Genomic DNA, 57261 nt, shown 5'->3' on the forward strand with positions numbered 1-57261 from the left:
ACCATCGTCTCGACGGCGACGCGCGCGTTCGGGTCGACCGTCAGCAGTGCGTCGAGGATGCTGTCCGAGATCTGGTCGCAGATCTTGTCGGGGTGCCCCTCGGTCACCGACTCGGACGTGAAGAGGCGCAGCTTGCTGGCGATGCGACGGCCGGTCGTCGCCGGACCGCGGTCGGTAATGGTCATGGTTTCCTTTCGATGAATGAAGCCGTGATGCGGGGCCGCGGTGCTGCACCGAGTGCGAGGGCGACCCCAACTGCAGCGATGAGTGCCCACCCGCCGGCAGAGCCCGCGATGCTGGCTGCCGGGACGAGTAACGCCGTTACCCCGGCGGCCGTGATGCCCCACGCTGACCCGACAACCCCGAAAGCCGCGGTGTGGAGGCGGGCCGGGGTCCGGTTGAGGATCGTCGGCATCATGCCCGCAGCGAGCAGCAGCTCGGTGATTGTCCAACCCACGCCGAGGACGGCCCAGCTGTCGGTGACGGCCATCGTGATCGCTGTTACGGCACCGACTGCCGACCCCGCCATGAGGTAGTGCGTCGCTGCGGAGTCGCGGAGGAGCCGTACGGCAAGGGGCTGCAGGACGAGGACGAGTGCCCCGTTTAGTAGAGCGGCTGACACGTAGGACTCCGGGTGGCGGGTCCCGAGGGCGAACGCGGTCCCCAGGCCCTGCATCAGCGCGGTGGCGCCGATCCCGACGGTCAGCGCAGCTCCGAGGCGTCGGGCGTCTTCGAGGCGAAGATCTCGCAACGACCCGAGCGCCGGGACCGCGATTGGTCCGAGGATGAGTGCGATTGGGGCCGCTGCAAGCAGGACGACGCCCTCGATCGCGAACAGCACGCCGTATTGCTGGGTCGTGGCGGTGACCAGCCCGGCGACGCCCGCTGCGGCCGCGGCGCCGAGGTTCGCGGCCCAGGCGATCGTGGACTGCGTCCTGGCCCGCTGTCCGTTGGGCGCCGCGAACGTGATCGCGGTCCCGAGCAGTGACCGGGCAGCGCCGGACGTCGCCCCGACGAGGAACATTAAAGCCACCGGGGCTGCGACGGGCGCGCCCACGACGAGCGGGAGGATGAACATGACTAGCCCGTTCGTGGTCATCACCACCCCCAGCACCCTAGTTAGGGTCCGAGCATGGACGAGCGCACCCGCCAGTGCGGGGAACACCACCGTGCCAATGCCGAACGCGGCGAGCACCAACGCGGCACCGGTGGCCTCGTAGACGTCGCGGAACCAGACCACGGCGATGATCGAGCTGAAGCCACCCGCGCGGACGACGACCAGCAGGACGAGCGCCACCATGTAGCGGAGGCTCACTCGTAGCCCTCCGTGCCGCTGAGCCAGGTCGCGACGGCGTCGAAACGCCGCCGAGTCTCCGGAGCGAGGGCGTCGAGTAGCGCAGGGTCGGCCCGTGCGACCAGGACGGACCGGGTGATCCGCGCCAGGTCGACTGCGTCCAGGTCGGCCTCGAGGAAGTGCCCGAAGCCCTCCGAGCCGCTGGCGCGGCGCGCCCGCGGCGGCGTCCCGAGTTCGCGCCGGCGTAGCAGCGGCAGGTCCCGCAGGGCGAGATCCGCGTCGCGCCGGGTGAGTCCGAGCCGTGCGAGCCACCAACGGACTGCCGAGACGCCGTGTGCCTGGAGGAGCGCGGAGAGTCGGCCGGCCCGGCTCGCGGCCGACCGAGGGTCGGCTCCGTCGAGGCGCAGGTTGTGGTGGATGTGGAGCTGATCGGCGCTGGGGACGTCGAGCGCGGTGCAGAGCATCGGGACGACGGTCGTGTGGAGGTTCACCAGTCCCTTTCCGAACACCTGGGTCCGCCTCGCCGCGGTGGTCCAGCCACCGATGCTCGTGGGTAGCAGGTATGCGGCTGCGGCGACTAGTCCGGAGTGGATGACCTGGCCGGGATCATTTGGCACCGGGACGCCGACGTGTCGGGTCCGTGAGGCCGATCGGGAGACGCTGATCCGGTCCGGGACCCGGGTGTTCGACCGGGCGGCCGCGGCGGCGCGGCGCTCAGGACCTCGGTCGGAATGGCATCAGTGTGGCCGGTCGAACGACTGCAGAGCCTGCGGGACTGCGGACACCGAACCGCGTACCCGGATCGGCATCGGGACGAGCTGTTCACCGACGGTCAAGTCCGGGTCAAGGAGGGTGCGGACCGCCAGGGCCCCCATCTCCTCGTACGGCAGCGCCGCGGTGGTCAGGGTCGGTTCGAGGTACAACGCGATGTCGTCGTCATCGAAGGAAACGACTGAGACGTCCTCGGAGACCCGGAGTCCCGCTTCGGTCAGCGCACGGTAGACACCGAAGGCGAGCCGGTCGTTCAGGGCGATCACCGCTCCAGGGCGACGGCCGCTGGCGAGCAGGCCCCGCATGGCTTCGTAGCCGTGGTCGGGATCCCACTCGGGCATGTCGATCTCACTGATCGGCACGACGTCGTGGGCCGCGAGGGCCGCCGATATCCCGGCGAGGCGCCGTTCGATCGCGCGGGTGGTCCAAGCCGGGCGGACGGACCGATCGCGGCCGATGATGACGACGTCCTCGGTGTGGCCGGCGTCGAGCAGGAGCCGCACGATCGACTCGCCGCCGGCGTGCTCATCGGCGAGGACGGTGGCGGTCGGACGGGATGCGACTGCGTTGAGCATGACGACGGGGATGTCCGCGTTGATCTCAGGGAGTTCGACGGCGTGCGGTCGGATCGAAGCGTAGATGAGCCCGTCCACCTGGTGGTCGACGAGCACACCGAACGACGAGACGATCCCGGCCTGCTGGTCCTCGGTCTCGGTGATGAAGAGGACGTATCCCTGGCGCTTCGCCTCGGCGAGGGCGCCGCGGATCATGCCCGACCCGAACCGGTCAGTCGTGATGGCCTCGGAGACGAGTCCGATGACACCGGACCGGCGAGTGGTGAGTGACCGTGCAGTGAGGTTCGGTCGGTAACCGAGTTCACCCGCTGCGGCACGGATGCGGGCTGCGGCGTCGACGGAGACGCGCGATGCCGGGTGGGAGTTGAGCACCTGCGAGACGGCTGCCTTGGACAGCCCGACGCGAGCGGCGACGTCGGAGAGCGTCACTCGACGGGCGCTCATCTCGACCTCGTCGTCATTGTTCGCACCTCTCCAGCATACGGGCTTGACAGACCGTGGTGAACCGGTACACCATACGTGATTAACCGGTTCACCATGGCGGTGGACCCCTCGATGATGAGTGGTGGAACCCCGTGCACGACCTTCCCTCGACCGACGGCCAACGCCGCTTCCGGGCAACGGTGCTCCCGTGCTGAGGCTCCCCGACCACTGGGTGTGGGACTTCTGGTTCGCCGACGACGGCGACCGCCACCACGTGTTCTTCCTCCACGCACCGCGGTCACTCGGCGACGAGCACCGTCGACACCGTGCAGCCCGCATCGGTCATGCCGTCTCCGACGACCTCGTCGACTGGGCGATCCTGGACGGACCGTTCGGGCCCGGTCCCGACGACGCGTTCGACGGGACGACGACCTGGACCGGGAGCGTCGTGCGCGGCCAGGACGACCGCTGGCGGATGTTCTACACCGGCACACGGTTCCTCGAGGACGAGCCCGTCCACACCAACATCGAGACGGTCGGGGTCGCCGTGTCCGACGACCTCGTCACCTGGCAGAAGCTGCCCGGCCCTGTGACGCGCTCCGACCCCCGCTGGTACGAGACCCTCGGCAACGACCCCGACGTCGACGGCGCACTCTTCCCGGAAGAGGCCTGGCGCGACCCGTGGGTCCACGAGGACCCCTCTGGCGGCCTCTGGCACATGCTCGTCACCGCCCGCTCCACCGAGGGAGCGCTCGACGACCGCGGAGTCATCGGACACGCGACGTCCACCGACCTCGAGCGCTGGGAGGTACAGCCGCCGCTGACCTCACCCGGATCGGGCTTCGTCCACCTCGAGGTACCGCAGGTCGTGCAGGTCGACGGCGCCTGGTTCCTGGTGTTCTCCTGCCCCGCTGACGCCCTCAGCACGGCCAATCCACGCGCCGACGAGACACCGGGCACCTGGTCGGTCCCGATCGACGGGCCCTTCGGTCCGTTCGACGTGACGGATGCCGAGCCGCTGACCGACGTGACGTGCTACTCGGGCCGGATCGTCCGTCGTCGCGACGGCTCACCCGTCCTGATGACCTTCGCGAACGGCCGCGCCGGAGAACCCCTGCCCGGCTTCCTGCACGACCCGGTCGACGTGCACGTCATCGACGGTCGGCTGGCCCTCCGTCCAGCGACGCCCACGGCCCAGACCCAGACCCAGACCCAGACCCAACCCTGCCCCGCCGGCAGCGGTACGGCCGCTCCCTGAGCGCCGTCCCACCGACCGACACCCGATCCCACTCAAGGAGAACCATGCACACCACGTCCCTCGTCCGCCGGACAGGAACGGTCATCGCCCTCGCCGCGGTCGCCGCTGCTGCCCTCACCGGCTGCTCCTCCGGCTCCGCTTCCAGCAGTGCTGCTGGCAGCGGGACCGGCAGCATCGTCGTCTGGGGCCACCAAGGCCAGGACTCCGAGGTCGCGGCCATCCAGAACGCCGTCAAGGGCTTCAACGCGTCGCAGAAGAAGGTGAAGGCGACCCTGAAGCTCATCTCCGGCGACACCTACACCAGCACCGTGACGAACACCCCGACGAACAAGTTGCCGGATGTGCTCGAGATCGACGGCCCGACGCTCGCGAGCTACGTCTACAACGGCAAGCTCACTCCGCTCAGCGACTACGTGTCGAAGTCCACCGTCAGCAACGCCACGAGCGGCTCGATCGCCGAGGGTACCGACAACGGCAAGCTCTACGGCCTCGCGCAGTACAGCTCGGCGATGGGCCTCTACGGCAACAAGAAGCTCCTCAAGGCCGCCGGTGTTCAGCTCCCGACTTCGCCGTCCACTGCGTGGACGCCGGAACAGTTCTCGGCGGCGCTGAAGAAGCTCGCCGCGGCGAACTCCTCAGGGAAAGCGCTCGACCTCACCGAAGCGTCGCTGAACGCCGAGTGGGGCACGTACGGCTTCTCGCCGATGGTCCAGTCTGCCGGGGGCAACCTCGTCCAGGGTGACAAGGCCACCGGTGTGCTGAACTCCGCCGCCTCGGTCAAGGCCCTCGAGGACATCGCGTCCTGGAAGCCCTACGTCGACGCGAACACGGACGGCAACGCCTTCCAGAACGGCCGCGTCGCGCTGAGCCTCAGCGGACACTGGAACTACCCGGCCTACTCGAAGGCGGTCGGCAGCAACCTCGTGGCCCTGCCGCTGCCGAACTTCGGTAATGGCGAGAAGGTCGGCGCCGGGTCCTGGACCTGGGGCATGAGCTCGGCCACCAAGAACGGCAAGGCCGCAGGTGCCTTCATGGACTACCTGCTCAACGACACCAGCGTCAAGGCGATCACGGACGCGAACGGTGCTCCGGCAGCGACGAAGTCCGTGTTCGACAAGCAGGCCGACTACCAGCCCGGTGGTGCCCTCGCCCTCTGGGGGCAACAGCTCGAGCAGTCCTGCCCCGCCACGGCGATCACGGACTCCTGTATCGCGGTCTACCGACCGGTGACCCCGGGCTACCCGGTCATCACCTCGAAGTTCGCCAGTGCGCTCTCCGCGGTCTGGGGCGGCGCCGACGCGAAGGAGCAGCTGACCACCGCGGCCCAGTCCATCGACCAGGCCTTCTCCGACAGCAACGACTACAAGTGATCGGCGGTGGAGACGTCGGCCTGCCCGACGTCTCCACCGGCACCGCCCCCGAACAGGACGACCAGGAGCACCAGTGACCAGCACGACCAGTCCCCAGTCGGATGCCCCGCCGATGCCATCCAGGGCGCGGGAGCGCCGCGATCCCCGACAACTGCGCAAGCAGCGGAGCGGCACCTTCGCCGGTCCGCTGATGGCCCTCCCCGCGATGAGCGGCATCGTCCTGTTCATCGCAGTACCCTTCGTCGCTGCGATCGGGCTGTCGTTCTTCAACGTCCAGATCGGGTCGCCGCGTCCGCCGACGTTCCTCGGGTTCACGCAGTACGTGCGCCTCTTCACCGACCCCGTCGAGGCGCCGCAGTTCTTCCGCGCTCTCGGCAACAACCTCTTCTTCGCCGCGGTCGTCATCCCGGTGCAGACCGGGCTGGCGCTCGTGTTCGCCGTCCTGCTCAACCAGCAGCTCAAGGGCATCAAGTTCTTCCGCACGTTCTTCTTCATGCCCGTCGTCTTCCCCATGGCGCTCGTCGCCGTCATCTGGCGCGTCATCCTCGACCGCAGCGGGGACGGTCTGCTGAACAGCGCGGTCGAGACCGTGACCGGCGGGACCGTCGGCGCGCACAACTGGCTCGGCTCCGGCAACACGGCGATGCTCTCCGTCATCGTCCTGTCGGTCTGGCAGGGCGTCGGCTTCCAGATGGTGATCATCCTCGCGGCGTTGCAGGAGATCCCCGAGGAGCGCTACGAGGCCGCACGACTCGACCGAGCGAACGTCTTCCAGCAGTTCCGCTACATCACCGTGCCCGGCGTCCGGAACACCCTGATCTTCGTCGTGCTGCTCACGACGATCTTCGCCTTCCGGGTCTACGACCAGGTGTACATCCTGATCATCACCGCCGGGGGGAACGAGAACGCCCTGCGCACTGTCCTGTACCAGGCGACGAACGCGATCCTCGCCGAGAACAGCGTCGGTCAGGCCGCCGCCATCTCGGTGGTCCTCTTCCTGATCATCGTCATCATCACCCTCGTCCAGCGAGCCGTCCTGCGCCAGAGGAGCGAAAGTTGAGCACCATCCGACCCACCCGCAAGCGACTCTCGAAGGCCGGCTCCTACACCATCCTCATCGTGATGTCGGCGGTCATGTTCTCGCCGATCTACTACCTGCTGATCGGCAGCTTCAAGCCGAGCTCCGAGGTCCTCGACGGCTTCACCGGCTTCCTCCCCATCCACCTGTCGCTCCAGAACTACCTCGGGGTCTTCAAGGCCCTCGACTCGGACGCGACGGGGTACTTCTGGCGGTTCATGGGCAACTCCGTCGCCATCTCGCTGGTCATCGTGCTCGGCGGGCTCGTCGTAAACTCGATGGCGGGCTACTCCTTCGCGCGCCTGCAGTGGCGCGGTAAGAACGCGGTGTTCGTCATCGTCGTCCTGCTGATCATCGTGCCGTTCGAGTCCGTCGCGGTCCCGCTGCTGTTCCTGCTGAACGGCCAGCGCGACACCCTGTTCGTACAGATGATCCCGTTCGTGGCGAACGCGTTCTCGATCTTCTTGTTCTACACGTTCTTCCTCAACCTGCCGAAGAGCATCGAGGAGGCCGCGCGCCTGGACGGTCTCGGGGCCTTTGGCACGTTCGCCCGGGTCGTCGTCCCGAACGCCAGACCGGTCTTCGCGACCGTGGCCATCCTCACGTTCCTCAGCTCCTGGGGGTCGTACCTTTGGCCGTCGATCGTGACGTCCGACCCGACCGCCCGCCCGCTCCCACTCGAGATGAGCGTGTTCTCCGGCCAGACGCCGGTCGACTGGGGACAGACGTTCGCCTTCGGGACCCTGCTGGTGCTCCCGGTCTTGATCGTCTTCCTCGTGTTCCAGCGGTTCTTCATCCAGAGTATCGCCGGTTCGGCCGTCAAGGGTTGACGCAGAGATCTCGCGGCGGCGGGATCTCCGTGGTCTCCGCTTCCACCGGTGCCTGCGTGGACCACCGACACCGGTACCGGTGGTCCACGCAGGCACATCGATCCCACTCAGGCACAACGGATGAGCTCCCCACCGTTCTCCTCGACCGGCTTGGCGACCACGAGCTTCGAGACTGATACGCCAGCCGGGCCGCTGGGCATTGGTGGGCGCGAAGCATGCTTGAGCACAGATCCGCTCCGAGCCCCACACGCGGCTGCGGGCGGGGCCGACGACCTTCGTAGCGGTCGTCGCGTCGGGGGAGTCGGATCTGTTGCAGCAGATCCCTAAGGGTCCACACATGTTGGACTTCCCGCGCTCGATGGCGACGGGAATCAACGGACGACGAGATTCACGACCCCGCCGACAGCCCAGGCATACGGCGCCGAGGACGCCGGGGGAGATCGCGGGCTTCCTCGCGCCGGAGGCTACTTCCGAGGTAGCACCGGAGCGTCAATGCGCCCCGTAGACGATTGCGCAGTACTTCCCCTCGGCCAACTGAGACCACGAGCGCTGTCACTTCGATCCGCCCGGGAAGCACTCGCGGGTCCGCGACACGATGCAGAGTGACCGTCGTGAGACCCCACCGCCGGTCCTGCGTACTGCATCGCTGAAGCTTCAGCAGCGCACACCGCGCGCGATCGACATCACGCAGTTCCAGCGCGAGGCCCATCACCGCCCCGGACGACCTCATCCTGTCCAGCTTCGTTGGCGTGTTCTGCACGGGAGGGAGTTCGTCGCGACCGACGTCCGGAAGCGAAGATCGACGACCGCGGAACTTCGCCCGACGACCGCTGCTTTCTGGCGCTTTAGCATTTTTGGCCGAAGCAAGGCCCGGTAGCTATCGTCAGGAATTCCCCGTCGTTCTCAGGGGTGGCGATGCAATGCACTTCCACGACAGAATCGACGTTGACGCGCTTGCCGTATGGTGACCTACCGCTAAATCAATAGCGGCACGATAATCCTTTCCCGGGAAAGAAATGCTGAGGCGTGTGAACGCTCGTCGGAAATTCGGCGATCGTTCGCGTGCCTCCCACAGGGGCTATGACTTTGTAATACTTTGTGGCTATACGCCAGGCTCAATCTCAGCGCGGCGACCTACTGTGCAATGATATTGCTATGTGGCGCGTCTGGCGGAGAGCGACGGCCGCTCATTGCCGAATTCCGGCGACAGATTGTACGCGAACTTGGTGGCAAGGTGACTTCTTGAGCAGACAGAGCTTCGACCTTCCTCAGCGATTATCTGTGACATAGCGCTTTTCCCGTTCGTTCGAATGGCAATCTCTTACGGAGTCACTTGTTCCATACAATTACCCCTCCCCAGGACGTTGGGGTACCTTCAGGAACAATTTGTTCCGCTGTTGGTGCGCCTATGCTCCCCGCGCCCGTAAAATCGCCGCAATTAGACGATCGTCTAGACAACTCCAAGACAGAAACTGAGGTCTGTAATGACCTTTCCTCACAAAGGCCGTAGGATGACCCATCGTTCGTTGCAGGTAGGCGCTCTCTGCGCTGTCATCGGGGTTGCGTTCGCCGGGGCGTTCGCGCCAGCCGATAGCGCGAGCGCCGCCCCATCGGATCTGGCAGCGACGACTTCGCAGCAGCTTCCCGTTATCCAGGCGACGCCACCCGCCTCAGGGTCGATTGCCGACCAGAAGCCCCGGATTTCCGAGCGACTGCAGCTCCCAATCGTTGCCGGAACGAGGCTGCTCGTCGACAATACTTCCTGCACTGCAGGGGCGGTTCTCTACCGATCGAGTCTGTTCGGACGCATCACGCAGGCGCAACGGGCGACCCGCTATATCATCACCGCGAAGCACTGCGGAGACGTCGGCAGCACCGTCTACGTTAATGGGGCGGTTGTCGGACACGTCGTTAGGACTTCTGACGATTTCGACGTCTCGCTCATCGCCGTTCCGCCGGCCCCCTTCTTGCGGCAGCAGTGCTCGGTGACCCACAGCGGTGGACCCTTCTGCACGACCGTTACTGACTACGCCCCTCGTGCACGCGGGATGGTGCTGGTCGGAGGAACCGCCGTTCCGTTTGCAATCCCCATCAACGTTCTCGGCGCCGGAGCCCCGACCCCTGATGAGGATTTCTGCGCGAGCGGCTCTTTCTCAGGCTGGTTCTGCGGATTCCACACGCGACCGATCGAGGCGACTCTGCGCACCAACGGATACGACCAAAAGGCTATGAGTTATAGCTGGATGCTCCAGCAGGGGGACTCCGGAGGTCCGGTGGTGACCCGAAACGGAACCCTGTACGGAATCGTGTCGGCCAGAGGCAGGCAAGAACCACGCGCCATGTATTACGTCTCGATGCACGAAGCGCTAGCCCAGTTCCCCGGCTTCGCCCTACAGCGGGGCTGAGTACACCTCCGCGCATTGCTCGGCCGTGACACCACCACCTGGCGAGATCGCAGGGTTTCCTCACCGAGCGTGGCGCGCCCGCACGGCGGTTCGTCTCGGGCTACGACGGGTGTTCAGCCCGGTGAAGTCCGCGTTCGTTCTGTGGGCGCTGGCCGACCGAAACGACCCCCGCGAGGCGCACATCGCCCGCGAGGTCCACGCCGCACACGAGGCTGCCTGGGAGGGTGCGATGACGTGGTTCGAGCAGGAGGCCGCGTACACCCGTGCCGGTGCCGGCGGCGTCGCGCAGATGAAGACCAACGGCCTGCTGCTGGCCGCGTTCGAGCACCGTGACTCCCGTACCGGGGATCCTGACCTACACACCCGCGTCGCCGTCGAGACGAAGGTGCAGGGCGTCGACGGGAAGTGGCGTTCCCTCGGCGGCCGCATGCTCCACAACCTCGGCGTCGCCGCCTCCGAGCGGTACAACTCTCTCTCGGGGCCGAAAGCTGCAGGCGAACCTCGGCGGCGTTGAAGACACCATCGAGAACCTCGACCACGTCGAGGCGGTCATCCCCGGCTAGCTCGACAAGGCATGCGACGCCGCACTCCTGACCGTGATCCCCGCCGGCTGACCGATTGACGACAACACGAAGCAGCTCGTCACCGGCATCCGTAACCTGACGAAGAACACCGCCGGTGTCAGCGTCGAGGTCATCGGCGAGACCGGGAGATCCCCGGAGCAGTGTGGGAGGAACTCCAGAAGCGCAAGCGGCGTCGGAAGAAGCAGCTCCACCAGATCCTCACTTCGCTCAGCGACTCCCGCGTCGCGGAGCGTGATGTTAACGGCCCCGCAGATGATAGCGCTGGGGACGAGCAGGCATCGGCCGTATACGTCCTCGGTCGACCCGATTATGATCCGGTCTCCGTCCGCGGAACTTGTCGCAAGTGACGAGTTCCCGCGGAACCTACAAGTCCGTAGACGCAAGGAACGCCCGGCCTGAAAGGAACAACTGTCAGATCGAACCTTGGCCGGGCGTCCTGTGGAGTGATTCTACGGCAGGATGCGGCGAGCGCCCCTAGTAGCGACGGACTTGGAGGGTATGCCGACTTGAGGGTGGCGGTTGAGTCACCCCTGGGTGATGTTTAGTTGTCAGTCCCTGTGGCCTGTGGTTGCTACCTGCGTACATGTACTCATGTACGCAATTTTCGCTGGTTGACCGGGGTTGGGTATCCGAGTTTGTGGGGTCTGCTGCACGGATAGGTGACAGTTGAAGTCACGCCGCGAGAGCGACGTTGGTCCTCATGATGGTTTCGAACTCGATTGGCGTCAATCGGCCGAGGCGGGCTTGGCGGCGTCGCCGGTGGTAGGTCCGCTCGATCCAGGTCACGATCGCGATGCGCAGGTCTTCTCGCGTGGCCAACGAGCGCCGGTTGAGGACGTTCTTCTGCAGGAGCGCGAAGAAGCTCTCCATCGCCGCGTTGTCGCCACAGGACGCGACCCTGCCCATCGAGCCGACCATGTTGTGACGGGTCAGTGCCTGCCGCAGTTTCCGGCTTCGAAATTGCGAGCCCCGATCCGAGTGCAGGATGCAGCCGGCTACGTCGCCAGAATCCGGACCGCGTTCTCCAACGCGGTCACGGCGAGCTTGGATGTCATGCGGGAGTCGATCGAGTAGCCCACGATCCGGCCGGAGTAGACGTCCTTGATCGCGCAGAGGTAGAGCTTGCCCTCGCCGGTGGTGTGCTCGGTGATGTCGGTCAACCACAGCCGGTTCGGCGCCTCGGCAGTGAACATGTGCCGGGTCCGGCCGTGCTCGTCGGTGACGGTGCAGAGGTCGTCGTGGACCGCGGGGCCGGGCTTCTTCCCGTTCTTGCCGCGCTTCTTGCCGAACGCGCTCCACCAGCCGTTCTGCGACGTGATCGTCCACGCGGTCCGATCGGCCATCGGTTCGCCGGCGTCGCGGGCCTCGTCGACGAGGAGTCGATATCCGAACTCGGGATCCTCCGTGTGCGCGTCGAACAGCGCGTTCGCCCGATACGCCCGCACCACCTCGCTCTGCGAAACGGGATCTGCCAGCCACCGGTAGTACGGCTGGCGGGCGAGCTTGAGAACCCGGCACGTCACCGCGACGGGGATCCCGTCGGCGGCGAGCTCGCTCACGAGCGGGTAGAGCCTTTTCCCGGCAGGTTCGCCTGCGACAGATACGCAGCAGCACGCCGGAGCACCTCGACTTCCTGCTCGAGGAGCCGGTTCCGCCGCCGCAACTCACGGACCTCCTCCGACTCAGGACGGGCGGTTCCGGGACGTTCCCCGTCGTCGACGGCGGCGCGACGCATCCACTTCGTCAACGTCATCGGGTGGACACCGAAGTCGGCGGCGATCTGCTCGATCGTCACGCCCGCTTCACGGTTCCGAGCGACGCGGACGACGTCGTCGCGGAACTCCTGCGGATAGGGCTCGGGCACGAGTGCATCCTTCCAGGCCCACCCCACCGGGCAAGCCAGATCAGATGTCACCTATCCGTGCAGCAGACCCAGGCGGTGTGACCAGGACAGGAAGCACAGCTGCCAGTGACACCGCGCGTTGCGTCCCACGGCCCTGCAGACCGCAGTACCGCGCGGCCGCGCAGCTGACGCAGTAGCCAATCGGCTACGGGGAGAACGGACTCGATTAGGGGTGGAAGCGAGGCTCCGTTGCGTAGAGGCCGACCGCTGCGTCGGCCAGAGTCATGGTGGGTTCCACGCAGACATTGGTGATCCCGCGTTCGAACTCGTGGATGAGCGAGTCGGCGGGGAGCCCGGTGCCGTCGTCAATCTTGTTGCGCGCTGAAGTGAGCATGTCCGCTGCCGCAGCGAACTGTTGTTGCGCGGTCAGTTTGGTGTTCCACTCGGCACAGCTCGTATCTGAGTACTGCTTGCTCCAGGTCTGTGTGTACTTGGACACGCTGGTGTCAGCAGCATCGTCATCGGGACTGCTGCCGAAGGAAGAGAGCACTCCGATTAGAGCGGCGAGCAGCACGATCCCGCCGCAGCCGAGCCCGGCGATCACGCCGCATCCGGGCGAGCCTTTACCTTGGGTGGGGCCGCTGAGGTCTGGCGGTTTCGGCAGGTCGGTAGGCACTGGAGTTACCCGGCGTGTTGGCGCACCGTGGCACGGATTGCTTCCGCGTGTTCGTAGATGCTGTCCATGCCATCGATGGGGTGTTTCGTCTCGACCTTGTTTTCGTTGAACAGGCCGAGGTACTTCTGCTTCTTGCCGTTGAACCACAGGCGGGCGATCGGCTTGCGGTTGTTGTCGTCGAGCAGCACGGCGAAGTACGACTTCTGGTCGCGATGCGCGATCCGATCCGGCTTGACCTCACTGCAGGCGATGGCCTTGACGATCTGGTAGCCCTCGAGCTCCTCGAGTGTTGTCTCGATCTCGGTGTCGCGGTCGAGGTCCTCCTCGGCCACAGCCGCGCTCGGGACCGTCTCTGCCGGCGCCTCAGCACCGATGGGCGCGCTGTACGAAGCACCGAGGGCAGTCTTCAACCGGTCGTTGACCTGCTCGTTGAGGAACTGCTTCGAGGCCTTCGCAACGAGCGCCGTGAACTGGGTCCGCGCCTCCTGCGTGAACCGGCCGTCGTAGACACGTGACGTGAAGAGCCGCACGAAGTCCTCTTCCGGCTCGCGGAACTGCGCGGCGATCGCTCGCTTGATCGAGCCGACGTACTTCAGTTCCTCAGCGGCGCTGATGACTGAGTCGAGGTCGAAGACGTCCTTCGTGAGCTTGCTCAGTTCGGGGAGCAGGGTCTCGTCGATGTCGGCGAGGTCCAGCACGAGGAACGGACGATCGTCCATCTTGTTCGGTGCGTCGAGGTCCGTGTAGAAGTTGTAGACCTCGCCGTTCGTCAGGACAGCGATCCGGGCGTTCGTGACGGAGAAGTAGCGGAACAGCTGCGACGCGTGCTCGATCTTCAGCGGCTCGGTCGACTTCTTGCACTCGATGAGGATCTGCACCTCGCCGTCGCGCATGATCGCGTAGTCGACCTTCTCGCCGCGCTTCACGCCGACGTCGGCGGTGAACTCGGGGACGACCTCCAGCGGGTTGAAGACGTCGTAGCCGAGGATCGTCGAGATGAACGGCATGACGAACGCGTTCTTCGTTGCTTCTTCGGTCTGGATGGCCTCGCGCTGGTTCTGCACCTTGGTCGCCAGCGCAGCGAGGCGTTCTTCGAACTCCACTGGTCCTCCTAGATCGGTCTCAGGCTAGTTGAGGAACCGTCCTATCTCCCGCCGCACGGCACCCCTATACAGGGGGCGAGGGCTGTCCCATTAGCCGGTCGTCCACCGATACGCGGCTTGCGCCGACAACCACGACAACTTGCCCGTGTGCTGCTTGACCTGGGGATTCCCGTATACCTGTCCCGCAAAAATGCCCGGTGAAGGTGCCCTAAGTGCTACAGGTCGAAGTCGTCTCTCGTGGTCCCGCGGGTCGATGGCGGATTGGCCGCGGGCGACGGAAGCCGACCGGTCGTGCAGCCCGGACACTCGGCACGGCCCGCGAGTGCGACCGGACACGTCGTCGCTGCCAAACCACCTGTCCTTATCGGTATTTCGGACACGTTGCGTGGCAGTCGGACAAGTTAGCTGGCGGACGACAGAGACAAGTTATTCGGCCGGCGACACTTCGGATCGCCGCTACTTCCACCCCTGCCGAGATGTTCCGAGAATGATTATTATCGGAACCGACACGGCAGCCGCGCGCAGTGCTGGCGCCGCTGTCCTCGCGCACACAACTTGCTCCTCCCCGCGGAGTCCGCACTGATGAATGTCTGGCCCATGCGCCTCGACCGAGAAAGTGACGGCCTCCGGTGATCTCCACGTTCCTCGTCGAACACGCGACCCTCGTCCGCATCGGCTTCTGGGTCGCCGTCGCGGCCGCTACCGTGCTCGCCTGGGTCCTGCACTGGTTCCGGCTTCGGCGTGTCCTCCTCTGCCTCTCGGCTGTCGCACTCGTTGCGGTGCTCGTCCTGACCCTGCTGCCCGATGGGGCTCGGCCCGGCGGTGCCACCTGCACCGCGCAGTTCAGCGTCCCGTTCCAGGGCATCGACACGCTCGCCAACGTTGCGATGCTGCTGCCGCTCGTGCTCTTCCTCGGGACGGCGACGAACCGGCCGCTTACCGTCCTCGCCGGTGCGGTCGCCCTCTCCGCAGTCATCGAACTCGTTCAGGCCCTCGCGCCCGTTCTCGGTCGCCGGTGCGACACGAACGATTGGTTCATGAACTCCGTCGGAGCGGTCCTGGGAGCGGTCATCGCTCTCGTCATCTGCGCGATCATCCGGCGCGGCAGGACCACCGCGGTCTCGTAACGAGTCACTGACCACCAGCGGTGCACCCGATCCGCGATCGGTGTGCTACTAGAGATCAAAGCGCGATGTGCGCGTGCTCACCGGCAATGCTGAGGATGATGAACTCCTCGGCTGTCTGACCGCCGACCCAGGGCGGATTTCCGGCGCCGCGCTCGGTGCCGTCCCGTCATTGCTCCCGGCGGGACGTGCTCGGTGCCGTCAGTTACTGACTGCGGTCTCGAAGGTGCGCGGTGGGGGAGTCCGGTGCGTTCCAGCGGAAGAGGACGAGGTGCCAGAGGTCGGGTCGTCTCCGCGAGGGATCGATCAGACCGTTCGCGCCGGCCTGGACGAGACGGTCGCGCACCGACCATGACGACGGCGTCCCACCGGCTGCAGCGACGTGCTGCCAGGGCGCCATCGCGTCGGCGAGGTCGATGCCGAGCTTCGCGAGGGCGGTCGGGTCTCGAAGGTCGACGATGCCGACTGCTTTGACATCGATCTCGACGATCTCGAGTGCGCTTGCCCTGGCGTTCCTGTGGGCGATCAGCGCTGCGTCGACGCCTTCGACCGAGGAACTCAGGTACAGGGTGGGTTCATCCGCTCGTGAGTAACGGCCGGCGGTGCGTGACCCGGCGAGTGCGAACTGGCGAAAGCGCGGGTCGATTGCCCGGTAGAACGTGCCACGGACTTCCGGCGCGACGACGGTGTCGGGACTGTTCATGTCTGCAGCCTCGCACGAGCCGGCGCGTGCTGTCCGCATTCCTGGCAACTGTGCGAACGGCACTGTTGGCGGGAGGCGTTGGTGACGTCGCATGCGTCAGTCGAGGGTGAGTGCCCGGTGGGGGAGCCACCCCTCGCGCCCGTCGGCGTTGCGACACCACGCCCAGCCGCTCTCCGGATCGTCCACAACGAGTTGGACCGTTTCCCCTTCGGAAGCGGGGAGCTCCTGGGTGTCGTACGCCGTCCGCATCGTGGGCGGTGAGCTGGTCGTATCGACGTGGCGGGCGGGAACCCACCCACGTCCCCGGTCGGCGGTGACGAACACGAACGCTGGCCATTCGGTGTCTCGGGTCCCGACCGTGATGGTGTCCCCGACCTCGAACCGGTGCGGGGCTCGCTCCGGAACCGAGTGATCGGCACGAACTCTGCAGTAGGTCGGGAGCGGCGGATGAGGTGTGTGCTGCATGTCGTCACATCCCGGGCCGGAGGTAATCGTCCGGGTTGTCGCCACCGGTCACGGCCGCGAAGATCGACTTCTTATCCGCTGGGTGCGTGGGGTCGTAGAGGACGGTGATGGTCGCACCGATCGTCGGGGCCGACCCGTGTGGGAATCCGTTGGTGCGCTCGACCCATCGCGTCTGGCCGGCGCTGTCGGTGAAGGTGAAGGTCCACCGGATGAGTGTGAGCGCTGCATCCGGGGTTGTTGTACCGCTCACAGCGGTCACGGTGCCCGGGGTTCGGCGTCCAGCGGAGAGGAGTTCGGTAACGCGGCCACGTCGGTCGCGTTGCCCGCGGCGGCCGGTGGCGCCGAGTAGCAGTGCAGCGATTGCCAGCATGGTGAACAAGGCGGGGAGCCACCAGGCCGACGCGTACCAGACCCATGCGCCGAATCCCCATGCCGTGTCTTGGCCGAACTCCGGGTCGACGGCGGTACCGACGCGGTCGGGTGCGGGCCAGAGCGCGGTGGTTGTCCACCACAGTCCAGCCGCGGCACCGATCAGCCAGAGGCTTCCCGGACCGATGCCGGCGAAGTCAGCTGACCTGCCGGTGAAGCGGTGGTTCCATCTCGAGTAGATCGCTGTAGCGATCATGGATCCGAAGATGGCTGTCGGTGCTGCCCACCAGGGATGGTCCGGGTCAGGGGAGTGCGAGAAGACACTGTTGAGGTGCATCTCCCGGAACACTCCGGTGAACGATCCGATCGCGTAGCCGGAGACGGAACCTGCTCCGAGGACGAGGACCGCGCCGACCAGCGTCATCATCAGAGCAGTGGTGCTGCCGCGAAGGCGAGCAGCGCGGTCCCGTTTCGCGGCGGACGGATCAGTGGTGCTCATTGGCGGCGATCAGTACGTGGTCGGCGTCGACGATCCGGCCACGGCGAGGGCGATGATCAGGATCACGTACAGCGCCGTGATGATTCCACCGACGATCACCGCTCCCAACGCGAGCCCCCGGCCGTTCTCGCCACGAGACTTCACCTGCGACAGTGCGATGAAGCCCAAGACGAAGCCGATGAGTGGGGCGACGAAGGCCAGGACGAGCGACACGATCGCGAGCGTGTTCGTCCGCGGCGCAGCGGAGTACGGGGCGGCTGAGGGGTGCTGGGTGGTGGGCTGCTGAAAAGTCACGGCCAGGACCGTATCTCATATCTATTTATTGCGTGAACCGTCTCAAAATTCGATCTCGGCAGCCGCCGCCGCATTTTGTAAGCGCTTCCATTCACAAAGGGCGAGCCGTTACCCTCGTCGCGATGGAGCGCGGGGAGCGTGCTCCCCGACACGGCGAGGGTAGGACCCATGGGGCTGATGGACAAGTACAAGGCGCTCTTCACGGGGCCAGCGATTGACGTCGCGTCCGAAATCGGCAGGTTGCTCCCTGACGGGGACCGTGTGCTGGTCTACTGCCAGGTGATCCCGAGTGGTTTCAAGCGCGGCGGGGTGGCGTCGGCGTCGACGGCCGGCTGATGAATCTGGTGACGTCGGCGGTCGAGACGGCCGTGTCGCGGTCGCAGCACATCGGCGGCGAAGACGGCTCGACGGCACGGAGTCTGCCGAACGAGGCCGGGCCGTACCTCTTGGTCATCAGCGAGCAGAACCTGTCGATGTGGGATCTTGGGATGACGGGGAACCAGCTGCCGGCCGAGCACCTCGTGACTGTTCCGCGGTCACAAGTGGCCTCGATCGTCGATACCGGCAAGACGGCGCAGGGTGGTGTTCCCGTTGCGCGGTTCACCTTTGCTGACGGCTCGTTCACGGACCAGCGGCTGATCAGCAAGCCTGGGCCGGAGTTCTGGACAGTCGCCTCGACCGTCTGAAGACGCACGCGGAAGGCTCCGTCCTCATGAGTTGAGGGCCTCGAGGTGGCAGTCGCCGGATCCTTCAGTGGCCTCAGCTGCGTCGGGCGTGGTACGTCACCATGAGGGCGTCGACGACCACGAATGCGAGCAGGCTCACGCCGAACGTTGGGAGGACGAGGCTGATCTCGACGGCGACGACGATCACTGCAGCCGTTCCCCACCATGGTGCCCGTGCGAGGGCGCCGGCAGCCGGGGCGCGGCCGAAGCGGCTACCTGCCGGTAGACGCTTCCACCACATGGCGTAGCCGAAGACGACCATGGCCGCGATCCCGAGCGCGGTGCCGAAGAGCAGGATCTGGTTCGGCAGTCCCCACATGGTGCCCATGTGGGTGTCGATGCCCCACCGAGCAAGCTTTGCGGGGATCGAGTAGGAGCTGAAGTCGGTGCGGGACACCACGGACATGTCGTTCGGATCGATCGCGACGGAGGACACCGCGGTGGGGTATGACCGTTTGATCTCGGCGACAGTCCAGGCCTGGTCCGCGGTTGCGGGCGCGGTGATCTGGACCTCCCCGGCATGGATGTTGACCGTCCTGGCCTTGGCGAGGACCTCGTCGAAAAGCGACGCAGTGACCGTCGCAGGACCGGTGTTGCCCGCGACCTCCGCGCCGCCGTGGTGGGCGCTGTGCTCGCCTCCAGGCGTGGTGGGATGTTCAGACAGGGTCGTCGTCAACGACGGGGTGCCCCAACCCCACGCCGCTCGGAGCGAATCGACGTTCGCCCCGCCGAACTGTGACCAGGTGATCCCCGTTGCGGACAGGAACAGGGCGCCGAGCAGCAGCCAGATTCCGGTCGACGCATGCCAAGAGAAGAGCCGGCGGTACCCGCGGACACCGCGGGCGGGACGGACGAGATCTCGCTTCGCGCGTGCTCGCCGGATCCGGGCGATCCACAGCCCGAGCCCGGCCAGGGCGACGACGCCCAACCACGATGCTGCGGTCTCGCTGTAGAGGCGACCGGCATCGCCCAAGAACAGCGACCGGTGGAACGTGTCCACCCATGTTCGGAACGGCAGCGCACCAGAGGTCCCGTAGACGAGGAGGTCACCACGCACCTCGGCCGTGCCGGAATCGATGAAGATCGCACGCGACTGCGATTCGAGGAGCCCGTCCTCGGCGTACATCACACGCGTCGTTGCTCCCGGTGCCGGTGCCGGTCGAACAGCGGACAGCGAGTCTTCCGGGTGGTGGCGGTTGATGTACGCCTGCGCGGCATCGATCTGGTCTGCGAGCGGGAGCGGTGCGGCGCTCGAGGGTGCCGTCAGCTCATGCTTGTCGACGATCTGCTCGATCGAGGGGCCGAGGGCGTACGCGGCACCGGAGAGCGCGGCGATCAGGATGAACGGTCCGATGAACAGCCCTGCGGTGAAGTGCAGCCGCAGCAGGAGCTGCATGAACCAACCCCGGGACGCCTCCCGTCCGGGTCGAATCGGTGTCGCAGTCGACGGGTTGACGGGACGATCGTCTACGGCGGTCATCGAGTCCTCGCGCTGGTTCAAGATCGCGCACGGTGCACGACAGAAGGCACTCTACAACTTGTAGAAGTGATCCGCCGGAGGCGGGCGCGTCGACGACGGGACCGTGTCGCTGCCATCGTCCGTGCGGTACGACTGCGATGCGGCGCGCATGGGCAATGAGCTGCGTTCGAAGGCGAGCTCGATAGTGACTTGGACAGCCGGGGGAGCCGCGGGAATCGAGGATGCGGGCACCGTGCACGGCGTCGGTGACGACGGGGTGGTCGTAGTGGGCAATGTATTCGCCCTGATGGGCTCCGTGGTTGGGAGGGGAAGAGCCGCGGGGAGGCGGAGGGGACGACCTGCTGGCGATCACTCAGCGCCAGTGCCTCCCCGCGGCGGTCTATGGGACACCCTGGCGCGTGGCCTAGGGGTGTGGTGTGTGGGCTTCTTGCGCGCTCCGGATGGCGGCTTCGGCGGCGGTCCGGTCGGCCCACCCGTTGGTGGTGACGTGCTTGCCGTGCTCGAGTTCCTTGTAGTGGGCGAAGAAGTGCTCGATCTCCGCGAGAGTGTGCTTGGGCACGTCGCCGATGTCCTGCACGGCAGCGAACCGGTCATCGTTGGCGGGGACCGTGAGGATCTTGTCGTCGCCGCCGTTCTCGTCGACCATGCGCAGCATCCCCACCGGACGGACGTCGATCACGACGCCGGGGAACGTCGGGCAGGGCAGGAGCACGAGGGGGTCGCCGTCGTCGTCGAGGGTGTTGTCGATGGAGCCGTAGTCCTGGGGGAACACCATGCTGGTGAACACGGCCCGGTCGAGGCGGATGCGACCGGTGGTGTGGTCGACTTCGTACTTGTTGCCGCTGCCGCGCGGGATCTCGATCGTGACGTCGAACTGCATGGGAGCCTCCGGGTGGGGAGCTGGTGTGGTGGTCATAGGGTGCCGCCGAGGAGAACGCCGGCGGTCGCTGCGGCGACGGAGACGATGAGCATCCCGAGACCGTTGGCGGCTGCGGCGGTGATCCGGCCGCTGCGGGCGAGGCGGACGGTTTCGAAGCTGGCGGTGCTGAACGTGGTGTAGCCGCCCATCACCCCGGTGCCGAGGACCGCGACCGGCACCGCGCCGCGCTCCTCTGCAACTGAGGCCAGCGCGCGCGCGGGATCGCCCGCCTTCGTCAGTACCGAGGCCTGGACTGACCGGGCCGAGGCGATCTCATCGATGACGGCCCGATCAGCGTCAGGGAGGTCCACCGGCCGGGCGTCCGGCGTGTCCGGATCGATCGGTTCGATGATCTCGGACCCGTCCGCCCGACTCCCGGCAGACAGCAGCGCGGGGTCGACCATCACGCAAACGAGGGGAACCTTGAAGCGTTCTGCGATTTCCGCTGCGACCGTCACAATGTCGCGCACTCGCCCTGCCTGCACACCGACAACGACCGCGCCAGCTGATGCTGCTTGTTCCATGTCGTCTCCCTACCTCAGGCGCGCAGAAGCGCGACCAGCTGAGATAGGGACTGTTGTCGACGAGTGTCGAGGTTGGGTCCGGCAAGCCCCACTGCCGGGTCTGACGAAATGATCAGTATGCACCCAACCTCGACAGCGTGACCGCACGCCGGGGCATCTCGACCGTCCCGACCCCTGCACGATTCAGGAAGCGTGCAGGGTGCGCGTCTGAGCGGCAGTGTTGCCCCTGGCCCGCGACCCGATTCCAACGATTTGCACGACTGGGGAGCGACGCACACACGCTGTCTCGAGGGCCCGCGGGCGCTCGCGTCCTCTACACGTGGCTTGCGAGGCGAGTCCGTTTCGACCGGCTCAACACCACCGAGAGAGCCGGCTGCGGCAGTGGACGTCAAAGAGCGAAACGCTGATGGCCCGCCTCCTGTTCGAGGACGGGCCATCAGTTGGTGCGCGGTGCTACTTGAACACGTCCTTGACGTCTTCGCCGACCTTCTTCGTCGACGCAGCCGCCTGGTCCTTCTGCCCCTCAGCCTTCAGGCTGTCATCGCCCTTGTGATCGCCAACGGCTTCCTTCGCCTTGCCAGCGACATCCTGCGCGGCATTCTTGATCTTGTCGTCGAGTCCCATACTCATCTCCTCCGTCGTCCGCACACCACCTGCGCGTGACCCGAAGATACGCACGCCGTTTTGCGTCGCTCGCAGCCCGCCTCCAGGGGGCGACTTCCTCCCCCTCGCGCAGCCGCAACTTAGCCACGAAACCACGCCCGTGCCTGGTCTCCGATCCACATCAAGGCCGAAGGGTCAGCACGCAACTGAGCGCAGAACGTCGGCTCAGCGGAAGATCAACGCGGCACCGGTGAGACCGAGCGCAACAGCGGCCAACACGACCAGACCTGCCCATTCCCAGGACATGAGACGCCGCGCCCCGCTCGGAGACCGCCGCCGTCGGCGCGACCGTTGGCCCGAACGTTTCGCTGTCATCACCCGCACCGTACGCCACTGCGGACCCGAACCCCTGACCGCGGCCACACCCCTCACGCCTCGACGCGAGCGCCTTGAGAACTGTCACCAGCCCCGAGTGAACTTAGCCAGAGGAATGCAGTCAGCGCTGATGGGCCCGGAACAGCGGGCCGCGATGGCGATGCAAGCCCCCCTTAGGCGCCAACATCGCCACCGCAGTCCCCACCATCAACGATGGCAAGTTCGAACCCAGGAGCTCGCTCAAACCGAATCCGCACCTCGAAGGTAGCCATCTTCACGTGAAGGCGAAAGGTCCTTCCGGTCAGAGTCCACGATTCCTTCACAGACCCACACGAAATCCTCATCCGAGATCTGGCGTCCAGAGTCCATCCGAGAGTTCCATCGATCGGGTGAGATCATCACTGTCCTCTCCCTGGTGCTGATCAGCGCCGCAGTCGCCGCAACTCCGTCGACGTCCTCAGCCTACTGATGACGTGCGCGAGCACGACTGATCAGTCTGCAGCTCGACGCGGCGACGTCTCCCGGCCGCGAGGAAGCGATGTTGCACGTGCGCCCGCGTCCGGCGTTGCCTTCCTAGTCATCCGTGGTGAGCCGCCGGCCCGCTAGGCCGTGTGTAGAACGTCACACGAGGGCGTCAAGCAAACTCACTCCGAATGCAGGGCGGACGAGGCCAATTCCGACGACGACCAACGCTGCTGCCGCGCCCCGCCATGGTGCACGATCGAGCGCACCGGCCGCCGGTGCGCTGCTGGATGCGGTCACCTCACGAAGAGAGCCGTCGCTGAGCGCTCCTACCACCAGTACGAGGACGAGTCCGACCGATCCCGCCAAAGACGACAGGCCCCGCGGGTGTAGCCAAACGCCTGCGCTGGCAGAGTGCAGAAGCGCCCCCGCGTCAAACCCGAATTGACACGACGGCGCTTCCTGCGACGACGGTAACCGATGCACCCGCACGCAGGCTGAGTCGCCGAGCCAGCGGATGCCCATCTTGGGCCACAGCGAAAGTTGACCGCTGGGCAGTAGACCGCTTTGTCCGCCCGGCGCAGCAATACGCGGTCCATACGGATCAGGCGTTGAGTCAAAGTAAGCGGGCGCCTGTCGCTGGTTCGGGTCGGGGACAGACGCCCGCAGCTACGGCGTCGTCGGGTTCAACGCTGAAGGTGAAGACGATGACCCACTCGGCCCGGCCGAGTGACCACAGGCTAGGGACCGTGGTGCAGCAGAGGTGATCATATTCCGCACCACGGCGATCGTCCGGCGTGCTGCGGAGAGCGGCTAGCGGCGCCACGTTCGTGCTTTCCCAGCGCCGTGACTCCATACCGGGTGCGTTCCGCTGCCGTCCGCGGACGCCCTGATGCGTCACGTCGCAGCGCTTGCGGTGGGGCGAGCCGGCAAGGTCGTGGATGTCCCAACGGACGAAAACGAGGGCGGCCCCAGGTGCGCGTCGCTCCTTCCGGAGGCCCGGTGTACGGATGCTCGCGATGCGTGTGCCGGATGACGAGCTTGAGGAGGAGACGCGGCTTCATGGCGAACCTCACGGATCGGATGCGAGCTGCACTCGCGAGATGAGCCCCCGTCGTACGGATGCAGCGGTCAGCGAACGCGTGCGCGTGCAGCGCGGAGCGTCTGCCTGGGATACTCGCCGAACTCAGCGATGTAGGAGGCAGAGAAGCGTCCCATGTGGTGGAAGCCCCACCGCTCTGCGACAGCTGCGACGAAAACGCCGTCGTGTTGTACCGCGGCCTGCAGCTCCTCGTGCGTGCGGCGGAGGCGCGTGTCGCGGAGATACCCCATCGGGGTTGTCCCGAGGGAGCGTTGGAACGTTTCCTGCACGCCGCGGACGCTGAGATCGCAAGCCCGAGCGATGTCGACGACGGTCAGCGGTTCCTGAGCGTGCGTCTGGATGTATTCGATCGCGGTCCGGAGGCGCCGGCTGCTGGTGCGCGTAGACCCGATCGGGAACCTGTTGGCCTGCAGCGGATACAGCTGCAGGAGAGCCCGAGCGACGTCACGTTGCGCCTCGTGCCAGGGCAGCGAGCTCACGCCGCTTCCCCGCAGGACGCGCATTGCATCCGTCACCGCGCCGCGCCACCGCGCTATCGCGCTGGCATCGTCCTGGGCAGCGGCAGACTGGAACGCGAGCGAGCCGTCAACGACGTAACCCTCCGACGCAACGTCGAGCACAAGATCGCGACTGAGGTGGACCAGCCGTTGGTCCCAGTCCTCATATTCCATCTCGAAGCGACGCTCAACGGGGAACATGGTGGGCACCCCTGGCCGCATCTGGATCTCGTCCCGGCCGATGTCAACGCGGGCACTGCCCTGCTCTAACCACTGCACAACGATCTCGCCTTCGACCGCGACGTCGCCGCGGAGGTAGCCGTGCATCTGTGAGCGGCGGATGCTGAGCTGCTCATCGCCCACGGCGACGTACTTGTACCAGTAGTCCTGGTCGACGGGACGGGAGTACCACGTCTTGCCGGCATACATGCCCGCCAAAGAGGCAATCGCGGTGTCGGTGTCACGGCCGGACACTGCGACCAGCGGCTGCAGAAGTGCAGACGAGGTGCAGTCCTCAGTCACAGCTGCCCCGCGATCGTGTCGAGACCTCTGGCCCGGAAGACCAGCTTGTCGCGAAGGACGAACGACGGTCGACGCCGCGTCGCGCAGTTCGTTTCGAGAATGTGCGGCGCTGCCGCGATGCAGGTGCGTGTTTCGGTGGTCACGAAGACCTACTTCCATGAGGCGATGGATGCCTCTGGCTGCCGACCGGTCCGCTGTGTGCCGAGGGTCCCGCAGAACGCGGAAGCTATCAAGGCGACGGACTGCCAACTCGGCCGGTGATTCCACGCTACTCAGCGACTGTGTGTGGTTTCGGGATCCGCGCAATCCGTCCCTCGGAACCGCGGCACCGCGTTGGTGGCGGCAATACGGTGGACGATATCTGGCACTGTCCCCGTCCGAACGCAAGTCACGAGTCGCACCGCATAGCGCGGGTAGCTCGCGTCACGGCGGGGACGGGCCAGCACCTACGGAGCTGGCAGACGCGGCTCAAGAGCCCAACGTCACACCTGTTAGACGACGGTCCGGGTGCCGATCGTTGACAGCTCAGCGCGCAACGCTTCAGCGAGACGGGATGCGAAGCGTTGCACTGCAACTGCTTCCTCGGCGCTGAGCGCGTTGATGGCGGCAAGCAGCGGCGCGTGAATATGCCCGTAGGCACGCGCGAGTTCATCTTCAGCAGCACCAGTGGTGGCGATGATGATGCCGCGGCGATCCTTCGGGTTCGGCTGTCGTTCCGCCCGCCCGTCGCGCACGAGCCGATCGATGAGCTTCGTAATCCCGGCCGTAGAGAGACGCAATGCTCGCGCCAGCTGCGTCGCGTTCACGAGCCGACCCTCCCGCCGCTCAACGATGAGGTGCCGCAGGGCAAGGGCATCGATCGGCAACATCCCAAGCTCGCGAAGGGCCTCACCGTCGGCATCGTGGACGCTGTCGCGCAACGCCTGCAGGCTCGCGATCGCAGCAGCGCCCTCGGTAGTCCGAGGCGGCTCAGGGAAGAAGGCAGGCGTGCTACCTGGGTGACTCTCGTTGCTCATGTCCGCCGCGCTCCGTCCATCGTTCCGTGGATAATGCCATCCTTCCCGGCGCACCTGAGAACTCAAACTGGGCGAGTAACCAGCCGAGCGAGACAACGCTTCGAGTCATGACGTCACCGATGCTCGGTGGCGGAGATCAGAAGGAGCCCCATGTCGAACACGGCAGGAAACACCGCACGCCACGACTCGGTCGTGCGTGCCACCTGGAACGAGACCAAGTCCGCGCTCAAGACCACGGAGTTCTACGCCTGGCTGGTCGTGTCCATCGCGATCCTTGTCGCGTCGGCCGTCGTGGACAACGCGGACGAGGGCCACACCGGCTTCGGCGCGGACCAGGCCTGGCTGTACGTCGCGATCGTGACGGCCGCCTACGTCGTCAGCCGTGGCATCGCGAAGTCCGGTGTGCGCAAGCCCGACTGGAACGACGACGACCGACGCGACCTCAACGGCCGCTCGAACTAACCACCGAGCGTGATGTTCGCCCTTCCCTGAACGGGCGAATCACGGATGAGCTGCTGCTTGTCAATACCGAAGTGGTGACCGACCCGGACAGTGGGCCGTTCCGATTCCATGCGGAGCGGCCCACGCTCATACCCCCGCAACGCCAGGATGTTGCTTACCGGAGGAGAGGGGTTGCGGGAGCTTCTGGCAAGCGACGGGTTGCGTTGGTGCCCGGAATCCGGCCAGCACTCACTCGAAGAGCAGCGGGCCGGGCCGATCAGATCCGGCTTGCACCGTAGATTCGAAGCCGAGCTGGTGTCGGTTGTGTCTCCCGCCACAGCATCGCCGTATTGCGCGCAGATCGTGCTCGGCGCGCTCATCGCGGCAGGGCTGGACAACGTCACCAACGTTCCCGCGGTGATCCGCAACGGACGCGGTGACATCCTCGCCACGAACGAGCTCGGCCGGGCCCTGTTCTCCGAGATGTACGTGCAGCCGGCACGGCCGGTGAACCACGCCCGGTTCATCTTCCTCGACCACCGGTCGCACCGCTTCTACCCCGAGTGGGACAACACCGCAGCCGACATGGTCGCCATGCTCCGCGACGAGGCCGGCCGGAACCCCTACGACCGGGCCGTGAGCGGCCTCGTCGGGGAACTGTCTACCCGGAGCGATGAGTTCCGCATCCTGTGGGCGGCGCAGAACGTCGTCCGCCCGGCGCAGCACCTGCGCCGAGGCTCTTCTGCGTCTCGATAGCCGATCGGTACGGGCAGCTCATAGGCTTGCTGGGTGATCGCGCAAGTTCTTGGTTCTGGTCGCCCGCTCGTCGCCCTTCACGGGTTTGGTGTCGACCACCGGATCATGCTGCCGCTGGCGGACGCGGTGCAGGACCTGCCTTGGCGGCTGGTGTTCCTCGACCTGCCGTGGGCCGGAGCCGCCGCGGCGACCGCGACCGCGAAGAGCGCGGTCGACGTGGCCGACGAGGTACTCGTCGACATCGACGCCCACCTCGGGGACGAGCCCTTCGCCGTCATCGGGAACTCTTTCGGCGGCATGATCGCCCGACACGTCGCGCACGAACGCCGAGACCAGGTGCTCGGCGTCGCGACCTTGGCGGGTGTCGTGCATCCTGCCCACGCAGACCGTGACGTCCCCAAGCGCACCGTGCTGTACACCGAACCGTCCGTCCTCGAAGCCGCTGGCGACGCGCGAGAAGCATTCGAGGAGGTCAGCGTTATCCAGGACGCCGCCGCGTTCACGGCGTTCGAGCGGTACGTGCTGCCCGGTCTCCGTGGCGCCGACCCTGCTGTGATGGACCGCATCGCCGCCGACTACGCACTGGACGCGGTGCCGGAGGAGCTCCACTCGGAACCGTTCACCGCTCCGGCCCTGCACCTGTTTGGTCGGCAGGACGACGTCGTCGGGTACGAGGACGGGCTCGCGCTCCGGGACCACTACCCGCGTGGCAGCTTCGTCGTCCTCGACGGTGCTGGACACAACGTGCACCTCGAGCGACCCGGGATCACCGCCGCTCTGGTCCGCGACTGGCTCGCGCGGATCGACCGGTAGCCGATCGGCCAACGGGACATCTTCGTCGCCTTGAGTGGGCATGCGAGCCGTAGCTATCGCGGCAGCCACCGACGAAAACGGAACTCTTCCGGCAGGATCGGGCAATACCTACTGTGCCTAGTCATCACCCCCCGCCTGAAGCCGCTGCTTAGCTCGGTCGTCAGTTCGACCAGCACGGCCGCCGCATCCTGCTCTACCTCGCGCGCCGAACTGACCTGCAGAGCGCCGAGGACATCCTGGGCGAGACGTTCGTCACCGCACTCGTCCGGTGGGGATCGTTCGACCCGGACCGGCAGGAGCCGCTGCCGTGGCTGTTCGGTATCGCTTCGAACCTGCTTCATCGACACTGGTCCGCGCGATCTTCGTGAGCGCGATGCGTCTGTCTCCAGTCGGTCGGGGGTTGTGAGCATCTCGATGGGGCGGTTCACTCGAAGGTGCACCGAGTTCCGGCGGTAAGGGAGACCAGCACTGATGCGTTCGATCGTCTACACCAGCACGCAGACCCGTCCGATCACGGACACCGAACTCGCACAGATCCTCGCGGTGGGGCGGGAGAAGAACACCGCCCTGGGGGTGACCGGGGTCCTCGCGCACAAGGGTGACAACTGCTTGGGGATCCTCGAGGGCGATGACGAGGTCGTGGGTGCCCGTTTCGACCAGGTTCGCCGTGATCCTCGCCACACCAACGTGCGTGTCCTGCTGGACGAGCCCATCGGGCAGCGGGCGTTCCCGGACTGGTCGATGGCGTTCCAGCCCCTGGACCCGCTGATGCAGCAGGTTCCTGGGTTCAGCGACTTGTTCGCCCCCGGCCAGCCATCGGATCCGGATTTCGGCATGACGCGTGCTCGGGGGCTGCTGGACTGGTTCCGGCGGCACCCGCTGGCGCCGTTGACCAGCAAGACCGCGGACGAGGATGAAGCGCCCCGCACGCGTGCGATCAATGGGGCGATCATCGCCCTGCACGACGGGGGAGTGACTCGGTTCAGCCTCGAGGTCGCCGCGACGCACGCGGGGATGAGCGTGGCTGAAGTGCTCGAGGTGTTCCCGACGGATCGCGCGTTGCTGGCTGCGACGGTCGAGCGGTGGACCCAGGCGATCTCCGAGCCGTTGGCGCCGTTGATCGCGGAGAAGGGCACCGTCGCGTTCATGCACGCACTCCTGACAGCGCACGCGGAGGAGCCGGCGCTGATGGAACTCCTCGCAGCCAGCCTCGCGACCGCCGCCGACGCGACCGTCGACGGAGCGGACTACTACCGCTCCACCTACCGCCGATTCCGGCAGATGATCCGTGACGGACTCACTTCGGATGTTCGGGAGGGACGGGAGCCGGCGACGATGGATCCGATCCGGGGCGCGCAGCAGCTTCTCGCCCTCTACGACGGGCTCCGCCTGCAGTCGCTGCTGACGGCGGACACTGACCTCGTGGACGCGTTCGACCGCGCAGCAACCCGGATGCGCCGCGGCTGGTCCGAGCAGTACGAGCAGCCGTCCTTCTGGGACATCCCCGTCGCTGACCCTCGATAGGGAAGCAGCACCCGGATCCGGATCGGCGGACCACGGGTACCGCCCGAACCCCTCCGTGCGATCAGAGAGCACGGCGCGGCTCTTCCCCGGTAACCAGCCGGAGCACAACCAGTATGCGGCTGTTCCGCCCCTGTCGATGTCCTCACTTCAGCCGTCTTGCGCGAGTTCAGCCACTCCGGCAAGGTAAGAGTTGCGTGATCAGTTCGGGTCTGATCACGCAAACCGGGGTGCCGGCTCTGGATCAGAGCCGGCACCCCGCATTTCCGCGACGGCCTCGCCGACCTGTCTGCTGCTATGTGGATCAATTTATGACCGATCTTCGACGTGGATGTGGAGTCTCGGTACGGTGTTGCTCGGCTGACCATGTGCGCTGACCGAATGGTCGGTTGCAACTATGGGGCCAGCCCCGGCTGCGTGCCGGATGCCTAAGGGGGCGGCACGCCTCCATGCGCCTGGGGCCGCTCAGGGGGGACGCGGAGCGACCCGAACGCTTCGCGTTCCCCACTGACATGTCCCGCTACCGCACTCTGCCGGAAGTCCTCGATTTTTGATCACGTTCGGGGTTAGCGTTCCCGCAACCCGGTTCGAGCATGCTCCTGGGCCAGGGGTCACCATCAGTGTGAGTCCGCGGCGGTGCTGCCAGGTTCGGGAATCGGCAGCACCGCCGACCACCACTCGAGCCCCAACCCAGCTGATGCGACGGCATCTACCGACGTGCCCGCGAGGGGCTACGGAGCGTATGAACCACTCACCGAAGTGAGCAGCTGCCCGTCGCCTGGGGGTCCGCATCGACGCCTGCCGACGCGGCCCGCGCGCGAAGCGCTCTTGCCGCCCTCAGCAACGCCGATCCCGACGCCGCCGACCGCACCGCGCACGGACACAAGGTGTCCGACAGCAAGGAGTCCGAGGTTGGGGGTGTGGGTATCGCTACTGCCGCCGAGAAGCGCTTCGCGGGTGTCCGGCGGCGAGCCGGCCGCTTCCGCGGTATCAATCACCGGGTCATGTGGGCCCTTAGCGCAGCCGTCGTCGTGATCGCCTAAAAAAGCCCGGTAAAGCGGCGCTAAGCGCTACACACCAGCGACGCCGCCGACGGGTGTGTCCGGGCTGACAGGGGAGAGGGGTGTCGCGAGCATCCGATACAGGGTGCTGCGATCGATGCCGAGCCCTCGAGCGACAGTGGTCTTCGGCACCCCGGTGCTAAGGAGTCGGCGTGCTTCGGCAATCTGGTCGTCGGTGAGCTTGCGGTTGCGGCCCTTGTACTTGCCGGCAGCCTTAGCGATACGGATGCCCTCGCGTTGCCGTTCGCGGATGAGTGTGCGTTCGAACTCGGCGAACGCGCCGAGGAGGTTGAGCATGAGCCGACCGATAGCGTCGTCGGTGTCCCGGCTGTAGGTCTGCTGTTCCTTCACGAACTCGACCGAGGCGCCCTTAGTGGTGATCTCGTCGACGATATCGCGTAGATCACCGAGGGAGCGGGCGAGCCGGTCCATGGATGCGACTCGGACGACGTCGCCGTCACGGACGTATCCGATGCAGTCGGCCAGGGCCAACCGGTCGGTGCGTGCGCCGCCGGAGATCTTCTCCTCGAACACACGGTCGACCTCGCCGATGGTTTCGAGCTGCCGGTCGAGATTCTGATCGATCGAGCTCACCCGGACGTAGGCGACGATCTGCGTCTTATGCTGCACCACCCCTAGACCCTCGCACATTCCTGTCGCAGAAGTACGAAACAGCACCCTAGAACCACGCGTTTCGACCGGGTGAGGGCATGTAGCGCTGGGGTATACCCCAGAGCCACGCAGCCGCCGCTAGTCTGTTGCCCCCGGACGGAAGGTAGGCAATGAACGGCGACCAATTCGACCCGCGTGCTTACATAACAAATAGATTGACCGGAGAACGTAGGCTCATACCTCGGGAGGACATGACCGGCGCCGACGAATTTCTTGAAGCCATGCAGTCGCGCTTCGAGCTTCCACCTGAAGTCCGCTTTCAGGGGTGGCAGGAAAGCGATGACGAACACCCCGTTGGCAATGGGAGACCGGGGTATAGGGTGATCTACAAGACCCTCCGCACAGTACCTACTGGCCCCGTTGCTGTGGAATCACCAAATTGTCGCGTGTCCTTGATGAATGGGACTGTGAGCTGGGGAGAACCTAGATTTGGCCGTGCGCTTCCTTGGCGTCGTCCGAATAGGTACCTGATACCCGACTGGGGGCGGGTCTACTACAATCCCCTCCGATACGTGAGGAGTGAGGACAACACGGTCCATATGGAGGCTCACCAAGAAACGAGCGCTCCGATGAATTACGTGGAGATCCTTTACGTCCTGAACGATGACGTGGCGAGTAAGGATCACTACGGCAAACTAAGCGCAGCGCAAGCGGCTGTTGCGCCGCTTTTGGCCTCCCTAGACTTGACGTTTGGTGCCCGTCTCTTAGGGGTGCGGATTACCGAGGAGATAGGTGAGGTCTTCGATGACTGGCATTGGAACCGGCGCCTCGATGGGCCAACAGTCGCCCTAGAAGCGCAAGCCGACCTGGCTTTCATTGAGGCTCAAGCAGGCCTGGGTCAGATTCGTGCCATCTTCGAGGCGAACGCAGGTCGATCACTCGAGCATCGGTCGCGACTCCGCATTGCTTCACAGTGGTACTGGCGGGCTGACGCCGAAACGGATCCAGTCCAGAAGTTTATTGCTTTCTGGCTTGTGATTGAGGCGCTGGAGATGGACGGTCCGAACATTGCTCCTGTGAAGCAGGTGGTCCAGTCTTTAACCGGTGACGATTCTGTTCCCGTTGCAGCAGCAATAGGGCGTTTGCACGGCCTTCGGAGCAGGCTTGTTCACGGTAAGCAGGATGCAGTTTCGAGCGTGCAACTTGGTGCCGTGGAAGCGGTGTCCTTGGCGCTTCTTGAACGACATCTGCTGGGTGTATTAACTGACGATCGGAAATCTGCGCTACGGCAAGCTGTGCAGGATGCCTCGTCGGCTATCTTCTCAGGCTGACATAAGAGCGCGACATCGGCACCCGGCAAGAGGAACGGCCGGGCCGTCAGCGTGTGACGGTCCGGCCGAAGCTCTGCGGGAAGGCTCAGGGGAGCGTTCCCGGGGAAGCGATGCCCTCTACTCGAGCCGGCGGCTCTAGACGGGGCTACTTCAGGTTGTACATCTCAGAGCCGAGTTCATCGCTGATGAGGGTTTCCTTCGCGGTGAGCTTGACTGGTGTCGTCTCGTCGTCGAGCTCGTACGCGACCGCGTTCTCGACGGTGCCACCTTCCTTGATTGCTTCCGACTGGGAGTCGAGGTACTGGTCGCCCGGGGTGGACCCGACGTTGAGCTTGTTGACCGCGTTCGGGTTCGTGTCCTGGTAGGCCTCGAATGTGCCAATCCATGCCAAGGAAGGATCGAGCGATTCGTTGGTCAGGTTCGTCGTGTTGTACACGAACGCGATGACAGGCTTCTCGCCGTACTCGTTGCCAGGCTGGCCGACAGGGATGACTCGGTGGCTCGTGATTTCGATCTTCATCTTCGACGTGAGCAGCACGCCGTCCTTGAACGAGGCGGTCGCTGCGTCTGCTGGCGCGGATGCCGAAGGCTTGCCGGCCGGAGGAACCGTCTCCTTGCTGATCGCTTCCGCTGCTCCCGTAAAGACAGCGGCGTACACCACCACGAGAATGATCGACAAGACCAACCCGAGGCCCGACAGGATTACGCCGGCCACCGCTGCCTTACGCGGGCGGAACTTGATGACGAGGCCGACGATCCCCAGGATGACGCCCACCACACCCGTGGCGATCGTGACGTAGTTGAGGACCGGGACGGCGAACCCCGCCATTGTCAGGATCCCAAGGACTAGGGAAGCGATGCCGAAACCATTGCCCGCGGCGCGTTGCGGCGGCATGGGAGCCGAGGGCTGTTGAGTTGCTGCCGAGTAAGGGGTGTCGGACACGGGTTCTCCTGAAGGCTGAGGTTCTGAGCGTTGCTCGGGTGGCAGCGCGACAAGGAGCGTATCCGACTGAGAGCCGCCTCAGGGCAGTGCTGAGGCCCCCTGTCTTGGTGCTACCGAGCGGCCCGCAAGAGATGGGAGTCTGTTCACATGAGTTTGCCTGTGGGCTGGTTTCCCGATCCCTCGGACCCAGAGCGCGAGGTGCTCTGGGACGGTGAGCAGTGGACTGGCCTCACTCGCCCCCGCCGGACGGACAGCCCGGTTCGGGGAGTCGATGATGACGCAGGCGCGGCGGAAGCCCGGGAACCGTCTCGAGGACGCCGCAAGCCTCGGTCGCGACGGCGCCCCTGGGTGCTGGCGCTTGTCATCGCTGCCGTAGTGATCTTCGTCGGGGGCGGCGGCACAGCGGTAGCCGTGGTTCACGCGCAACAGGTTGCAGCCGCTGAGGAGAAGGCGGAGCAGAAGAAGGAAGCGGCCGCCCGGACGCGCGCTGAGCAGCGGGAGGCGCAACGAGCAGCGCAAGAAGACGCCGACGACGCGGAGCGCTCTGCCCGCGCTGAGACGGTGAAGGAGGTCGAGGGGTCGGTAAAGACCATGGCAGAGGAGAACGTGACGAAGGGTCTGCTCGATGGTCCGATCATCTCCGTGTCCTGTAATCCAGTCAGCGGTTCCACGGATGACTTGACCGATACCACCACCTCCTTTGACTGTTTCGCTGCGAACACGGACAACGCGGATGGAACCCAGTCGGGCTACTTCTTCAACTCCACCGTCAATTGGGACTCGGGCGAGTACACCTACGGTCTGGGCAAGTCAGCGTCCTAACGAGCTCCGCGGTGCCACGCCCGCTCGAGCATCGCGACTTGACATAAAACCGCCGTATCGGCGCGAACGAGAACAGCCGGCCAATTCGAGAGTGGCCGGCTGTTCTGCGCGAAGGAGCGGCGTTAGCGTTCGAGTTCCCGCGCTTTTGATCGCTGACGCCGCACGCCCGGAGGATTCAACGCGGCCAGCAGTCCGAGTGCTGGCGTCGCCCGATTTGGCTGCTGCGTGCACTTAGGGGACGAGAGGGGCAGCCGATGATGCCGCTGGTCGGCCAGTATGGATGGGTCACCCGAGGAGAGGACGCGCGTGAGCCGCCATCGAGCCGACCGCTCGCGTAACGCACCGATGACGGCCGCGGACCGTAGGCAGGTTCGCGGCGTTGTCCGCTTCGTCGGCGGGATGGGTGTTCTCGTCTTCCTAATCGTGGTCATCTTCGTCGCTCCGGCCGTCCTGCGCTCGTACGACCTCGATCACCGGCTCACGCTTCGCTGCCACGTCACTTTGGTCGAGGGGACCACGCGCGGCTCGTCGTACCGCGGGATCGGTGGCCCGAATCCGCGGGTTGTCGTAACCACCGATGACTGCGGGAAACTCATCCTCTGGGAAGGCGTGACGGAGAGGAACTACCGGGCGATCGCCAGCCGGATCGATGCCCAGGGGGAGTACGCGATCGAGGTCGGAGCGGGGACGTGGAAGGCCCGTGGGCTGCTGTACGCCATCCGCCGGAGCCCCTCAGCTTTCGGAGTCGAGCCAGCGTCCTGAGGGACGAGCCGCCCCTCTTGCCCGACGGAGCGGCAGGAGTCGCATGGGTCAGTCTCGTCGCGGCCGCAGCTTCCGTGTCGTTGTCAACGAGAGAACAGCCGGCCACCTGAGGGGTGGCCGGCTGTTTGTGTCGGGGAGTGGCGTCAGTGTGCGGTGTCGTATGCGTCGCGGACGGTCTGGCTGATGCGGCCGCGGGAGGAGACCTCATGGCCGTTCGCGTTGGCCCATTCGCGGATCTTCGCGAGCTCTTCCGAGTTCCCACGCTTCGGCGCGCTGCCGGCAGTAGCGCGCCCGGAGCGGCCGTTGACCTTGCGGGCTGCGGCGATGTAGTCGGAGAACGCTTCGCGGAGCGTGTCGGCGTTGTCGTCGGTGAGGTCGATTTCGTAGTGGCCGCCGTCGAAAGAGAAGGACACGGTGCGGCCGTGGCCGTCTTCGATGGTGTCGCCGGTGAGGTCGTCGACGAGGTGCGTGGTGACTTTCTGCGCCATGGTGGAGGTCGCCTTTCGCTCGGGGATCGTCTCCACCCTGGCATAACTGATCCCGGAGAACGCTTTGTTCGTTCTTATTGCCGTGCACGGTCGGGCAGACTGAGCGGTGATGTCTGATTCGTCGCCAGCCGCATCCGGGTATGCCGCTGCTCTTGCCGAGCTGAAGCAGCAGGTCCGCGCGGCCCGCTTTACCGCGCAGCGCCGCGTGAACACCGAACTGATTCGCCTCTACTGGGGGATCGGCGCGACCATCCTGCAGCGCCAGGGCGATGAAGGGTGGGGCAGTAACGTCATCGGCCGGCTCGCGACGGATCTACGTTCGGAGTTCCCCGAGATGAAGGGGTTCTCCCGGGCGAACCTGTTCTACATGCGCCGGTTCGCGGGGGAGTGGTCGGCAGAAGCAGTTGTCCAACAGGCTGTTGGACAATTGCCGTGGGGGCACATTACGGTGCTCCTCGACCGGCTCGATGACCATGAGCTCCGCAACTGGTACGCCGGCCAGGCGGCAGCGCACGGGTGGTCGCGGAACGTGCTCGAGCACCAGATCCGGTCAGAGGCGTATACGCGGTTGCAGGCGGCGCCGACGAACTTCGCTGAGGTGCTGCCGCCGGGGGAGTCGGATCTGGCGCAGCAGATCACGAAGGACCCGTACGTGCTGGACTTCCTCGCTCTCGACGGGGACGCGAAGGAACGCCACCTCGAGCAGGCACTCGTTGACCGGATCATCGACACCCTCCGCGAGCTCGGCGAAGGGTTCGCGTTCGTCGGCCGGCAGGTGCACTTCGACGTCGACGGGGATGACTTCTACGTCGATCTGCTGTTCTTCCACGTCGAGCAGCTCCGCTACGTCGTGATCGAGCTCAAGACGGGGAAGTTCAAGCCGGAGTACCTCGGCCAGCTCGGCTTCTACGTCGCGCTCGTCGACGACAAGCTCCGCCGGCCTCAGCACGCCGATACCGTCGGGCTGCTGCTGGTTGCGGACAAGAACGACGCCGTCGTCCGGTACTCCCTCGCGGGGCAGCAGACCCCCATCGGTGTCGCCAGCTACGACCTCCTCCCGCCAACGGTCCGCGCTGCCCTGCCCTCGGAAGCCGACCTCGCAGCCGCACTGACGACGGAGACCGACACCCTCGAACCCTGACCTGGAGCACGTGCCACCAGAAGCTCCGCCGTGTCTCACGGAGGGAACCGTCACCGGGCACATCGCCGGGCGGGTCTGTTGAGACACCGAGATCCCCGGATCTTCGCGGGCTCCCGAATCGCCGCCACGTGTGCGGTAGCCGATCGGCTACTGAGACAGGGTTCTGTGACTCCGACCGCTTGGCCAGCAGAACTCATCCGGCGAAGACGCTGTGTTGGTGGAGTGCGTAGTGAGCACGCATCAGACCGGCTCGTTCCGAGACACGTCCCGCGAAACGCGGCGGGGGAGGCGCTCTTCAGGCGCACAGGGATATGCTTGTCTCACGACGGGCCGGTTACCGGAACGTTGCCAGCCGAAGGCCCCGCTTGCGGGGCCTTCGTTCTTTCTCACGGCCACCACTCCCAGCTGTGTTCGACAGCAGGACCGATCTCCTTCCACTGCCGCGCAAGCGTGCGCTTCGCCGCGGGGTGAGCGTTCAGGACACGTTCGCGGCGGTAATGGACGTACACGGCGAGGTCCACGGCCTGTAGGCCGTCTGATCCAGCAGAGGACGCGAAGTTGATTGGCGCGGAGATGTGCTCGAGCTTCGAGGAACGGTAGCCATCGGTGCCGTACGCCTGATAGCCAGCGAACGCCCGCTGATGGTCGTCCTGAGTGCCGATCTCGTCAGCGACGACGATCGTCTGTTCCTGCTGACCGGTCTTGACGGTGTACTCGTCGATGCGTTCAAGGAGGTGACCCAGGACCACTGCGTGTGGTGGTCGAGGGTAGCTGTAACGAGCATTGAGTCGGCCAACGTCCACGCCTCGAAAGATGTACCGGACACCAGCTTCGCGAGCGGCACGGAGTGCTGCGATGTAGATGCCGGCAGCTTCGCGGTGGCGACCACGGAACAATTTCCAGGCGCCGGATCCACCCATGAGCTCATGTGCGTGGAACTCGATCGAGGCTGGAACGCCGTGCTCCATCGCCGTGCGATCGCGGATCTCTTGCAGACGCCGGCTGAGGTCTTCCCATTGCGTGATCGTCGCGACAGCGGCGCCGATGTAGTAGTAGTCCCGGTCGTAGGACTCGTCGACGTAGGCGATCAGCACGCCATTAGGTTCCCACGAGTCACTGCGTCCCGCGGGCGGTCGAGTGGTTACTGGACGGCTACTGAGGCGCGGCGCCCTGCTCGTTGGGCACTTCGAGGAGCGCGTCGCTGTAGCGATCCGATGCAACGCGTACGTATTGCGGCGTCACGATGAACAGCCACCCGAGGCCGATCATGATGCCGAGCACGCCGGCGATGACGGGCATAACCCAGCTGACGTTCCAGAGCGACAGCCAACTCGCAGCGGTCATGCCGGCGCTTAGCAGGACGGTTAGGCCAGCAACGCCGAGCGCTGCGGGCTTCGCTCCGTACATGTTGCGGGCGGCGCCGTACTGCTTGAGCTCGGACCAAACTCGCGGGAAGCGTTCATGATCACGGGTCATTTCGCGAAGACGTGCGACAGCATCCTTGTAGATGTCGTCGGCATCCACTGTGCTAGCGGCCTCTGCGCTTGCGTCGGGAAGCTGGACGCCAGTCATGTGTGCGACACGGCGGTGAAGACGCTCCACACGTTGCCGGGGCTGCTCGGCCCATCGGAGGCGCTGCACGGTGGTGCTTCCGCCCCAACTATCCCAGAGGCGCCCTTGGATGCGATTGCCGCGGTCGCGTACGAGACGCATCGCGACGACATGGAAGCCAGCTGCGACCAGTATTCCAAGGATCGAGCGGGTAACGCTTACAACGTCGTCCGTTCGGAAGACCACGACAGCAAGGATGCTCAGCGGTGCAAGAACAGCTGTGGCGGGAATGAGCTGGGTAGAGCGTTCGTAGGACGTATCGGCCACGTCACTCGTCTGGTTCGAGCCACGTGAGCGGTGTCAAGCTGGTCCAGCCCTGACGGGATCCGGCGTTCCTGCTCCATCGAATGGTCTGACCGCGCGTCGCGCAGACTGAATAGCCGCGACGCGTGAAGGCGTTTGCCACCTCAGGGCGGGGGAACTCGTCGGCCAGCTTGCCGACGCTGACGAAGGCGCTTCTCGACTGTGTGGCACCTTCGACGGGGCCCGCAAGACGGTTCATGACGTCCGTTGTCAGGTTGTGTCGGGAACCGTGGTGGGGAACGTCGAAGAGGGTTGGCAGGCCGATGGCGTTTCGGAGGGAACTGTCGAGGTAGTCTGCGGCTCGGGTCAGGGCGGGAGCGCCGGCGTCGCCAGTGAGTAGGACACGGTATGCGTCCACCTGCAGGTCAAGGATGATGCTTGTGTTGTTGCGGGCGGTGGTGCCGCCGTTGTCCGTGAGGGTCCCTTCGCCAGGATCAGTGCTACGCGGCGAGAGAGCGTTCCTGATGGTTTCGTACACCGAGCGGAACAGCCCGCTTGCCTTGCTGGCGGCCGACGTCCCCGTCTTTTGCTCGCTGAGCAGCGACTCGTAGTAGGACGCGGAGGGGCCTGCGATCCTGATCGCGTCGGAGAAGAACGAGGTTCCTGCGAAGTAGTTGGTTGAGACCGCGGTCCCCTCAGCCTTGGCGAGCCGGATGAGGTCATCGACCTTGTCGGAGGCCACGTCATCCGAGGCGTATCCGTAATCGGATGGGCGGTGGATCACGAGCTGCGTCACGTGCAGCTGTTCCAGGACTCCAAAGAGCCCGTTGATGTGGTCCTCGTCGGGGTGTGTGCAGATCATCAAGTCGATTCGATCGGTCCCGTAGTACTTCTGTACGTGGGCGACGATCGCCGCGGCAGTGGCCGCGAACCCGCCGTCGATCAGTACGACACGATTCGTGCTCGTCCCTGGCTCGGTGAAGTGGCACAGGATCGCATCTCCGGTGTCGGTCTTCTCGCCTACCGGTATGTACTCGACCTCGATCATCTGCGACCGGCTCCTTCCGACCGCAACTCAGCGGCCCTCTCAGAATAGAGCGACCAACTGACATGTGAGAAGCAATTGCTTTCGACGGAGCGTTTGGTGGATGTGCAAATACGACCGTTTCTGGGATGTCTCTTGTTCGTCGCCGCGAGCGTTCGCGGAAGCGTCCCTGTCGCCGAACACGATCCGGGCGTACCGGTCGGATCTGCGGCAGTTCGCCCGGTGGCGTGCCGGGTTCCTCGACTACGAGGTCGCCGAGCCCCACGAGCTCGAGCAGATCAGGACGGCACCGGTCGACCCGGCGGAGGTGGCGGCGTTCCTCGCCGACAAGGCCAACGCCCTCCTGCCCGATGGTCGGCAGCGGTACGCACCCGGCACGATCAGTCGTTACGTCGCCGCGATCGACTGGGAACACGCCCGCCGCGGCCACATACCACCCGGCACCACCCCGATCGTCCGCGACGTCCTCAAGGGGATCCGTCGGACCCGGTCCGTGCCAGTGCGGCGGGCGAAACCGATGACGTTGAAGGCGCTGCAGATGACCCTGCTGCAGATCGACATCGCCGACCTGCGGACCGGCGCCCTCGGCACACGCGATCAGGCGCTGCTGCTGTTCGGGTTCGTCGGCGCGTTCCGCGAGTCCGAACTCACCGCACTGACCGTCGGAGATCTCCGCCTCGTCGACGGGGAGGGTGTCTACGCGCGAGTGCGGAGGTCGAAGACGGACCAGGACGGCCTCGGCCGCATCAAGGTGCTGCAGCGGGGCGCGAACCCGGTCACCTGCGCCCCGTGCGCGTTCATCCGGCTCTCCCGGCTCATGGCCGCGCAGGACGCCCGCGGCGAAGCGGGCCTGTTCGCCGCGCTCACCGGCGCGAGCCTCGCAGTGCATGTCTGTGCGGATGGGCTCGGTCCAGACCGGTTGCCGTCGGCGGCGCCGTTCTTCCGCGCCGTGTCGATATGGGGTCTGTTCCGCGGCGTCGGCATCAGCCCCACCACCGTTGGGAAAGCGGTCGCCCGCCGCGCAAAGGGTGCCGGGCTGGGGGAGGAGGGGTGGTCCGGGCATTCCCTCCGTGCTGGGTTTGTCACCGAGGCGCGCAACGCGGGAGCTACGGACGTGGAGATCATGAACCGGACTCACCACACCAACGCCGCGACCTTGCAGATCTACGACCGCGAGTACGCGCCGCTGGTCCGCAACGCCGTCACCCGGATGCGGCTATGACCCCGCACACCCCACCCGAACCGCAGCCCGACATGGAGATCCTGCTCGAGGCGCACTGGGACCGGTTCGTCGCGTGGTGCAGCGTCACAGGGCAGGAGCCGTTGCCTGCGGCGCCGGCCACGGTTGCGCAGTTCCTGACTCGGTTCCCTGGGGGTGCGTCGACGCAGCGGCTGCGCCGGCGTGCGATCCGTGCGCACCACCTCGCCGCGGGCCTGGCGGACCCGATACCCACAGTGCCGGCGCGGGTATGGCCGCGACCAGACGCCCCCGACCACACGGCCGTCGGAGAAGTGCTGGCGGTGATCCCGAAGTACCGGTACCCGATCGGTCTCCGCGGCCGCCGCGACGCGTTCCTCATCGTCCTCCTCGGCGTGCTGCACCTCACCCGCCAACAGGCGCAAGCCATCATGGCGGACGATGTCGCAGTGACGAGCATCGTGCGGATCCGCGGCACGGTCGTCCCCTCCGCCGATGACCCGGCAGCGTGTCCGGCGTGTGCTGTGACCCGGTGGTTGCGGATCGTGGGCCTGGTCTGGGCCGGATTCAGAGGCGACGTCATCGGCCTGCTCGATCCCACCAAGGGCAACCTCGACCAGCATGACTGCGAACAGCCCCTGCCGGGGCAGTGGCGCAGGGCAGAGCAGCTGCTGTTGCCGTTAGACGTGCACGGCTGGGCCCGCACCGGGGTCACCTTGTCCGGCAGGTCGATGACGAGCATCATCCCCACCAGACGCGCCGCCACCGCACACGAGACGGATCGAGAGGCTGTCGGACCGATAGTTCGCCAACCGTCCCGGTTCGCGCAACTCACCTTGCAGGAGACCTACGACGAGCTCGGCGCCGCGGACGCCACCGCTGACGACATCCTCTCTCGGATCACCGCCCTCTGGCGCGACGCTCGAGCGCTCGACGCTGCCTTCGAACTCAACCCCCAGCACACGGAACCATGAGATCGCAACTGATAACAAGGGAGCGGGACATGCCGCGCCCTGGGCGGATTGCCGGCGCCGCGAGCAAGCTCACCACTAGCGTCGACGCGCACGACGTCGACTCGTCTCGGAGGTCTGCAGGACGCCGTGGCGTAGCTCGTCGCCGGGTTCGATAGCCGTGCTGTACACGGCGAACGAGGCAGTGGTGCGTGGCCGGATGAAGTTCCGCGCGCCCACGGCTGACATGACCATCGCCTGTGATGCGGCGGTCGCAACCGCTGGCGCCCTCGCGAAAATCCAACCGCCGACGCTCGGCGCGACGCATAGCGGACTTGAGCGGCCGATGGCCTGGGGCGAGCTCTGCAGCACACGCGTGGCAGGACCCGGCGAGGCTTGTTAGGTGTTCGCGCTGGTGTCAGGGCTTGTTCCGCTGTGCCGGATTCGATGTGATCGCGGTTGCTCAGCGAACGGTGCGGGGTGTCGGTGTTCTCGATGACGAAGCCTTGGTCGGCTGTACCTACTTGCCCCGCGGTGGGGAAGTAGTCGCCGACGAACTTCGAGTTCGAGAGGTGGAGCGCAAGCGCTGGAGCGTGCCGAGGTGGAGCTCACGTCCGTCGGCCAGCCGACCCTCTGCGGTCGGACAGAGCGCTTGAGTCACGGTTGACCGGTGACAGCGCGGACGGTGATTTTCTCGGCCGCGGGTCGAGCTGGGCATGCTTATCTGCTCGACGTCGTACGCGGTGTCGTCCGTCGACGGCGTGAGCCCGGGCGCGGGCAATTATGGTTCGTGGAGCGGATCTTGCCGCGAATGGCGGCCATAGATTCACCGCGGCAAACCAGTTTGAAGGCGCAAACGGAACGTTCTTCGTTGCGACGTGGGCCTAGTACGCATTGATTATTGTCGCCGGATCGTACTGACAATATTTATCCGGACCTTTGTAGGGGAGAAAAGTTGCCTTCCCGCCCTTGCTGCCCAGCGACTCTTGGCAGAGCGGAAGTCGATTACCGATGACGGTGATGTTCGCAAACTTCGCCGTGTCTCCGTAATTGATATTTATCCCGCCAACATGATAATGTCCGTCCCTAATTAACGAATTGATCACCTCAATGTGGCGACGATACTGGTGCAGACAATTTCCGCAGCTTCGAATAAGTGTTCCAACGTCATCGGCGGAAAAGTTGCGCACGATAACGCTGCCCGCGCCGTCAATCTGAAAGACTTTGTCGTGAGCATGTCTTGCGCCGCCACCGTCAATTGTCATCACGGAATTGGCAGATGAGCCGTCTTCTAGCGTACCGGCATCTTCTCCTACGTTTGGAAACCAAACGCTGTCGAGGGTGCAGGTCGCCTGGCAATGCACGCCGTCCGCAGCTGGCGCTTCGACGATTAGATTCTTCACCGTGGCACCAGGCTCGACGATCACCACGGGAAGCTGGTACTCACTCGAGCCGGAAGTTGTACCTGATATGGCGGCGTCATGAAAATCGATCGTCGTCCCGGCAGGAATCCGGAGCGGTTGAACCGCCCGGGGGAGATTGCGCGTCGGTTTAGGAAAGCCCGCCGGGGCGTTGAAATTAGCGCCAGCCGTTCCGTCGATGGAGGAAGCTGCTATGACGGGCACGCTACCTGTGAGAAGTGTGCAGAGGAAGGCGGCGGTGGCGGCCGCGGCATAGGTTGAACGGCGCGTCCAGCCTGCTGAGGACCACGGGCTGAATGAGAGGGTTGCCATTTTGGATGCGCTCAGGCGCGTGTTGCGAATACTTCGAATCAATAACCACGCCGTCGAAGTGCGGCACTTCCACGAGGCCACTCGCCTAGCCCTTGGCAATCGCGGCGGCGCGATATTCATCTTCGATGGCAGCCGTCCACTGCGGGCCGAAACTCGCGTGCACGAATCGCTGGTAAGCAAACGTCGTCATTCCTCGTTGGACGTCGACAACTGGATCGCTGTCGGTTGACACCCACGGAGCGCCGCTCACTCCCGTGCGAGCGTCCCATTCTAGCCCTTCAATAGCGTAGTCCGTGTTCATCCACGGGTTAGGTTCCGCGGTACTCGTAACCGAGATGGGGACGTTGGGATTACTACCAGCGTCGAGAGAGTAGCCCGTTGCGCGGAATTCATCGTCATCCTCCTGACCCTTGAAACTGACACCCGACGCACCGACTGTTTCCGAAAGAGGAGCCTTCTGTCCCAATGCAATCGCGGTTTGGAAGAACGCTGAGTCGTCGTCGACGAGGCGTTGATGGGTCCACCCAGTTCGTGCGGTGACGATCACCGCGGGCCAAACTCCGTGCGGAGCTGTCCCGTTATAGGCCGGAACAAAGGCAAGTCGATCCACGAACTGGTCCTTGAGGGCCGATACACATCGTCCAGCTGTAGCTACAAGATTCCCAGAATCGGACACAATGACATTGCCAGTGCATCGCTGGTCCCGACCACTTGAGCGGAAGAACACTACGCCGAGATGGTCGGACGGCTTGAAACCAGGAGTCGGCTTAGTCGGGTCAGTACGGGGAACTATTCGCTTCGTCTCATGACGAGTGGTCAACCGGTCATCAGTCGCCGGAAGAGCGGATGCTACTCGCGGCGGATCACCTCCGTCCGGGTCCGGATCGACGAAGCTTCCAGACTGTGCTTGTTGCATGCGAGCCGGAGTCCAGTACGATGCAGTCTGCGCGATCTCAGCGCTGGAAGGGCGGTAATGAATGACTTCATCTTTACCGGGTTCTCCAGCATGCGCCTCAGAGGCTCCGCTTGGGGAGACCAGACCACCGAAAACACCGACGAGAAGGACCCCCAAGGTAATACCGCAACTCAGCTTCGAACGACTCAGTAGCATTTTTAACTCCATCTAAGTAATCACGCGACGCGCCTGCCCAACATGCTCGCTGACTGTTTGTCATGTGAGAATGTCGGAGACGGCAATCGGGGCGGATCGAACTAACTGCGGAAATCGAGTAAAAGTGTCACTAGACGACTTCATGACTGCGAAGTGCTCGTGTCGATGAATGAGCACTCAGGGTTAGGCGATGTGCTCGTAACCTGCCTGACGGCATCGAAGAGAGGGGTCGTCTGGTCTCTACGAACACCGAGTTGATGCCGAAAGAACCATGTGGATCGGCATTCGGCAGAATCGCCGGCCGATGCCCAGGCCCAAGAGGGACCGACGGCTTCTTGAAGCGGCCGGTCCCTCTCCGACTCATGGTTGTCTGTATGAGTCGAGTGACGGTACCTTCGACCTATCGGTGCCAGAATATTACCGAACCGGTCGACCGGGGGTGCACTAGATCAAACGTTGAATAGTTTCGGTAGATTTGGTTCGTGGCCATGAGATCGCATGGGTCACCTGCAATGCCCGAGCGGGTGGCAAAAGCTTCACATGGGATCATCTCGTAGTGGTGCTCAGCGTAAGAGCCGGGCCAAGCCGCCTTGTAGTTGTTCGCCATCCATTCGATTTTTTTGGCACACGTATCCGTTCGATCATCCTTCCATATCTTCGCTACCAGGCCTGTTCCAATGGCGCCTTCCGTCTGTGCAGAATTATAGACTCCACAAACACGGTAGCCCGATTGAGCCGACGCTGGGGCGGAGATATCAACTGTGGTTCCAAGGCAAACCGCAGCGACAATCAATGCCATACTGATCAATGGTAGACGGTCAAAACGATGCGACTTATTCGATAGTTTTGCTCCGATAGAGTGCTGATGCACTGTCCTTTTGCTTCTCACGTTGCCGGGTCTTTCCTAGCTTGCCGGAGCGATAGAGTAGCCGTTAGCAAAACGGAGGACCTTCGCCGCATCGACATACCCCATTAGACCAAGGAGACTCGGTTCCGAGGAGTAGCTCCCACTATCGGTGATGATGCCGTAGAACTTGCCTGAGGGCGACACCACTGGTCCGCCGGAATCTCCTCTCATGAGTGAGAACGTATCGTTCCTTGCGACCTCTGGAACACCTTTAGTGAACCAACTAGAATCCCGTGGGTATGTTGCTGTGCGGAACTCGCAGTTAACTCCGCTGAAAGAACCGCTGGTGCAAAAGGCTTCGTCGCCGGCGGGCGAGCCAGTGCCATTCAACGCGATGGACCCATCTCCGCGAGTCCGGGGGTCCGCTAGAATCACACGCCCGACCGCTCTCGGGGTGTACGTGTACGAACGTGTACAGGAAACGCCGCCAAATGAAGTCCGGCTACAATATGTTTGCTGATGCGCCACCGGCTCAACCCGTGCAATCGCGATGTCGTATTCCGGGTCACGCTGCAGGACCTCGCCGACCAGAGTGTCGCCGACAAGAATCCCTTCTTGAGGGCGGTTAACACAGTGGGCAGCGATGATTATGTAGCGGGTCGCTCTTTCCTTCATCGACAGGAACGCGAGTATACCGCTTTTTCTGAGGACGAGTCCCGCGGTGCATTCGCCGCCATACTGCATATCGATTCGCGTTCCCGCGACCACAGGAAGTCCCTGCCGGTTGGGCGCAGCTGCCTGTGCCGGAGTCGCTGGGGCAATGAACGCTGTTAATGATGAAAGGACGAGTAGGGTGACTGCGGCGATAAGCGATCGTGAAATAGGGTGAACGCTCTGTCGCCGTTTGGTCGGTAATGCCATCTCAATACTCCTTGGAATCATGGGCCCTCCTCGCGATACGACGCGAGGTGTACTCGACTATTGGCCATATTGATACAGTTAATGACAGTACGAAGGGTGATCGCTGAGGTACCACTTGAAAACAGGCTTATCGTCCGGGCAAATATGCTGATTCTTCAGCAGCTCGAACAGTCCCGTAAAGGCTACAGCGGAAAGGGCACACAAAGCCCAACCGACTTCAGGCAGACGACAAACCGCCGATGTAACGGCCGCCGATGTCATTGCGAGGATGACCTTCTGCGCGGTAATCGACAGGTTGATCCACGGGCCGTGGCTGTTCACACCGACCCATCGTTTGCTGTCTTCAATCCCCGTCGGATCACTTGTAGTTGCAGAACCGGGAGTCACCGTGGTCGTGTCCTGGGGCGCCGAACCTGTCGCATTCGATCCGTTGGGCTGGTTCCGCTGTGTCTCGGCCGAATAGGTATGGACGGTTGCCGCGTTTGCGCTTGTAGGGGTCATGCCAACCATGGCGGACGACGCGATCGCTGTTGTAGCGGTAAGCAAAATGAAGACGTTAATCACACGGGTCGAGCGTTGCGTGAAGAAATGTGTGACACTCATTAGAGCTTCCCTTTCAAAAAGTTAAATTGAGCGACGGGGTCAGGGTGTCTGTCTTTGATCAGACGGTGCACGGGAGTGTTTCGATCGGGCCAATCGGTAATCATTAACGGGTACGGATGTTCCCGGTGTTCAGTTGACCGGGTGGCGGCAATTGATTGAATAGTTCGCGGCGTGGCGATAGTTGCTGCTACCGCTCGGCGCGCGTCCGTTGCTGACTAACTGCAGGACCGAAATACATGGAGCTATCGGTCGTTTGCATCCGTACGGGGCGTGTCTCACTATTGTGAGTCGTTGGTTCCGTCGGTGCTAGTGTCCATCCCGCATCGACGGATTCGTCAGCCTTCACTAACGGGTTCGACTCACCGTCAGCCGCCGGAAATTCGGACGGGCCGAGACTGTAGGAGTGAAGTTCAGTCATAACTTGCCGCATTGGCGTATAGTAGAACCCATAGTGTCGAGCTAGGTGGCCGCTCAACCCGCTCGAGATGACCCCAATGAGGTTCCGACTATAGGTGAGGACAGGCCCACCCGAGTCGCCTGGCGCTACGCTGTCGAGGACGGAGCTACTTGCTGCCTGCAGGTGCTGGTAGGGCCCCTCGTACATACCGGGACCGAGCTCAAATTTGTTGAATTCGCATCTGACTCCGGTTGCAAACCCGCTGGTACAGAATCGTTCATCTGGTGCATCTTCCCAGCCGCTTACGGTCATGCGGCTTTCTCGTCCACCAGAAAGAAAGAAGACTCGATTATTCGCCAGTGGCATGTACCGAGGATGCAGCACGCAGGTCTCGGGGTGGCTCGAACCCACGCACACAGCGCGCATATTCTCGGGTTGTGGCGAAACTCGGACGAGCTCGATGTCGGAGGTTGCGGATTGCCAGACCACGTTCCCAACCGTTCTGCTTCCTACGTGAATACTCGCGTACATCGGTGCACAATGCTTCGCAATCACAATCCATCTAGTAGCTTGCTGATAGGGTGTAATTCTCGAGAACCAACTCGAAGGTGTAAGTACTGCTCCCACTGTGCAAGACCCATAGCTCTCCGGTCCGACGACTTTCGTTCCGGAGATAATTGGTAGGGCGGCACGATCTGGATTACGTGGGATTGTAGGTTCGACGGCAGAAGCGTTTGACACTTCGAGGCCAAACAGAAGCAGGGAACCGACGACTGCTGCCGCGCCGAGACGGACCATTGCAGCCGGCCTGGTCTGAGCTGAACCAGTGTTTCTCGGACCCTTGTTTGTCCTCCGGGGGCGGCGCTTTGATTTGTAGGGAATGTTCGTTCTAGCTTGTTTCAGCATGGAAGGTTCCATCCACATAGGTTTGAGGACTGCGGCCGGGTAACGAGGCCCTCGAGTCCTTTAACTGCCCGAGAAATTTGCGTGTCGAACGGGCCGCTGCCCCGTCTTCATCCGAGTACCAGGCCGTATGCCGGTTGCTCGTCGAAGAATCGCCCGATGGGAACGTATGTCGAGTATCGTTCGAAGGCGTCGTTATATGAAGCGCTTAGAATGCCGTACAGCTTTCCCGATCTGCTGAAAACCGGGGCTCCGGAGTCCCCGTTTCGGATAACCACTCCCGTGGAGTACGCTATCTGCTGGTGCGGCGGTAGCTGCAAGCCGAAGGGTACTGTAGTGTTAATCTGATCGCAGTTGGTTCCTGTGGCGATACCACTCATGCAGAAGTACTCGCGATCAGCGGGAATACTAGAGCCGGTTACGGTGAGTACGCCGGAGTTTGGAACACCGCTTGATCCGAAAACAATCTGTCCGACTGCCCGGGGCACGACGTGTGAGACGATTGTGCAGTGTGGAGCACCGCTCACGGACCCGGAGCATTGAAGGCGCCGAATCTGCGTCGGTTCCACGCGAACGAGGGCTAGGTCGGATTCATGAGAAATCCAGTAGACGCGTCCGACACTTTCTCCCGCTACTTGCACGGTTTGCCCGACTCGTGATGCGCAGTGGGCAGCGGTGACCACATAACGGATTGCGGCTACGTACTGGGTGAGTCGAGCTAGTGCACTGTTCCATTGCGTGACTGCCCCAGCCGTGCAGTACTTGTCAGGTACATATGCCGGACCGACCTGCTGCCCCGTGAAGGTTAGGACGGTGCCGGCACGCACCGGCAGTGTCTCCCGAAGAGGGGCGTTGGGAACACCCCAGGAGGGTGAGCTGCACGCAACCGGCAACACGATGGCACCGACGAGTGAAATGGCGACGGCGAGTGTTATCCGCTTGCCACGCATACTCGGTGCAAGCGGCGGGTTCCTCTTCAGGGGATTGTGCATGGCATTCAATCTGTTCCGGGCCGAAATGGTGGATTGGTCGTGTCGCAATCCCGCCTATGAATTGTGATATGTCACCGAAGGGCGAGCTGGGCGCCGGAGAGCCCGCGGGTATTGTCAACGCTCCGGACGTATTTCAGAGCAGTTAATTTGGCTGGAGGTGCATAAATTGTCTAGTGTTGACAGTAACCGATCAATCGCGTGAGTATCGCCGTCCACGTATGTTCCCGGTGTCGCCAAAGACGCAGGCGTGCATCGAGACATGCGAAGCAAAAGCCTTTTCGCTTTCGTCCTGTTCCGAGGCATACGAAGAAGTAGCGCTGTCGTTACCGTGGCTCGCCAGACGATCGTATAGCGGACTTGCGGACGACGTCTCTGAAGATTGCTTCAGGTGCGTGTTGGCCTTCCGGTTCCGTTTCTCGACCCATATCGGGGGATCTCGTGCCCTGAACGGTTCGCTGCTCTCGGCTCTGTCTGGTTCGGCGAGTCGTGGTCGTGCCCGGCGCTGCCGACCGTGTCGTCGTGCGTCGTCGGTGTAACTGAAGGCGCCAAGTCGGTCGACTCATGAGTCGGGCCCTGTGTAACGGCGCTTCAGTGTTCTTGTTGCATCGCGGTCGGTGTCGTGGCTTCGTCGCTGGACGTGCAAACGGGGGAGGGGGGCCAGCGGGGTGAAGGGGCCATGCAGACGGCCTCGTTGCCTGGCGCCCTGGGCGGGCGAGTGATTGCCGTGGTTTGGGACGGTACATTGCGCTCAAGACGGCCGCATTGCTGGCGATCCGGGAGAACCTTGGTCGTCGTCTTGGCTGCGCGCCGTTTGATGCGGTGCTCGATCGTTGCGTGGTGTTCAGTGCCTCTGAGCTACCCAGCGCTAGGTGTAGTTCCTCGGGACGTTGTGATCGGGTGACGTGAGAAGGAGACCTCCGGGGCGATGTGAGTTACTACACACCACGTCGCACCGGAGGTCTTCATGACTCACGCTAATGCCCCGTTCATCCCGACTGGCAGGGAACGTCTTGCCCGGCTGATCGTCGAGGATAGTTGGCCGATCCGTCGAGCGGCGGAACGGTTCCAGTGCTCACCCGCGACCGCAGCGAAATGGGCTCGCCGGTATCGGGCCGGGTTGTCGATGCGGGACCGGTCATCACGTCCCTTAGCAGTCCGAGCCGGCTGCCGTCGCGGACCGAGCGGCAGATCATCGCGCTGCGTCTGACACAGCGGTGGGGGGCCGCACCGGATCGCGTTTCATCTGCATCTGGCCCGATCAACGGTCGGGCGGGTCCTGGCCCGGTTCCGAATGCCGTTACTGCGCAACATCGACCAGGCCACCGGATTGGCGGGGCGCCGGCGGGCACCGGTCCGATACGAAAGAACCCGTCCTGGCAAGCTGGTCCACGTCGACACCAAGAAGCAATGCCGGATCCCGGACGGTGGCGGGTGGCGGGCCCATGGCCGCAGATCAGCGCAGGACTGCGCCGCTGGCGTGAATCGGGACCGCGCAGCTCGGCGGGATGCGCGGTTGTCGCGGGTTCCGGTTCCTGCACCACGCGGTCGATGGCTACTCCCGGTTGGCGTATTCAGAGATCCACGACGACGAGCTCGGCGACACCGCGGTCGGGTTCTGGGACCGAGCGAAGATGTTCTTCACAGCCGCCGGCATCCAGGTCGACGCGATGGTGACGGACAACGGCGCCTGCTACCGCTCCCACGCCTCCGCGGCCGCGCTCGGTCAGACCAAGCACCGCTTCACACGTCCCTACCGACCCCAGACGAACGGGAAGGTTGAGCGGTTCAACCGAACCCTCGCGGCGGAGTGAGCGTACGCCCGCCACTACGACAGGGATGCAGCCAGGACCGCGACCTACGCGGACTGGCTGCATCACTGCAATCACCACCGACCACACACCGGCCTCGGCGGCGAAACCCCACAAGAACGCATCCACAACCTCACCGGGAACTACAGCTAGGTCGTTAACAGGGCAGGGACGCCGGTCAATGATGAGTGAGCGTTGCCTTTCTTCTGTACTGCGTTTGTTCGGTCACAGTACCCGCTTCACGGGGTGCGCTCCCGCTCCGACGAGCGACGAGCCGTGCCAACGAGTCGTTGCCCCGTGGAGTGAGGTTGCAGGTTCTGCGAATTCATACAGGCGGGCCCTTTCGCGCCATGCCCCCTAGACAAGGTCGGCCCAGGGCGTCTAGCTTTCCAGCCTAGACGATCGTCTAGCGAAAACCGACCGTTCGGTCGTGCGGGTCCGACAAGGCCGACGTTCGGACTCACCTGGAGATATTCATGCTGATTACGAAAACCGTTGCACTGATCATCACTGCCGCCTCAGCTCTCAACCTCGTAGCAGGCACTGCACAAGCTAGTAGTGACGCGGGCGCGAAGATTCCCGTCTATAACGACGGTAGTTACATCTATAACAACATGTGGGGCAGCGACGGAGCAGGCAGGCAAACCATCCGAAAACGTCAAGAGCGAGCGCTCTTTGAGTGGAACTGGCCTGGGACCACAAAGAACGTAAAAGGCTATCCGTCCATTGTGCGAGGGTGGCATTGGGACACCCCGAAGCTGCATAACGGTCTTCTGCCGATTCATGTCAGTAGCCCGTCGTCATGCGCTCTGCGCAGCAAAGTAGGCTATGAAGTTAAGGCTGTTGGCAGCTACGACGTTGCATATGACCTATGGGCGTCAACGTCGCCAAACCTCTCTTGGCAAACCCACCCAACCCTTGAGGTCATGATTTGGGGAGAGCACGAAGGAACCACTCCGGCTGGTTCGCCGGTGGGAAAAGCGCGCATAGCTGGCCGGGTGTGGTCAGTTTGGAAGGGGGACGGCGCGTTCGGCGGGCCAGTCGTTTCCTTTGTATCGGACAACAGTGCACTCAGAGGGCAACTCGATCTGATGCAATTCATGCGGCTGGCCGCTGGCCAAGGCGCGGACCCCGCGCTGCGCCTGGTAGGAACCGAGTTTGGCATCGAAGTAGACAATGGATCCGGTTCTGCGACGGTGCATCATTGGGTCGAACAGCGGTCATCGACGTGCGTGTGATGTGGTCGATTCGTCAGGGGCGGCGTTCACGGGGAGTGCAGCAATAATCCTGTCTCTCATCACAAATGGATCAGCTGAGAACCAAACGCAACCTCAACCAGCGCACAAAATTGCGACTCATTACGACCTGGTCAACATGTCGCCAACGGGAATTGCTCTTTTCCCGAGGTTCCTGCAGGCGATCTATACGTCGCTGTGAGCCCGTCGGAGTACAAGCATGGAGCGGCTTGTGGTGAGTACCTCGAAGTCCGAGGTGCACGAGGGAAGGTCCGAGTTATCGTCGTGGACCAGTGTCCTGGCTGCGAGCCGGGACACATCGATCTCAGTTCCAAGGCCTTTCGACGGATCGATAATTATAACGCGGGCCTCGTGAAGGTCTCCTACCACGTTGTGCGAAATCCCGATGTTCCGAGTCTGACAGTGCGAGTTAAAGAGGGCTCCTCTGCATCGTGGATGGCACTCCAAATCCTCAACAACGGTAACGAACTGAGCAGTGTGCAACTCGTGCGATCCACGCACCTGCAACCCCTGGTCAGAACTGCGTACGGATATTGGCTCGCTCCTCAGGGAGCAGGAACCGGCCCATTCATTGTTGTCGTGAGAGATCGGCTGGCGCATCGGGCAGTCGTGCGTGGCATTCGGCTCGAGCCGGGCAAATTGCAGCACACTTCCGTGCACCTTTACCAGCAGAAGTAGCCAGCATGTTCTCACGCCTCGGTCCATATGTACGTTCTTAGCAATGCGGCTCTCTTGAGCTGACCAGATCTCTTTCAAACCGCGAGAAACATCCCGGCCATTGGGGCCGAAAAAAAGGAGTTACCTGTGTATCAGGCAATCAACCGATTCAAACTGTTTCTGCCGGTTCTTGCCCTTGCGCTTGTTTTGCTTACAACTGTCGGCACTGGAACTGGGTCGGCCTCGGCAGCGACTCGAGATTACGACTTGCGCGGAAGCATGAGTACGGCCGTGCCAATGGTATTCCAGACCTATTGGGGGAACAATCCACACCCCGTCAAGTCCATCCTGATTAGGGAACCGGGTGGCAATGTTGGCCGTTGCTACAACTTCGATGCGTTCTCCGTTCCCGGTACGGGGGGTCAGTGGAAGGTGGTGCCCGTGACCAATTCGATCCTTCCTGACACGGACTATAATGTGTACAGCTTCTCAAAGTTGAATTGCCCCGACGGCAATTTCTATATTGGTTCGAGGGGCATCATCAATAGTAACACGTCGAGCCATTGGACAGTTTACGCTGGGCGTCCGCCGGCTCCTTATGCTCTGAAGTGACGGCACATTGGGTTAGATTGTCATCTCCGTGCAGTTCTGGCGTTCGTCAGTCAGAAATGGGGGATGCGGGGTGGAAGACGCGCAGAGTGTGGCCTACTTCATCGAATTGGATTGTTTCCGCTTGAGAGCGAAGCGTCAAAAAGGTAGGGCGCAGAAAGTAATAGATTGGGAGATATTATGCTTGGCACACGATCAATCAGACATCGCCTCGTTGCGTTGGCCGTGGTCTCTGCTGCTGCGGTCACTGGAGCTTGCGGTTTTGCGAACGGGGCGGCCCTGGCTGCTCCGTCACCGTCCGTGATCACGAAGCCCTCAGTCGTACTCACCTTCCGACCGGTGGGTGATTCCCCTAGGGAGATCAAGGCAATCAAAATCAAGCAGGTACGTGGTTCTTTCGAGCGCTGCGTAGCCGTTGACGCTCCAGATCGCGCTGTCAGCGTGAAGCTGATTGCCAATATTACCTATGAGGTCACAAGTTATGCTGAACCAGGGTGCTATCTCGGTTTCCAGTACGCCGGTGGTCAGGGGTATGTGAACAGCTCTACAGCAACTCGATGGGCTGTGTTCAATGGCATGGCTCCTCGTCCTGATCGCTGATTTATCTAATACGTCGCTCTGGGCATGGTGTACCCGGAGTGGGGTATTCTGAGGTACGTGAAACGCGCCGAGCAACCAATATTTGCATCCTGTGCAGGACGAGCCTACTAGGTTGTCCGGACGCAGGCGCCGGCATGACGTTCTAGGTTCCGTTGCAAACTCGGTCGACTCACGTGGGTGTTGTCTGGCGAGCATGCTAAGGCGCGGTCTGAATGGGCCACCGATGAGTTGCGGAGCTCGGCCGCGACAAGATGGTGCCGTATCGGCGTGAACGAGAACAGCCGGCCACCTCCATGGTGGCCGGCTGTTCTGCGTTTGTGGGGTTGGCCTTCGTGCGTGGCTACGCATCGCCTATCGAGACGGTCTAAGACGCGCAACAACGCCTCGTGACGTAGGAAGCGTCAGGGCGTGGCCGCCACGGACTTCACGAGGGTGGTGATGGCGGCGGCGACCTCCGCAGGTCGCTCCTCGGGGACGTAGTGCCCGGTGTCGGTGAGGACGATCGAGGTCGCATGAGCGGTGCGGTCCCTCAGGCCCTCGGCGAGCTTTGAGGAGCCGGACCGTGCGCCCTTGATCGTCAGCACCGGCACCGGCACCGGCACCGGCACCGGCATCGGCGTCGTCAGCGCCGTGTTGACACGCTCGTTCGTGGGGCGGCCCGGTAGTACTCGAGCATCCCGACCAGCATCGCTTCGGGGAGCTCTGGGACGCGCTGGAAGAGGAAGTGCCAGCCGCCGTGACCGTCGTCGTCGTCCAGGTTGAGGTTGATCCCTGCGATGTTGCCGTCGACGAGTGCGAGTGCGCGGAGCCGATCGGGGCTGCGATAGCCGAGCGCGAAGCCGACCCAGGCGCCGACGTCGAGACCGACGAACGTGACCTCGGCGAGCCCGAGCGCGTCGAGAAGCCCGGCGATGGGGCCGGCCACATCCCACGGTGCGTAGCCCACCGGGGACGGACCGGAGTCACCCTGCCCGGGCAGGTCGATCGCGAGGACCGAGTGGTGCCGGGCGAGCAGGGGGATGACGTGCCGCCAGGCCCACCAGCTCTGCGGGAATCCGGCAGCGAGCACCACCACGGGGCCGGCGCCAGCCGTGACGACGTGCCACCGGACTCCGCTCGCGTCGACGAGATGATGCTCCACACCAGGAATGGTTCTGCCGACGGCGGGGCCTCCAGTCGAGAAGGTCATGCACGACCCTGGACTGCGCCGCAGAGGCGTGCACACGTCGCTGGCATCGCCGGGCTTCTCCTGACCGACTGCGATGCGTTCAGAAGTGAGTGATCGAAGCGAACGCCCGTGGCCGATTGGGGGCCGATGGGGCCGGTAGAGGATCGGCTATCGCGACGTAGTTGAGGTCGCCTGGTTCAGCGGAGGATGAGTGCTGCGACGGTCAGGCCGAGGCCGAGGCCGAGGCCGAGGCCGAGTGCGATGGCGATGGCGATGGCGATGGCGCCCAGGGTGCCAAGGCCTGCCCATTCCCACCAGGTCGTCCGCCGGGCTCCGCGCGGTGGCCGTTGCCGGCGTCGGATGCTCCGACGACGGGATCGTGCCGCTGTCATCGTCGGCACGGTACCCGGGCTGTTTGTGGAGCATCCTGGAGGGAGCAGCAGGGTGGTTCCCGCTGTCAGCGGGGCGGGCTGCCACCTGATCGGAGCAGCTCGCCCCGGGCCTCACTGATCGGTCAGGCGCGAGCGAAGGCATGTTCGAGCACGACGTGCCAGTCCGGGTCGGACACGACTCCGGTTGAGGTGTCAGTGCTGAACACGCCGTTTTCGTAGCGCAGCGAGGGGTGACCGACGGTGACGGAGCTGAAGTGCTCGGTGACGGTCCAGCTGCGGTGCGCTGTGGTGCTTGGCACGTAGTCGATGTGGAGCTCATGGCGGTTGACGGTGGTTGTCAGCGGCAGTTTCGGGATGCGCGGCGTCATGACCCAATAGACACCGGAACGACTCCGAGGGGTACGGATTGTCCGCCTGATCTTGTCAATGGATGCAAGTGGACTCGTTCGGTAGGCGATCGGCTACCGAGACAGTCGCGTGAAGGTCGTCGGCTCAGTGGGTCGTGGCTCTGCGCGCGGCTTGGTCTTGGTTGCCCACCATGAGGCAAGCAGGTGCAGTGATTCTTCTGCGGCTGCGTCCGCGGGACTGTTGACGAACATCGTCTGTCCTTCGGGGCCGGGAACCACGAAGGCTTCCCAGTCGATGAGGATCTCCCCGACGGCCGGGTGCAGGAACAGCTTGCGGCCCGATGTGCGCCCAAGTGGGTTGGGGATGCTCCACCACGTTCGAAACTCCGGGCTCTTGGTTGCAAGCTCTCCGAGGAAGGCAGCCATGGCTTGGTCGTTGGGGTAGGAGCTTGCCTCGAGCTGGAGCACTCCGACCATCTCTGATGCGACGACGGCCCAGTCGGCGTAGAGCTTTCTGGCATCCGGGTCGAGAAGGATCCAGCGCAGCAGATTCCGGTCGTCGGGTTCCCTACTCGGGAAGTCCGTCAGGAGCGCCCAAGCCAGGTCGTTTCCGGTGAGGACCTCGGTTCGGGGGCCCACGACGAACGCTGCCTGGCGGTCGAAGGAACGCAACATCTTCACGATCCCAGGCCGCACCGGAGCCTCGGCGGGGCCTCCCGTGATCCCGGCCGCGGGCCGGGCGAGGTTCACGAGGTAGTCGTGTTCGGCGTCGTCGAGGAGCAGGATCTTCGCGATCGCCGCCAACACCGACTCCGAAGGCGTCACCTGCCTGCCCTGCTCGAGGCGGATGTACCAATCGACGCTGACTCCTGCCAGGAAGGCAATTTCCTCGCGGCGCAGCCCGGGAACGCGTCGAGGACCCGTGGCGGAGAGACCGACCTGTGCCGGGGTGACGGCGGCCCGCTTGCCCGTCAGGAACTCGCTGAGCGCTTCGTTCTTCGCCATGTGCTCATTGTTCCCGAGACACACTCTCGGCGGCACGGAGGTGGGTGGGCCTCCATGTCCTACGACACCGCGGCCCTGACACACCTTCCCCGCCCCCGGTGTCCTGGATGGGCGCCGGAGATCTTCCGGCCCCGATCGAGAGGACACCTGTTTCATGGCTACCTGGCTCATCACTGGCGCTTCGCGCGGATTCGGCCGCGAGGTCGCACTCGAGGCCCTGCGGCGGGGCGACACCGTCGTCGCCACCGCACGGAACACGGACGCACTCTCCGACATCATCGACGC

57 protein-coding genes and 4 pseudogenes (1 of these 61 only partly in view) are annotated in these 57261 nt (G+C 64.2%); 26 read left to right on the forward strand and 35 right to left on the reverse strand.

Annotation, left to right across the window (positions count from 1 at the left end):
* The 4 genes from KK097_RS14060 to KK097_RS14075 all read right to left on the reverse strand — a co-directional run.
* Positions 1-185, reverse strand: a 185-nt coding sequence (locus KK097_RS14060; protein WP_250893288.1) for an S-adenosylmethionine synthetase N-terminal domain-containing protein, incomplete at its 3' end; no start/stop codon positions are given.
* Positions 182-1315 (reverse strand): MFS permease, encoded by a 1134-nt coding sequence (locus KK097_RS14065; RefSeq protein WP_128781697.1) that lies wholly within the window; start codon positions 1313-1315, stop codon positions 182-184. The genes KK097_RS14060 and KK097_RS14065, both read right to left, overlap by 4 nt.
* Positions 1312-1959, reverse strand: a complete 648-nt coding sequence (locus KK097_RS14070; protein ID WP_128781696.1) for a class I tRNA ligase family protein — start codon at positions 1957-1959, stop codon at positions 1312-1314. The genes KK097_RS14065 and KK097_RS14070 overlap by 4 nt, the downstream gene beginning before the upstream one ends.
* Positions 1960-2031: 72 nt before the next feature.
* On the reverse strand, positions 2032-3084 hold the full coding sequence (locus KK097_RS14075; RefSeq protein ID WP_128781695.1) for a LacI family DNA-binding transcriptional regulator: 1053 nt from the start codon (positions 3082-3084) through the stop codon (positions 2032-2034).
* 187 nt (positions 3085-3271) lie between these two features.
* On the opposite strand from KK097_RS14075, the gene KK097_RS14080 reads away from it, so the two are divergent.
* The 6 genes from KK097_RS14080 (at position 3272) to mobF (ending at position 10518) form a co-directional block, all read left to right on the forward strand.
* Positions 3272-4321: a glycoside hydrolase family protein gene (locus KK097_RS14080; RefSeq protein ID WP_128781694.1), complete on the forward strand. Its 1050-nt coding sequence runs from the start codon at positions 3272-3274 to the stop codon at positions 4319-4321.
* A gap of 44 nt (positions 4322-4365) precedes the next feature.
* The gene (locus KK097_RS14085) at positions 4366-5691 is read left to right on the forward strand and encodes a sugar ABC transporter substrate-binding protein (protein WP_128781693.1); all 1326 of its coding nucleotides are present in this window, start codon (positions 4366-4368) and stop codon (positions 5689-5691) included.
* Between the two features lie 73 nt (positions 5692-5764).
* Positions 5765-6751, forward strand: coding sequence for a carbohydrate ABC transporter permease (locus tag KK097_RS14090; protein ID WP_232536687.1), 987 nt, complete (start codon positions 5765-5767; stop codon positions 6749-6751).
* Positions 6748-7599, forward strand: coding sequence for a carbohydrate ABC transporter permease (locus KK097_RS14095; RefSeq protein WP_128781692.1), 852 nt, complete (start codon positions 6748-6750; stop codon positions 7597-7599). The genes KK097_RS14090 and KK097_RS14095 overlap by 4 nt, the downstream gene beginning before the upstream one ends.
* 1511 nt (positions 7600-9110) lie before the next feature.
* A complete protein-coding gene (locus tag KK097_RS14100; RefSeq protein ID WP_163343935.1) occupies positions 9111-10004 on the forward strand; it encodes a trypsin-like serine protease in 894 nt (297 codons plus the stop codon).
* Between the two features lie 25 nt (positions 10005-10029).
* Positions 10030-10518 carry a MobF family relaxase gene (gene mobF, locus KK097_RS14105; RefSeq protein WP_128781690.1) on the forward strand — a complete coding sequence of 163 codons (489 nt, stop codon included), beginning with the start codon at positions 10030-10032 and terminating at the stop codon, positions 10516-10518.
* Positions 10519-11260: 742 nt separating this feature from the next.
* On the opposite strand, the pseudogene KK097_RS14110 reads toward mobF, so the two are convergent.
* From KK097_RS14110 to KK097_RS14120, 3 genes and pseudogenes are all read right to left on the reverse strand, one after another.
* Positions 11261-12452 (reverse strand): annotated as a pseudogene (locus tag KK097_RS14110) (IS3 family transposase).
* Positions 12453-12657: 205 nt separating this feature from the next.
* Positions 12658-13035, reverse strand: coding sequence for a hypothetical protein (locus KK097_RS14115; protein WP_128781689.1), 378 nt, complete (start codon positions 13033-13035; stop codon positions 12658-12660).
* Positions 13036-13112: 77 nt separating this feature from the next.
* Positions 13113-14210 carry a type I restriction endonuclease gene (locus KK097_RS14120; protein WP_128781688.1) on the reverse strand — a complete coding sequence of 366 codons (1098 nt, stop codon included), beginning with the start codon at positions 14208-14210 and terminating at the stop codon, positions 13113-13115.
* Between the two features lie 629 nt (positions 14211-14839).
* Here KK097_RS14120 and KK097_RS14125 point away from each other — a divergent pair.
* Positions 14840-15337 (forward strand): VanZ family protein, encoded by a 498-nt coding sequence (locus KK097_RS14125; protein WP_128781687.1) that lies wholly within the window; start codon positions 14840-14842, stop codon positions 15335-15337.
* Positions 15338-15539: 202 nt separating this feature from the next.
* Here KK097_RS14125 and KK097_RS14130 read toward each other — a convergent pair whose 3' ends face one another.
* From KK097_RS14130 to KK097_RS18480, 4 genes are read right to left on the reverse strand one after another with little or no spacing between them, the layout of a single operon-like run.
* Positions 15540-16100, reverse strand: a complete 561-nt coding sequence (locus KK097_RS14130) for an RES family NAD+ phosphorylase (protein ID WP_241660493.1) — start codon at positions 16098-16100, stop codon at positions 15540-15542.
* Between the two features lie 33 nt (positions 16101-16133).
* Positions 16134-16502, reverse strand: coding sequence for an SH3 domain-containing protein (locus KK097_RS18745; RefSeq protein WP_128781686.1), 369 nt, complete (start codon positions 16500-16502; stop codon positions 16134-16136).
* A 4-nt stretch (positions 16503-16506) separates the two neighbouring features.
* Positions 16507-17370, reverse strand: a complete 864-nt coding sequence (locus KK097_RS14140; protein WP_128781685.1) for a DUF3592 domain-containing protein — start codon at positions 17368-17370, stop codon at positions 16507-16509.
* A 9-nt stretch (positions 17371-17379) separates the two neighbouring features.
* Positions 17380-17664, reverse strand: a complete 285-nt coding sequence (locus KK097_RS18480) for a DUF4190 domain-containing protein (protein WP_128781684.1) — start codon at positions 17662-17664, stop codon at positions 17380-17382.
* 168 nt (positions 17665-17832) lie between these two features.
* Between KK097_RS18480 and KK097_RS14150 the strand changes: the two genes are divergently transcribed.
* Together KK097_RS14150 and KK097_RS14155 are read left to right on the forward strand one after the other, a co-directional pair.
* Complete coding sequence (locus KK097_RS14150; RefSeq protein ID WP_181243046.1) at positions 17833-18000, forward strand: hypothetical protein; 168 nt, start codon at positions 17833-17835, stop codon at positions 17998-18000.
* Entirely contained in the window at positions 18000-18350 is a 351-nt protein-coding gene (locus KK097_RS14155; protein WP_128781683.1) for a hypothetical protein, read from the forward strand. Before KK097_RS14150 ends, KK097_RS14155 begins: the two co-directional genes overlap by 1 nt.
* A gap of 73 nt (positions 18351-18423) precedes the next feature.
* Here the strand turns inward: KK097_RS14155 and KK097_RS14160 are convergent, their stop codons facing one another.
* From KK097_RS14160 to KK097_RS14190, 7 genes are all read right to left on the reverse strand, one after another.
* Complete coding sequence (locus tag KK097_RS14160; RefSeq protein WP_232536686.1) at positions 18424-19785, reverse strand: PepSY-associated TM helix domain-containing protein; 1362 nt, start codon at positions 19783-19785, stop codon at positions 18424-18426.
* A 487-nt stretch (positions 19786-20272) separates the two neighbouring features.
* Positions 20273-20749: an inorganic diphosphatase gene (locus KK097_RS14165; protein WP_128781681.1), complete on the reverse strand. Its 477-nt coding sequence runs from the start codon at positions 20747-20749 to the stop codon at positions 20273-20275.
* A gap of 32 nt (positions 20750-20781) precedes the next feature.
* Complete coding sequence (locus KK097_RS18750) at positions 20782-21312, reverse strand: fluoride efflux transporter FluC (RefSeq protein ID WP_232536685.1); 531 nt, start codon at positions 21310-21312, stop codon at positions 20782-20784.
* Positions 21313-21765: 453 nt separating this feature from the next.
* Complete coding sequence (locus tag KK097_RS14175; protein WP_128781680.1) at positions 21766-21936, reverse strand: CsbD family protein; 171 nt, start codon at positions 21934-21936, stop codon at positions 21766-21768.
* A gap of 1947 nt (positions 21937-23883) precedes the next feature.
* A complete protein-coding gene (locus KK097_RS18755) occupies positions 23884-24825 on the reverse strand; it encodes a helix-turn-helix transcriptional regulator (RefSeq protein WP_175330760.1) in 942 nt (313 codons plus the stop codon).
* A gap of 44 nt (positions 24826-24869) precedes the next feature.
* Positions 24870-25016, reverse strand: a complete 147-nt coding sequence (locus KK097_RS14185; RefSeq protein ID WP_163343932.1) for a hypothetical protein — start codon at positions 25014-25016, stop codon at positions 24870-24872.
* A 348-nt stretch (positions 25017-25364) separates the two neighbouring features.
* Positions 25365-25889, reverse strand: a complete 525-nt coding sequence (locus tag KK097_RS14190) for a MarR family winged helix-turn-helix transcriptional regulator (protein WP_128781678.1) — start codon at positions 25887-25889, stop codon at positions 25365-25367.
* A gap of 150 nt (positions 25890-26039) precedes the next feature.
* On the opposite strand from KK097_RS14190, the gene KK097_RS14195 reads away from it, so the two are divergent.
* The 5 genes from KK097_RS14195 to KK097_RS14215 all read left to right on the forward strand — a co-directional run bounded on the left by KK097_RS14195 (position 26040) and on the right by KK097_RS14215 (position 29423).
* Positions 26040-26351, forward strand: coding sequence for a hypothetical protein (locus KK097_RS14195; RefSeq protein WP_128781677.1), 312 nt, complete (start codon positions 26040-26042; stop codon positions 26349-26351).
* Positions 26352-26645: 294 nt separating this feature from the next.
* The gene (locus KK097_RS14200; RefSeq protein ID WP_259411609.1) at positions 26646-27086 is read left to right on the forward strand and encodes an MmyB family transcriptional regulator; all 441 of its coding nucleotides are present in this window, start codon (positions 26646-26648) and stop codon (positions 27084-27086) included.
* A 33-nt stretch (positions 27087-27119) separates the two neighbouring features.
* Entirely contained in the window at positions 27120-27899 is a 780-nt protein-coding gene (locus KK097_RS14205) for an alpha/beta fold hydrolase (RefSeq protein ID WP_214545248.1), read from the forward strand.
* Between the two features lie 215 nt (positions 27900-28114).
* Positions 28115-28267, forward strand: coding sequence for an RNA polymerase sigma factor (locus KK097_RS18835; RefSeq protein WP_367575485.1), 153 nt, complete (start codon positions 28115-28117; stop codon positions 28265-28267).
* A 103-nt stretch (positions 28268-28370) separates the two neighbouring features.
* The gene (locus KK097_RS14215; RefSeq protein WP_128781674.1) at positions 28371-29423 is read left to right on the forward strand and encodes a BLUF domain-containing protein; all 1053 of its coding nucleotides are present in this window, start codon (positions 28371-28373) and stop codon (positions 29421-29423) included.
* Positions 29424-30490: 1067 nt separating this feature from the next.
* On the opposite strand, the gene KK097_RS14220 is transcribed toward KK097_RS14215, so the two are convergent.
* Positions 30491-31114, reverse strand: a complete 624-nt coding sequence (locus KK097_RS14220) for a recombinase family protein (protein ID WP_232536683.1) — start codon at positions 31112-31114, stop codon at positions 30491-30493.
* A 608-nt stretch (positions 31115-31722) separates the two neighbouring features.
* On the opposite strand from KK097_RS14220, the gene KK097_RS14225 reads away from it, so the two are divergent.
* Positions 31723-32424 (forward strand): hypothetical protein, encoded by a 702-nt coding sequence (locus tag KK097_RS14225; protein ID WP_128781673.1) that lies wholly within the window; start codon positions 31723-31725, stop codon positions 32422-32424.
* Positions 32425-32569: 145 nt separating this feature from the next.
* Here the strand turns inward: KK097_RS14225 and KK097_RS14230 are convergent, their stop codons facing one another.
* On the reverse strand, positions 32570-33367 hold the full coding sequence (locus tag KK097_RS14230; RefSeq protein ID WP_206647639.1) for a DUF5067 domain-containing protein: 798 nt from the start codon (positions 33365-33367) through the stop codon (positions 32570-32572).
* Positions 33368-33514: 147 nt separating this feature from the next.
* Here KK097_RS14230 and KK097_RS18840 point away from each other — a divergent pair.
* The 3 genes and pseudogenes from KK097_RS18840 to KK097_RS14240 all read left to right on the forward strand — a co-directional run.
* Positions 33515-33607, forward strand: a pseudogene (locus KK097_RS18840) (DUF2510 domain-containing protein); the annotation flags it as partial.
* 108 nt (positions 33608-33715) lie between these two features.
* The gene (locus KK097_RS14235) at positions 33716-34189 is read left to right on the forward strand and encodes a DUF2510 domain-containing protein (RefSeq protein WP_244993515.1); all 474 of its coding nucleotides are present in this window, start codon (positions 33716-33718) and stop codon (positions 34187-34189) included.
* 306 nt (positions 34190-34495) lie between these two features.
* Positions 34496-34951: a hypothetical protein gene (locus KK097_RS14240; protein WP_128781671.1), complete on the forward strand. Its 456-nt coding sequence runs from the start codon at positions 34496-34498 to the stop codon at positions 34949-34951.
* Positions 34952-35094: 143 nt separating this feature from the next.
* On the opposite strand, the gene KK097_RS14245 is transcribed toward KK097_RS14240, so the two are convergent.
* Positions 35095-35439, reverse strand: coding sequence for a histone-like nucleoid-structuring protein Lsr2 (locus KK097_RS14245; protein ID WP_128781670.1), 345 nt, complete (start codon positions 35437-35439; stop codon positions 35095-35097).
* A 109-nt stretch (positions 35440-35548) separates the two neighbouring features.
* Between KK097_RS14245 and KK097_RS14250 the strand changes: the two genes are divergently transcribed.
* Entirely contained in the window at positions 35549-36580 is a 1032-nt protein-coding gene (locus KK097_RS14250) for a PDDEXK nuclease domain-containing protein (RefSeq protein ID WP_164941294.1), read from the forward strand.
* Between the two features lie 386 nt (positions 36581-36966).
* Here KK097_RS14250 and KK097_RS14255 read toward each other — a convergent pair whose 3' ends face one another.
* Genes KK097_RS14255 through KK097_RS14265 form a run of 3 tightly spaced genes read right to left on the reverse strand, consistent with a single transcriptional unit; the run spans position 36967 to position 39482 of the window.
* Entirely contained in the window at positions 36967-37674 is a 708-nt protein-coding gene (locus KK097_RS14255) for a DUF3800 domain-containing protein (protein WP_163343930.1), read from the reverse strand.
* A gap of 58 nt (positions 37675-37732) precedes the next feature.
* Positions 37733-38458 (reverse strand): hypothetical protein, encoded by a 726-nt coding sequence (locus KK097_RS14260; protein ID WP_128781669.1) that lies wholly within the window; start codon positions 38456-38458, stop codon positions 37733-37735.
* Position 38459: 1 nt separating this feature from the next.
* Positions 38460-39482 carry a ComEC/Rec2 family competence protein gene (locus KK097_RS14265; RefSeq protein WP_128781668.1) on the reverse strand — a complete coding sequence of 341 codons (1023 nt, stop codon included), beginning with the start codon at positions 39480-39482 and terminating at the stop codon, positions 38460-38462.
* A gap of 304 nt (positions 39483-39786) precedes the next feature.
* Between KK097_RS14265 and KK097_RS18190 the strand changes: the two genes are divergently transcribed.
* Entirely contained in the window at positions 39787-40701 is a 915-nt protein-coding gene (locus tag KK097_RS18190) for a site-specific integrase (RefSeq protein WP_259411610.1), read from the forward strand.
* 32 nt (positions 40702-40733) lie between these two features.
* Entirely contained in the window at positions 40734-41651 is a 918-nt protein-coding gene (locus KK097_RS14275; RefSeq protein ID WP_163343929.1) for a hypothetical protein, read from the forward strand.
* Positions 41652-42511: 860 nt separating this feature from the next.
* Here the strand turns inward: KK097_RS14275 and KK097_RS14280 are convergent.
* The 6 genes from KK097_RS14280 to KK097_RS18855 all read right to left on the reverse strand — a co-directional run bounded on the left by KK097_RS14280 (position 42512) and on the right by KK097_RS18855 (position 49134).
* Positions 42512-43441: a pectate lyase gene (locus tag KK097_RS14280; RefSeq protein ID WP_164941293.1), complete on the reverse strand. Its 930-nt coding sequence runs from the start codon at positions 43439-43441 to the stop codon at positions 42512-42514.
* A 4-nt stretch (positions 43442-43445) separates the two neighbouring features.
* Positions 43446-43970, reverse strand: a complete 525-nt coding sequence (locus KK097_RS14285; protein WP_206647638.1) for a hypothetical protein — start codon at positions 43968-43970, stop codon at positions 43446-43448.
* Positions 43971-45375: 1405 nt separating this feature from the next.
* Positions 45376-46260, reverse strand: a complete 885-nt coding sequence (locus tag KK097_RS18845) for a trypsin-like peptidase domain-containing protein (RefSeq protein WP_128781664.1) — start codon at positions 46258-46260, stop codon at positions 45376-45378.
* Between the two features lie 57 nt (positions 46261-46317).
* The gene (locus KK097_RS14295) at positions 46318-46803 is read right to left on the reverse strand and encodes a hypothetical protein (protein ID WP_181243045.1); all 486 of its coding nucleotides are present in this window, start codon (positions 46801-46803) and stop codon (positions 46318-46320) included.
* A gap of 226 nt (positions 46804-47029) precedes the next feature.
* Positions 47030-48163, reverse strand: a complete 1134-nt coding sequence (locus KK097_RS18850) for a trypsin-like serine protease (RefSeq protein ID WP_367575484.1) — start codon at positions 48161-48163, stop codon at positions 47030-47032.
* An 89-nt stretch (positions 48164-48252) separates the two neighbouring features.
* On the reverse strand, positions 48253-49134 hold the full coding sequence (locus tag KK097_RS18855; protein ID WP_128781661.1) for a trypsin-like serine protease: 882 nt from the start codon (positions 49132-49134) through the stop codon (positions 48253-48255).
* Positions 49135-50098: 964 nt separating this feature from the next.
* Between KK097_RS18855 and KK097_RS14310 the strand changes: the two are divergent.
* The 4 genes and pseudogenes from KK097_RS14310 to KK097_RS14325 all read left to right on the forward strand — a co-directional run bounded on the left by KK097_RS14310 (position 50099) and on the right by KK097_RS14325 (position 54064).
* Positions 50099-51095 (forward strand): annotated as a pseudogene (locus tag KK097_RS14310) (IS481 family transposase).
* A 323-nt stretch (positions 51096-51418) separates the two neighbouring features.
* Entirely contained in the window at positions 51419-52180 is a 762-nt protein-coding gene (locus KK097_RS14315) for a GH12 family glycosyl hydrolase domain-containing protein (protein WP_128781660.1), read from the forward strand.
* A gap of 150 nt (positions 52181-52330) precedes the next feature.
* Positions 52331-52876 (forward strand): annotated as a pseudogene (locus KK097_RS18860) (expansin EXLX1 family cellulose-binding protein); the annotation flags it as partial.
* 927 nt (positions 52877-53803) lie between these two features.
* Entirely contained in the window at positions 53804-54064 is a 261-nt protein-coding gene (locus tag KK097_RS14325) for a hypothetical protein (protein WP_214530735.1), read from the forward strand.
* Positions 54065-54465: 401 nt separating this feature from the next.
* Here the strand turns inward: KK097_RS14325 and KK097_RS14330 are convergent, their stop codons facing one another.
* The 5 genes from KK097_RS14330 to KK097_RS14350 form a co-directional block, all read right to left on the reverse strand.
* Positions 54466-54678, reverse strand: coding sequence for an alpha/beta fold hydrolase (locus KK097_RS14330; protein ID WP_128781658.1), 213 nt, complete (start codon positions 54676-54678; stop codon positions 54466-54468).
* Between the two features lie 8 nt (positions 54679-54686).
* Entirely contained in the window at positions 54687-55205 is a 519-nt protein-coding gene (locus KK097_RS14335; protein ID WP_164941291.1) for an alpha/beta fold hydrolase, read from the reverse strand.
* Between the two features lie 224 nt (positions 55206-55429).
* Positions 55430-55624 carry a hypothetical protein gene (locus KK097_RS14340; RefSeq protein WP_128781656.1) on the reverse strand — a complete coding sequence of 65 codons (195 nt, stop codon included), beginning with the start codon at positions 55622-55624 and terminating at the stop codon, positions 55430-55432.
* A gap of 122 nt (positions 55625-55746) precedes the next feature.
* A complete protein-coding gene (locus tag KK097_RS14345; protein WP_128781655.1) occupies positions 55747-55992 on the reverse strand; it encodes a hypothetical protein in 246 nt (81 codons plus the stop codon).
* 93 nt (positions 55993-56085) lie between these two features.
* Positions 56086-56976 (reverse strand): helix-turn-helix transcriptional regulator, encoded by an 891-nt coding sequence (locus tag KK097_RS14350; protein WP_128781654.1) that lies wholly within the window; start codon positions 56974-56976, stop codon positions 56086-56088.
* Between the two features lie 154 nt (positions 56977-57130).
* Between KK097_RS14350 and KK097_RS14355 the strand changes: the two genes are divergently transcribed.
* Positions 57131-57261: the 5' end (the start) of an oxidoreductase gene (locus KK097_RS14355; RefSeq protein ID WP_128781653.1), read on the forward strand. 700 nt of this gene lie beyond the right edge of the window; only the first 131 of its 831 coding nucleotides appear in the window; the start codon lies at positions 57131-57133; the stop codon falls past the right edge of the window.

Source organism: Curtobacterium flaccumfaciens (genome assembly GCF_018598405.1).
Taxonomy (GTDB): domain Bacteria; phylum Actinomycetota; class Actinomycetes; order Actinomycetales; family Microbacteriaceae; genus Curtobacterium; species Curtobacterium aurantiacum.

Coding starts and splice junctions, on each gene's coding strand:
- KK097_RS14075 (WP_128781695.1), bottom strand. CDS start 3,084: ATGAGCGCCCGTCGAGTGACGCTCTCCGACGTCGCCGCTCGCGTCGGG.
- KK097_RS14085 (WP_128781693.1), top strand. CDS start 4,366: ATGCACACCACGTCCCTCGTCCGCCGGACAGGAACGGTCATCGCCCTC.
- KK097_RS14100 (WP_163343935.1), top strand. CDS start 9,111: ATGACCCATCGTTCGTTGCAGGTAGGCGCTCTCTGCGCTGTCATCGGG.
- KK097_RS18745 (WP_128781686.1), bottom strand. CDS start 16,502: ATGCAGCACACACCTCATCCGCCGCTCCCGACCTACTGCAGAGTTCGT.
- KK097_RS14140 (WP_128781685.1), bottom strand. CDS start 17,370: ATGAGCACCACTGATCCGTCCGCCGCGAAACGGGACCGCGCTGCTCGC.
- KK097_RS14150 (WP_181243046.1), top strand. CDS start 17,833: ATGGGGCTGATGGACAAGTACAAGGCGCTCTTCACGGGGCCAGCGATT.
- KK097_RS14155 (WP_128781683.1), top strand. CDS start 18,000: ATGAATCTGGTGACGTCGGCGGTCGAGACGGCCGTGTCGCGGTCGCAG.
- KK097_RS14160 (WP_232536686.1), bottom strand. CDS start 19,785: ATGCAGCTCCTGCTGCGGCTGCACTTCACCGCAGGGCTGTTCATCGGA.
- KK097_RS14165 (WP_128781681.1), bottom strand. CDS start 20,749: ATGCAGTTCGACGTCACGATCGAGATCCCGCGCGGCAGCGGCAACAAG.
- KK097_RS18750 (WP_232536685.1), bottom strand. CDS start 21,312: ATGGAACAAGCAGCATCAGCTGGCGCGGTCGTTGTCGGTGTGCAGGCA.
- KK097_RS14175 (WP_128781680.1), bottom strand. CDS start 21,936: ATGGGACTCGACGACAAGATCAAGAATGCCGCGCAGGATGTCGCTGGC.
- KK097_RS14190 (WP_128781678.1), bottom strand. CDS start 25,889: ATGAGCAACGAGAGTCACCCAGGTAGCACGCCTGCCTTCTTCCCTGAG.
- KK097_RS14195 (WP_128781677.1), top strand. CDS start 26,040: ATGTCGAACACGGCAGGAAACACCGCACGCCACGACTCGGTCGTGCGT.
- KK097_RS14215 (WP_128781674.1), top strand. CDS start 28,371: ATGCGTTCGATCGTCTACACCAGCACGCAGACCCGTCCGATCACGGAC.
- KK097_RS14225 (WP_128781673.1), top strand. CDS start 31,723: ATGAATTACGTGGAGATCCTTTACGTCCTGAACGATGACGTGGCGAGT.
- KK097_RS14245 (WP_128781670.1), bottom strand. CDS start 35,439: ATGGCGCAGAAAGTCACCACGCACCTCGTCGACGACCTCACCGGCGAC.
- KK097_RS14250 (WP_164941294.1), top strand. CDS start 35,549: ATGTCTGATTCGTCGCCAGCCGCATCCGGGTATGCCGCTGCTCTTGCC.
- KK097_RS14265 (WP_128781668.1), bottom strand. CDS start 39,482: ATGATCGAGGTCGAGTACATACCGGTAGGCGAGAAGACCGACACCGGA.
- KK097_RS14275 (WP_163343929.1), top strand. CDS start 40,734: ATGGAGATCCTGCTCGAGGCGCACTGGGACCGGTTCGTCGCGTGGTGC.
- KK097_RS18845 (WP_128781664.1), bottom strand. CDS start 46,260: ATGATTCCAAGGAGTATTGAGATGGCATTACCGACCAAACGGCGACAG.
- KK097_RS18850 (WP_367575484.1), bottom strand. CDS start 48,163: ATGTGGATGGAACCTTCCATGCTGAAACAAGCTAGAACGAACATTCCC.
- KK097_RS18855 (WP_128781661.1), bottom strand. CDS start 49,134: ATGCACAATCCCCTGAAGAGGAACCCGCCGCTTGCACCGAGTATGCGT.
- KK097_RS14315 (WP_128781660.1), top strand. CDS start 51,419: ATGCTGATTACGAAAACCGTTGCACTGATCATCACTGCCGCCTCAGCT.
- KK097_RS14330 (WP_128781658.1), bottom strand. CDS start 54,678: ATGCCGGTGCCGGTGCCGGTGCCGGTGCCGGTGCTGACGATCAAGGGC.
- KK097_RS14340 (WP_128781656.1), bottom strand. CDS start 55,624: ATGACAGCGGCACGATCCCGTCGTCGGAGCATCCGACGCCGGCAACGG.
- KK097_RS14345 (WP_128781655.1), bottom strand. CDS start 55,992: ATGACGCCGCGCATCCCGAAACTGCCGCTGACAACCACCGTCAACCGC.
- KK097_RS14350 (WP_128781654.1), bottom strand. CDS start 56,976: ATGGCGAAGAACGAAGCGCTCAGCGAGTTCCTGACGGGCAAGCGGGCC.